This is a genomic window from Pseudescherichia sp. (assembly GCF_031998825.1).
Taxonomy (GTDB): domain Bacteria; phylum Pseudomonadota; class Gammaproteobacteria; order Enterobacterales; family Enterobacteriaceae; genus Pseudescherichia.
This window is the reverse complement of record NZ_DAMACX010000005.1, coordinates 1-46,561: the sequence shown is the minus strand read 5'-3', so window position 1 is coordinate 46,561 and position 46,561 is coordinate 1. Positions and strand designations below refer to the sequence as shown.

General features: G+C 56.1%; 44 protein-coding genes and 1 tRNA gene. 19 read left to right on the top strand and 26 right to left on the bottom strand.

All coding sequences use genetic code 11. From position 1 onward, the window contains the following. The 5 genes from RTP97_RS03730 to RTP97_RS03710 form a co-directional block, all read left to right on the top strand. On the top strand, positions 1–1,188 hold a 1,188-nt coding region (locus RTP97_RS03730), incomplete at its 5' end, for an FtsX-like permease family protein (RefSeq protein ID WP_312411050.1). A 181-nt stretch (positions 1,189–1,369) separates the two neighbouring features. Continuing rightward, a complete protein-coding gene (locus RTP97_RS03725) occupies positions 1,370–2,512 on the top strand; it encodes an autotransporter domain-containing protein (RefSeq protein ID WP_312411049.1) in 1,143 nt (380 codons plus the stop codon). Between the two features lie 183 nt (positions 2,513–2,695). Further along, positions 2,696–3,517, top strand: a complete 822-nt coding sequence (locus RTP97_RS03720) for a MetQ/NlpA family ABC transporter substrate-binding protein (RefSeq protein WP_312411047.1) — start codon at positions 2,696–2,698, stop codon at positions 3,515–3,517. Further along, positions 3,510–4,526 carry a virulence-associated ABC transporter ATP-binding protein SfbB gene (sfbB, locus tag RTP97_RS03715; protein WP_312411045.1) on the top strand — a complete coding sequence of 339 codons (1,017 nt, stop codon included), beginning with the start codon at positions 3,510–3,512 and terminating at the stop codon, positions 4,524–4,526. The genes RTP97_RS03720 and sfbB overlap by 8 nt, the downstream gene beginning before the upstream one ends. Continuing rightward, positions 4,519–5,178 carry a methionine ABC transporter permease gene (locus tag RTP97_RS03710; protein WP_238083475.1) on the top strand — a complete coding sequence of 220 codons (660 nt, stop codon included), beginning with the start codon at positions 4,519–4,521 and terminating at the stop codon, positions 5,176–5,178. Before sfbB ends, RTP97_RS03710 begins: the two co-directional genes overlap by 8 nt. A 61-nt stretch (positions 5,179–5,239) precedes the next feature. Here the strand turns inward: RTP97_RS03710 and purK are convergent, their stop codons facing one another. From purK to ppiB, 4 genes are all read right to left on the bottom strand, one after another. Next, positions 5,240–6,304: a 5-(carboxyamino)imidazole ribonucleotide synthase gene (gene purK, locus RTP97_RS03705; RefSeq protein WP_312411043.1), complete on the bottom strand. Its 1,065-nt coding sequence runs from the start codon at positions 6,302–6,304 to the stop codon at positions 5,240–5,242. Further along, the gene (gene purE / locus RTP97_RS03700) at positions 6,301–6,810 is read right to left on the bottom strand and encodes a 5-(carboxyamino)imidazole ribonucleotide mutase (RefSeq protein ID WP_312411041.1); all 510 of its coding nucleotides are present in this window, start codon (positions 6,808–6,810) and stop codon (positions 6,301–6,303) included. Before purE ends, purK begins: the two co-directional genes overlap by 4 nt. A gap of 118 nt (positions 6,811–6,928) precedes the next feature. Next, positions 6,929–7,651, bottom strand: coding sequence for a UDP-2,3-diacylglucosamine diphosphatase (lpxH, locus tag RTP97_RS03695; RefSeq protein WP_312411039.1), 723 nt, complete (start codon positions 7,649–7,651; stop codon positions 6,929–6,931). A 2-nt stretch (positions 7,652–7,653) separates the two neighbouring features. Continuing rightward, the gene (gene ppiB, locus RTP97_RS03690; protein ID WP_042391734.1) at positions 7,654–8,148 is read right to left on the bottom strand and encodes a peptidylprolyl isomerase B; all 495 of its coding nucleotides are present in this window, start codon (positions 8,146–8,148) and stop codon (positions 7,654–7,656) included. Positions 8,149–8,321: 173 nt separating this feature from the next. Here ppiB and cysS point away from each other — a divergent pair, with 173 nt between their 5' ends. After that, positions 8,322–9,707, top strand: a complete 1,386-nt coding sequence (gene cysS / locus RTP97_RS03685; RefSeq protein ID WP_312411037.1) for a cysteine--tRNA ligase — start codon at positions 8,322–8,324, stop codon at positions 9,705–9,707. Between the two features lie 116 nt (positions 9,708–9,823). Here cysS and malI read toward each other — a convergent pair whose 3' ends face one another. The 4 genes from malI to folD all read right to left on the bottom strand — a co-directional run bounded on the left by malI (position 9,824) and on the right by folD (position 13,721). Then, positions 9,824–10,840 (bottom strand): Mal regulon transcriptional regulator MalI, encoded by a 1,017-nt coding sequence (malI, locus tag RTP97_RS03680; RefSeq protein WP_312411035.1) that lies wholly within the window; start codon positions 10,838–10,840, stop codon positions 9,824–9,826. 89 nt (positions 10,841–10,929) lie between these two features. After that, positions 10,930–12,429 carry a PTS transporter subunit EIIC gene (locus RTP97_RS03675; RefSeq protein WP_312411032.1) on the bottom strand — a complete coding sequence of 500 codons (1,500 nt, stop codon included), beginning with the start codon at positions 12,427–12,429 and terminating at the stop codon, positions 10,930–10,932. A 210-nt stretch (positions 12,430–12,639) separates the two neighbouring features. Continuing rightward, the gene (gene ybcJ / locus RTP97_RS03670) at positions 12,640–12,852 is read right to left on the bottom strand and encodes a ribosome-associated protein YbcJ (RefSeq protein ID WP_238083487.1); all 213 of its coding nucleotides are present in this window, start codon (positions 12,850–12,852) and stop codon (positions 12,640–12,642) included. Positions 12,853–12,854: 2 nt separating this feature from the next. Next, on the bottom strand, positions 12,855–13,721 hold the full coding sequence (gene folD, locus RTP97_RS03665) for a bifunctional methylenetetrahydrofolate dehydrogenase/methenyltetrahydrofolate cyclohydrolase FolD (protein ID WP_312211294.1): 867 nt from the start codon (positions 13,719–13,721) through the stop codon (positions 12,855–12,857). A 227-nt stretch (positions 13,722–13,948) separates the two neighbouring features. Here folD and RTP97_RS03660 point away from each other — a divergent pair. Together RTP97_RS03660 and RTP97_RS03655 are read left to right on the top strand one after the other, a co-directional pair. Next, positions 13,949–14,025 (top strand) — tRNA-Arg (locus tag RTP97_RS03660). 249 nt (positions 14,026–14,274) lie between these two features. Next, positions 14,275–14,934 carry a hypothetical protein gene (locus RTP97_RS03655; RefSeq protein ID WP_312411030.1) on the top strand — a complete coding sequence of 220 codons (660 nt, stop codon included), beginning with the start codon at positions 14,275–14,277 and terminating at the stop codon, positions 14,932–14,934. A 35-nt stretch (positions 14,935–14,969) separates the two neighbouring features. On the opposite strand, the gene RTP97_RS03650 is transcribed toward RTP97_RS03655, so the two are convergent. Beyond that, on the bottom strand, positions 14,970–15,308 hold the full coding sequence (locus tag RTP97_RS03650; RefSeq protein ID WP_312411028.1) for a hypothetical protein: 339 nt from the start codon (positions 15,306–15,308) through the stop codon (positions 14,970–14,972). A gap of 82 nt (positions 15,309–15,390) precedes the next feature. Between RTP97_RS03650 and RTP97_RS03645 the strand changes: the two genes are divergently transcribed. The 3 genes from RTP97_RS03645 to RTP97_RS03635 all read left to right on the top strand — a co-directional run bounded on the left by RTP97_RS03645 (position 15,391) and on the right by RTP97_RS03635 (position 17,817). Beyond that, positions 15,391–16,137 carry a glycosyltransferase family 25 protein gene (locus RTP97_RS03645; protein WP_312411026.1) on the top strand — a complete coding sequence of 249 codons (747 nt, stop codon included), beginning with the start codon at positions 15,391–15,393 and terminating at the stop codon, positions 16,135–16,137. Then, on the top strand, positions 16,134–16,778 hold the full coding sequence (locus RTP97_RS03640; protein ID WP_312411024.1) for a glycosyltransferase: 645 nt from the start codon (positions 16,134–16,136) through the stop codon (positions 16,776–16,778). Before RTP97_RS03645 ends, RTP97_RS03640 begins: the two co-directional genes overlap by 4 nt. A gap of 76 nt (positions 16,779–16,854) precedes the next feature. Then, a complete protein-coding gene (locus tag RTP97_RS03635) occupies positions 16,855–17,817 on the top strand; it encodes a UV damage endonuclease UvsE (protein WP_312411021.1) in 963 nt (320 codons plus the stop codon). Positions 17,818–17,832: 15 nt separating this feature from the next. Here the strand turns inward: RTP97_RS03635 and RTP97_RS03630 are convergent, their stop codons facing one another. The 9 genes from RTP97_RS03630 to RTP97_RS03590 form a co-directional block, all read right to left on the bottom strand. Next, positions 17,833–19,194 (bottom strand): DUF308 domain-containing protein, encoded by a 1,362-nt coding sequence (locus RTP97_RS03630; RefSeq protein ID WP_312411019.1) that lies wholly within the window; start codon positions 19,192–19,194, stop codon positions 17,833–17,835. Positions 19,195–19,291: 97 nt separating this feature from the next. Beyond that, positions 19,292–20,200, bottom strand: a complete 909-nt coding sequence (locus RTP97_RS03625) for a LysR family transcriptional regulator (protein ID WP_312411017.1) — start codon at positions 20,198–20,200, stop codon at positions 19,292–19,294. Between the two features lie 31 nt (positions 20,201–20,231). Then, positions 20,232–21,272 (bottom strand): NAD(P)H-quinone oxidoreductase, encoded by a 1,041-nt coding sequence (locus RTP97_RS03620; protein WP_312411015.1) that lies wholly within the window; start codon positions 21,270–21,272, stop codon positions 20,232–20,234. A 69-nt stretch (positions 21,273–21,341) separates the two neighbouring features. Further along, a complete protein-coding gene (locus tag RTP97_RS03615; RefSeq protein ID WP_312411014.1) occupies positions 21,342–22,346 on the bottom strand; it encodes a hypothetical protein in 1,005 nt (334 codons plus the stop codon). 11 nt (positions 22,347–22,357) lie between these two features. Next, positions 22,358–24,844 carry a fimbrial biogenesis outer membrane usher protein gene (locus RTP97_RS03610; protein WP_312411013.1) on the bottom strand — a complete coding sequence of 829 codons (2,487 nt, stop codon included), beginning with the start codon at positions 24,842–24,844 and terminating at the stop codon, positions 22,358–22,360. Positions 24,845–24,861: 17 nt separating this feature from the next. Next, positions 24,862–25,539, bottom strand: a complete 678-nt coding sequence (locus RTP97_RS03605) for a fimbria/pilus periplasmic chaperone (RefSeq protein ID WP_312411011.1) — start codon at positions 25,537–25,539, stop codon at positions 24,862–24,864. 48 nt (positions 25,540–25,587) lie between these two features. After that, entirely contained in the window at positions 25,588–26,136 is a 549-nt protein-coding gene (yehD, locus tag RTP97_RS03600; RefSeq protein ID WP_312411010.1) for a fimbrial protein YehD, read from the bottom strand. A 262-nt stretch (positions 26,137–26,398) separates the two neighbouring features. Further along, positions 26,399–26,620, bottom strand: coding sequence for a hypothetical protein (locus tag RTP97_RS03595; protein ID WP_312411008.1), 222 nt, complete (start codon positions 26,618–26,620; stop codon positions 26,399–26,401). Positions 26,621–26,744: 124 nt separating this feature from the next. Further along, positions 26,745–27,854, bottom strand: a complete 1,110-nt coding sequence (locus tag RTP97_RS03590; protein ID WP_312411006.1) for an AI-2E family transporter — start codon at positions 27,852–27,854, stop codon at positions 26,745–26,747. A 170-nt stretch (positions 27,855–28,024) separates the two neighbouring features. Between RTP97_RS03590 and RTP97_RS03585 the strand changes: the two genes are divergently transcribed. Together RTP97_RS03585 and RTP97_RS03580 are read left to right on the top strand one after the other, a co-directional pair. Then, positions 28,025–28,534: a cupin domain-containing protein gene (locus RTP97_RS03585; protein WP_312411004.1), complete on the top strand. Its 510-nt coding sequence runs from the start codon at positions 28,025–28,027 to the stop codon at positions 28,532–28,534. A gap of 262 nt (positions 28,535–28,796) precedes the next feature. Beyond that, entirely contained in the window at positions 28,797–29,234 is a 438-nt protein-coding gene (locus tag RTP97_RS03580; RefSeq protein ID WP_312411002.1) for a hypothetical protein, read from the top strand. A gap of 45 nt (positions 29,235–29,279) precedes the next feature. Here the strand turns inward: RTP97_RS03580 and RTP97_RS03575 are convergent, their stop codons facing one another. The 8 genes from RTP97_RS03575 to RTP97_RS03540 all read right to left on the bottom strand — a co-directional run bounded on the left by RTP97_RS03575 (position 29,280) and on the right by RTP97_RS03540 (position 36,433). After that, positions 29,280–30,059 carry a GGDEF domain-containing protein gene (locus RTP97_RS03575; protein ID WP_312410999.1) on the bottom strand — a complete coding sequence of 260 codons (780 nt, stop codon included), beginning with the start codon at positions 30,057–30,059 and terminating at the stop codon, positions 29,280–29,282. Continuing rightward, positions 30,053–30,469, bottom strand: a complete 417-nt coding sequence (locus tag RTP97_RS03570; protein ID WP_312410997.1) for a DUF1987 domain-containing protein — start codon at positions 30,467–30,469, stop codon at positions 30,053–30,055. The genes RTP97_RS03575 and RTP97_RS03570 overlap by 7 nt, the downstream gene beginning before the upstream one ends. Continuing rightward, entirely contained in the window at positions 30,462–31,043 is a 582-nt protein-coding gene (locus tag RTP97_RS03565; protein WP_312410994.1) for a SiaB family protein kinase, read from the bottom strand. The genes RTP97_RS03570 and RTP97_RS03565 overlap by 8 nt, the downstream gene beginning before the upstream one ends. Positions 31,044–31,051: 8 nt before the next feature. Then, positions 31,052–32,260, bottom strand: coding sequence for a SpoIIE family protein phosphatase (locus RTP97_RS03560; protein WP_312410991.1), 1,209 nt, complete (start codon positions 32,258–32,260; stop codon positions 31,052–31,054). A 287-nt stretch (positions 32,261–32,547) separates the two neighbouring features. After that, the gene (locus RTP97_RS03555; RefSeq protein WP_312411198.1) at positions 32,548–33,726 is read right to left on the bottom strand and encodes an anaerobic sulfatase maturase; all 1,179 of its coding nucleotides are present in this window, start codon (positions 33,724–33,726) and stop codon (positions 32,548–32,550) included. Next, positions 33,726–34,559 (bottom strand): proline/glycine betaine ABC transporter permease, encoded by an 834-nt coding sequence (locus tag RTP97_RS03550; protein ID WP_312410988.1) that lies wholly within the window; start codon positions 34,557–34,559, stop codon positions 33,726–33,728. Before RTP97_RS03550 ends, RTP97_RS03555 begins: the two co-directional genes overlap by 1 nt. An 8-nt stretch (positions 34,560–34,567) precedes the next feature. Next, entirely contained in the window at positions 34,568–35,401 is an 834-nt protein-coding gene (locus RTP97_RS03545) for an ATP-binding cassette domain-containing protein (protein WP_312410986.1), read from the bottom strand. Between the two features lie 99 nt (positions 35,402–35,500). Further along, positions 35,501–36,433 (bottom strand): LysR substrate-binding domain-containing protein, encoded by a 933-nt coding sequence (locus RTP97_RS03540; RefSeq protein WP_312410983.1) that lies wholly within the window; start codon positions 36,431–36,433, stop codon positions 35,501–35,503. Positions 36,434–36,544: 111 nt separating this feature from the next. On the opposite strand from RTP97_RS03540, the gene betC reads away from it, so the two are divergent. From betC to pheP, 6 genes are all read left to right on the top strand, one after another. Further along, positions 36,545–38,080, top strand: a complete 1,536-nt coding sequence (betC, locus tag RTP97_RS03535; RefSeq protein WP_312410980.1) for a choline-sulfatase — start codon at positions 36,545–36,547, stop codon at positions 38,078–38,080. 2 nt (positions 38,081–38,082) lie between these two features. Beyond that, positions 38,083–39,030, top strand: coding sequence for a choline ABC transporter substrate-binding protein (gene choX, locus RTP97_RS03530; RefSeq protein WP_312410977.1), 948 nt, complete (start codon positions 38,083–38,085; stop codon positions 39,028–39,030). Between the two features lie 212 nt (positions 39,031–39,242). Next, on the top strand, positions 39,243–40,334 hold the full coding sequence (locus RTP97_RS03525) for a YncE family protein (protein WP_312410975.1): 1,092 nt from the start codon (positions 39,243–39,245) through the stop codon (positions 40,332–40,334). Positions 40,335–40,390: 56 nt separating this feature from the next. After that, a complete protein-coding gene (locus RTP97_RS03520) occupies positions 40,391–42,598 on the top strand; it encodes a TonB-dependent siderophore receptor (RefSeq protein WP_312410972.1) in 2,208 nt (735 codons plus the stop codon). A 151-nt stretch (positions 42,599–42,749) separates the two neighbouring features. Then, entirely contained in the window at positions 42,750–44,939 is a 2,190-nt protein-coding gene (locus RTP97_RS03515) for a TonB-dependent siderophore receptor (protein ID WP_312410969.1), read from the top strand. Positions 44,940–45,040: 101 nt separating this feature from the next. Further along, entirely contained in the window at positions 45,041–46,435 is a 1,395-nt protein-coding gene (pheP, locus tag RTP97_RS03510) for a phenylalanine transporter (RefSeq protein ID WP_312410966.1), read from the top strand. Positions 46,436–46,561 lie beyond the last annotated feature (126 nt).

Here is a 46,561-nt window from a genome sequence, read left to right as displayed (position 1 = left end):
GGCGCGGTGGTGCTGGCGCTGCTCTGCGGGCTGCTCGGCTGGATGCTGCTCAACGTCCTCAAGCGGTTGACCCTGAAGTCTCTGGCGATGCGGCTGGCGGTAAACCGGCTGCTGCGCCAGCCCTGGTCGACTCTGAGCCAGCTCTCGGCATTCTCCCTGTCGTTCATGCTGCTGGCGATGCTGCTGGTACTACGCGGCGATCTGCTCGATCGCTGGCAGCAGCAGCTCCCGCCGGAGAGCCCTAACTACTTCCTGATCAACATCGCTCCCGAGCAGGTAACGCCGCTGAAGGCGTTTCTTGCCGAGCACCAGATCGTTCCCGAATCCTTCTACCCGATTGTGCGGGCCCGTCTGACGCAGATTAACGGTCAGAGTACCGAGGGGAACAAGGACGAGTCGCTCAACCGGGAGCTGAACCTCACCTGGCAGGCGAATCGGCCGGATCACAACCCGCTCACCGCGGGCAGCTGGCCACCGAAGGCGGGAGAGGTCTCAATGGAGGAGGGGCTGGCGGAGCGGCTCAATATTCGCCTTGGGGACAGCGTAACCTTTATGGGCGATACCCAGGACTTCACTGCAAAAGTGACCAGCCTGCGTAAGGTGGACTGGGAGAGCCTGCGGCCGAACTTCTTCTTTATCTTCCCAACCGGCGCGCTGGATAACCAGCCTCAGAGCTGGCTGACCAGCTTCCGCTGGGAGAACGGTAACGGCATGCTGACCCAGCTTAACCGGGAGTTTCCTACCGTCAGCCTGCTGGATATTGGGGCGATCCTCAAGCAGGTCGGCCAGGTATTAGGGCAGGTGAGTCGGGCGCTGGAGGTGATGGTGGTGCTGGTGACGCTCTGCGGCATCCTGCTGCTGCTGGCTCAGGTCCAGGTTGGGATGCGCCAGCGGCATCAGGAGCTGGTGGTCTACCGTACGCTGGGCGCCGGCAAGCGCCTGCTGCGCACGACGCTGTGGTGTGAGTTTGCGCTGCTGGGCTTTGTCGCCGGGCTGGTAGCCGCCATCGGCGCGGAGACGGCGCTGGCAGTGCTCCAGACCCGGGTGTTTGATTTCCCGTGGCAGCCTGACTGGCGGCTGTGGATCATACTTCCGCTCTGCGGGGCGCTCTTGCTCTCGATCTGCGGCGGCTGGCTGGGTACCCGGTTACTGAAGGGTAAAGCGCTGTTCCGCCAGTTTGTAGGTTAACCTCACCCCTCATGCGCGCCGGGGATTATCCCGGTGCGCAACTTTTCCCCTCGATGATTATTCAGCAAATCCATGTTTTAGCAGCACAAAATCATAAAAAAGCGCCACCACGGCCATATTAATAAAAGATATTATTTGCCCGCTAAATAGTTAGCTATATATTCATCAAGGAAATAGTTCCATGGCGATAAAAATAACAGCGCTGGCGATGACGATCGGCGCAGCAGTGGCATTGACATCTTTTTCTACTCAGGCGGAAATTACGCTTTTAAAGCAGGACCCGGCCGCAGGCGATGCGCTAAGCCGCCTCAACTTTGCCGTCGGCGGCAGTATTCGTCCGCAGTTCAACAATATGACCGGCGATGGCGATAAAGGCTCATACAAACGTAACGGTTTTGACGGCGGCACGCGTTTCCGTTTCGCGGCCGATTACTACCTGTTTGATGACATCAACTGGACCAACTACTACGAAGTGGGCGTGAATATTCCGGCGGTATTTGACTGGGATAATCACTACGCCAAAGGCGCGAATGATACCAGCCGCCGCATGCTCTATACCGGTTTCAAAAGTAAAACCTGGGGCGTGCTGACCTTTGGCCAACAGAATAGCGTCTACTACGATGTGATCGGGTCAAAAACCGATATCTGGGATTACGACATGATCGGTCAGGCACCGGGCAACGGTATCAACGGCGACTACGACGGCTCCTACCGTTCACGCAAGATGCTGAAGTATAAGAAGACTGTAGGCGACGCCGATATCTACGCCTCTTACTTGTTTAACGACAACTATAACCCGATGAACGGCCTGCGCTATGAGCGTACCGGCGGCGGCTCGCTGGGTCTCGACTACCGTCTGACCTCCGATCTTACCTGGGGCACGGCGTGGAACTATACCCGGGCAAAAATCTACAATCCGCGCAGTAACGACAGTAAAACATGGGATCAAAACATTCTCGGTACGGCGCTGAGCTGGTCCCCGGACCGCTGGACAATCTCCGTCGGCGGCGGCTGGTATCAGAACTTTATGACCACTAAAAAAGTCTCTATCGATCACTACTTCGCCGGCGATGCGTGGGGGATTGAGTACTATGCGGGCTATAAAATTCCGGTAGGCCAGTACGCGCTTAAATCCGTGCAGCCGTACGTGATGGGCGATCGTATTGAGTATCTGAACGGTCGCAGCTACCAGCGCACCGACAACGGTGTCGGGGTAACCTTCCAACTCGATTACGGTTTCCGCGTTGACTATGAGCATGTCTTCACGTCCAGCACGGATAATCTGGGCGACATGAACCTGGTACGTCTACGCTACGATTTCTAATCGAGTGTTCCCCGGCGGCGCAGGCGTTTGCCGGGGCATCACTATCTATATGAAATATTTTCAATTACCGCCGCGTCGGGTTTATGCCATCTTAACGCTCTGCGTTATGCATAAATTGTCAAAAAAGCGCGCTGTTTAGTCCGGCGCGTCATACAGCAAACACAATACACTTTGGGAGAATCTATGGGACGTCGTCTCAGCTTTCGTGCCAGCGTTGCTGCACTGCTTCTGGCCTGTGGCCTGCCGTTTGCCCACGCCAGCGATCCGCAAACCATCACTTTCGGCGTTGCGCCGGGTCCGTACGGCGATATGGTAAAGCAGGCCATTGCCCCTTCGCTGAAAGAGAAGGGCTATAAGGTGGTGGTGCGTGAGTTTAGCGACTACGTGCAGCCGAACATGGCCCTCGCTAACGGCAGCATCGACGCCAACCTGTTCCAGCACTCGCTCTATTTAGAGAAGTTCGCCGCCGATAAAGGGCTGAAGCTCACTAAGCTGATCGTCGTTCCCACGGCGGGCATGGGGCTCTACTCCCATAAAGTCACCAGCGTCGATCAGCTGAAGAAGGGCGATATCGTTACCCTGTCCAACGATCCCACTAACCTGGCGCGCGGCCTGCGTTTCCTCCAGGCAATGCAGCTGATCACCATCAAAGAGAATATCGATCCGACTAAAGCCTCCGAGCGCGATATTGCCAGCAACCCGAAAGGGCTGGTATTTAAACCGCTGGAAGCGGCGCAGCTGCCGCGTACGCTGGACAGCGCCAGCGCCGCGCTGGTGAACGGCAACTTTGCCATTGCCGCTGGCCTCAAGCTCTCCTCCGCCCTTAAGCAGGAGCAGCTGGATGAGAACCTGAAAAACGTCATCGCGGTGCGCACCGAAGATGCCGAGAAGCCGTTCGCCAAAGATATCGTGGCGGCGGTGCAGTCTCCGGCCTACCGGGCGGTGATTGACGATCCGCAGAACATCTTCAACGCGTTCCAGAAACCAGAGTGGATGCATGATTGAGCTAAATAACGTCTGCGTCGATTTTCCCGCAGGCATGGGTCCCACGACCCGGGCCGTGGACGATGTCAGCCTGCATATCACGGCAGGGGAGATTTTTGGCATCGTTGGCACCAGCGGCGCAGGGAAAAGTACCCTGCTACGCACTCTGAATGCCCTGCAGCGCCCTGGCCAGGGCGAAGTAAAGGTCAACGGCGTAACGATCTCCGCCCTGGAAGGCGTCACGCTGCGCAAGGCACGCCAGCGCATCGGCATGATCTTCCAGCACTTTAACCTGATGCACACCCGCACCGTGGCGCAGAACGTCGCCTTCAGCCTGAAGGCCGCAGGCTGGGCCAGCAGCGAGATTGCCCCTCGGGTGAAAGAGATCCTTGAGCTAGTCGGTCTCGCCGATAAAACAGGCCGTTTCCCGGCCCAGCTCAGCGGCGGGCAGAAGCAGCGGGTGGGTATCGCCCGCGCGATTGCTAACCACCCGGACGTGCTGCTCTGCGATGAGCCGACCTCGGCGCTGGATCTGGAAACCTCCGCGACGATCCTTGCTCTGCTGAAAGAGATCAACGTCCGGCTGGGGATCACCATCGTGCTGATCACCCATGAGATGAACGTGATCAAATCGATCTGCGATCGGGTGGCGGTGATGTCCGCAGGTAAGGTCGTGGAGCTGGGCGAGGTGTTTGATATCTTTGCCCATCCGCAGCATCCGTTTACCCAGCAGCTGGTCTCGCACACCCTGAACCTGACCCTGCCGGAGCGGCTACAGCAGGATCTGCCGGGGCAGCTGGTGAAGATCCTGTTTATCGGCGATTCCGCCGAGCAGCCGGTGCTCTCTGAGGTGGCAGTGATGTTTGGCGTGGCGGTCAATATTCTGCACGGCAAAATTGAGTATCTCGGCGAGAGGGCGCTGGGGATCCTGGTGGTGCGCTTAACCGCCGCCGATAATCCGGCCGCGGTCGAGGCCGCCGTCGATCATATCCGTCAGCGTACAGCCCAGCTGGAGGTGCTTCATGGATGATTTACTGGCCGATCTGAGTCTGGCCTTTGGTGAAACCTTCCAGATGCTGAGCATCTCCACGGTGCTGGCTATCGTCGGCGGCCTGCCGCTCGGCTTCCTGATCTTCGTGACCGACAGGCATCTCTTCTGGCAGAACCGTGCGGTGTATCTCATCAGCTCCGTGCTGGTGAACATTATCCGCTCCGTGCCCTTTGTGATCCTGCTGGTGCTGCTTCTGCCGCTAACGCAGTTTTTGCTCGGCAACACCATCGGGCCAATCGCCGCCTCGGTGCCGCTCTCGGTGGCTGCTATCGCCTTCTATGCCCGGCTGGTGGACAGTGCATTACGTGAGGTGGACAAGGGGATCATCGAGGCCGCCGAAGCCTTTGGGGCCAGCCCGCTGCGTATCATCTGCACCGTGCTGCTGCCGGAGGCCAGCGCGGGCCTGCTGCGCGGTCTCACTATCACCCTGGTGAGCCTGATCGGCTACTCGGCGATGGCGGGGATCGTGGGCGGCGGCGGAGTAGGGGATCTGGCGATCCGCTACGGCTACTACCGCTATGAGACGCAGGTGATGGTCGTCACCGTGGTGGCGCTGATTATTCTGGTGCAGGTTGTACAGATGCTGGGGGACTGGCTGGCGAAACGCGCCGACAAGCGCGATCGCCATTGATATCGTGGGTACGGTAGATTTTGTAGGCCCGGTAAGCGTAGCGCCACCGGGCGTTTACCGCTTATAGCTTCGCACAGGCCCATGCGATACCGCTGGCATACTCCGGCGGTAACAGCGGCACGATCGCTTCCAGCGTTGCGCTCAGGCGGTCGGTGTCGCTGTCGTTGAGGTTCAGGTGTCCTACCTTGCGGCCAGCCCGCACCTCTTTGTCATACCAGTGTAGATGCACCAGCGGCAGCTTCAGCCAGTCGTAGTTCAGGTCGCTGCCGATCAGGTTGATCATTACCGACGGGGCATTCACCACCGGCGGCGGCAGCGGCAGGCCGGTAATGGCGCGCAGGTGCAGCTCAAACTGACTGATTGACGCGCCGTTTTGCGTCCAGTGGCCGCTGTTGTGTACCCGCGGAGCCAGCTCATTAATCAGCAGGCCGCCGGGCGTCACAAAGCACTCCATCGCCATCACACCAACGTAGCCCAGCTCGCTCATGATCGCGCCCAGCATCGCTTCGGCCTGCGCCTGCTGTTCTGCATCAGCCTGCGGGAAAGCCACGCTGGTACGCAGAATGCCGTCCTGGTGCAGGTTATGGGTCAGCGGATAGAATACGGTGCTGCCGTCGTGGCCGCGTGCCCCCACCAGCGACACTTCGCCACTAAAGTTAATCCCCTGCTCGACAATACACTCCCCATAGCACTCCGCAGGCAGCGTATCGGTCTCGTCGGCGCGCAGACGCCACTGGCCGCGGCCGTCGTAGCCGCCGACGCGGCGCTTAACGATCGCCAGCTCGCCCAGTGAGTTAAATACGGCTGGCCACTCGTTGGCGCTGGCCAGCAGCTGCCACGGGGCGGTCGCCAGAGACAGGCGATCGAAAAGCTGCTTCTGGGTCAGGCGGTCGGCAATAATCGGGAAGACGTCGCGATTAACAAACGCCGGATGGCGCGCCAGCTCACGGGTCAATGCCGTCTCCGGCCAGCGTTCAATCTCGGCGGTAATTACGCTCTGCGCAAAGGGCACAGCTTCCGGCTCGGCATCCAGCCCTACCGGCCAGACGGCGATGCCCAGAGGCTCACCGGCCTGGCGCAGCATCCGGCCCAGCTGGCCGTTGCCGAGGACGCATACCTGTTTCATGCCGCACCTCGCGGATCCGGGTTATCCAGCACTTCATCGGTCTGGGCTTTACGCCACTCTGCCAGACGCTGATGCAGTTCGCGGTCGTGAGTAGCAAGGATCTGCGCCGCCAGCAGCGCCGCGTTGGCGGCCCCGGCTTTACCGATCGCCAGCGTCCCGACTGGAATACCGCGCGGCATCTGAACGATGGAGTAGAGGCTGTCAACGCCGCTCAGCGCTGCGCTCTGCACCGGTACGCCCAGCACGGGCACCAGGGTTTTGGCTGCGATCATGCCCGGCAGATGCGCCGCGCCGCCTGCACCGGCAATAATCACCTGATAGCCATTCTGCTCTGCGCCTTCGGCGAAGCTAAACAGTTTATCCGGGGTGCGGTGGGCGGAAACGACTTCAACATGGTGGGGAACGTGCAGGATATCGAGGACTTCAGCGGCGAACTGCATGGTTGCCCAGTCGCTTTTGGACCCCATCACGATGGCGATACGTACCGGATTATTGCTCGAAGACATGCGTCTAAAAACTCCTGTGGATGTGCGGCATAACGCGTAACAGGGCACAGAGAATAGCATGGAAATCGGGCAAGGAAAACGGTTGCGCGGCTAACCTTGCGGGCAAATGATTAAGTTATTAAAACGGAAAAGCGATGAGTTGCACCTGCTGCGGGGTGACTTCAATCATTGAGCCTTCGCTATGCCAGGCTCCCAGCACGCAGCGAAACGCCGGTTCGCCGTTAGCGGTCAGTTCGTGTACGGCCGGGCGGTGGGTGTGGCCGTGGATAAGCCACTGTACGCTATGGCGTTCCAACGCATGGCTCACCGCCTGCTGGTTCACATCCATAATCGTGAGGGATTTGCTGCTGTTGGCCGCTTTGCTGTCGGCGCGCATCTTTGCCGCTACTCTATGGCGAATAAACAGCGGCAGGGCAAGAAACAGCTTTTGCAGCCAGGGCTGATGAACCTTGGCGCGAAACGCCTGATAGCCCGCATCATCGGTACAGAGGGTATCGCCGTGCATGATCAGCACCCGACGACCATAGAGGTCGAGCACCACCTCTTCTGGGAGCAGGATCATACCGCTCTCGCGGGCGAAGCGCTTGCCCAGCAGGAAGTCGCGGTTGCCATGGATAAAGTAGCAGGGGACACCGCTGTCGCTCACTGTTTTTAACGCGGCGGCAACCTGGCGGTGGAGCGGGTTGGGATCGTCGTCGCCAATCCAGGCTTCAAAGAGATCGCCAAGAATGTAGAGCGCGTCGGCTTCACGCGCCGTACCGGCCAGAAAACGCAGAAAACCGGCGGTGATCGCCGGTTCTTCTGTACACAGATGCAGATCTGCGATGAAAAGCGTCGCCACGATTACTCGCTGACGGTCACGTTTTCGATGATCACGTCTTCTTTAGGAACGTCCTGGTGCATGCCGCTGCGGCCGGTAGAAACCGCTTTGATTTTGTCAACTACGTCCATGCCTTCAACCACTTCAGCGAATACGCAGTAGCCCCAGCCCTGCATGTTTTCACCGCTGAAGTTCAGGAAGTCGTTGTCAGCCACGTTGATGAAGAACTGCGCGGTTGCAGAGTGCGGGGCCTGAGTACGGGCCATCGCCAGCGTGCCACGGGTGTTTTTCAGACCGTTGTTCGCTTCGTTTTTGATCGCGTCTTTGGTCGCTTTCTGATTCATGCCCGGCTCAAAGCCGCCGCCCTGGATCATAAAGCCGTTGATAACACGGTGGAAAATGGTGTTGTTGTAGAAACCTTCGCGGCAGTAGTCCAGGAAGTTCTTAACAGTTTCAGGCGCTTTGTCATCAAACGTTTTGATTACGATATCGCCGTGATTAGTGTGGAAAGTAACCATTTTTGCATCCTGTTCCGGTAGTGTAGAGCATCGACCCTGCTGTGGGTCACGTATAGTCGCTTGTTATAGCATAACCGCAAGGTTCGATCACCTTGCAAAGGGTGCTGCTTCGGTTATCAATTATGGGTATCATACCCACTTCATTCTCCACACACGTCTCAACGGAATATTTGATGCTAAAAATTTATAACACCCTGACGCGCCAAAAAGAGGAATTCAAACCTATTCATGCCGGGAAAGTGGGCATGTACGTGTGTGGTATCACCGTTTACGATCTCTGTCATATTGGCCACGGCCGAACCTTCGTCTCCTTTGACGTGGTGTCGCGCTACCTGCGTTTCCTCGGCTATGAGCTGAAGTACGTGCGCAACATCACCGATATCGACGACAAAATCATCAAACGCGCCAATGAAAATGGCGAGAGTTTTGTCGCGCTGGTGGATCGCATGATCGGCGAAATGCATGCTGATTTTGACGCCCTGAACATCCTGCGTCCGGACAGCGAGCCGCGTGCTACCCACCATATTCACGAAATCATCGAGATTACCGAGCGCCTGATCGCGCGCGGTCACGCCTACGTGGCGGATAACGGCGACGTGATGTTCTCCGTGCCCACCGATCCCAACTACGGCAAACTGTCGCGCCAGGATCTGGAGCAGCTGCAGGCCGGGGCTCGGGTTGAAGTTGCCGAGATCAAACGCAACCCGATGGATTTCGTGCTGTGGAAGATGTCCAAGCCGGGCGAACCGAGCTGGCCATCACCGTGGGGCGAGGGGCGTCCGGGCTGGCACATCGAGTGCTCGGCGATGAACTGCAAGCAGTTGGGTAATCATTTCGACATTCACGGCGGCGGATCGGATCTGATGTTCCCGCACCATGAAAACGAGATCGCGCAGTCTACCTGCGCTCACGACGGCGAGTACGTCAACTACTGGATGCACTCCGGCATGGTGATGGTTGACCGCGAGAAGATGTCGAAATCGCTGGGTAACTTCTTTACCGTGCGCGACGTGCTGAAGTATTACGATGCGGAGACCATCCGTTACTTCCTGATGTCCGGTCACTATCGCAGCCAGCTCAACTACAGCGAAGAGAACCTCAAGCAGGCGCGTTCGGCGCTGGAGCGTCTCTACACCGCCCTGCGCGGCACCGACAAATCTGTTGCGGCAGCGGGCGGCGACGCCTTTGAAGCGCGCTTTGTCGAAGCGATGGACGACGACTTCAACACCCCGGAAGCCTACTCGGTGCTGTTTGATATGGCCCGCGACGTTAACCGTCTGAAAGGCGAAGACATGCAGGCGGCGAACGCGATGGCATCCCATCTGCGCAAGCTGGCTGCCGTGCTCGGCCTGCTGGAGCAGGAGCCGGAGGCCTTCCTGCAGAGCGGTGCCCAGGCGGATGACGGTGAAGTGGCGGAGATTGAGGCTCTGATCCAGCAGCGTCTTGACGCGCGTAAAGCGAAAGATTGGGCGGCGGCGGATGCGGCGCGTGACCGTCTGAACGAGATGGGGATCGTGCTGGAAGATGGCCCGCAGGGAACCACCTGGCGTCGTAAGTAAGACGACGGGTTTTGTAGGCCGGGTAAGCGAAGCGCCACCCGGCATGACAGAGCCAACACATCAACGCCCGGTGGCGCTGCGCTTACCGGGCCTACATGGTCTGCAATCCCTCTAGCTTAAGCTGACTCGCGCGTCACCAGCTGTCCGGAGAGGGTGATGCGCTGGGTCAGCAGATCCGGCTCTTTGATTTTGCGGATCATCAGCGATGCCGCCTGGCGTCCGGTCTCTTCGCTTGCCGACGATACGTAGGTAAATGAGGGCGACGTTAAGTTTACGTGCAGCATATCCTCGAAGCCCACCAGCGCCACCTGCTGCGTCAGAAACACATCTTTCCCTACCGTACGCCCTACCTGGTGAATGCCAGAGAGCGAGCCGATCATCGCATCAGGCGAATGGCAGAGCAGGGCGGTGATGGTGTTGTTCTTCTCCAGCAGCTGCCGTGTCGCGTGGCTGGCCGCGTGGGTACCCTCCATGCACGCCGGGGTGGACTCCTCCCGGGTCACCAGTCCGTACTGGGTCAGCGCGCTGCGAAAGCCAGCCAGCCGCTGCTGGCGGATCAGGCTACTCTCCGTGCCGCCAATGTAGGCAATACTGCGGTGGCCGCGCTCGATCAGGTAGCGGGTGGCGAGGCTGGCGGCCTGGCGATTGTCGCGCATTACCAGGTTGCACTCCTCCTCCAGCAGGGATTGCGATACCACAACCAGCGGCAGGGGACAGGTGCGGATGAGCGTCGGCAGGTGCGAGGTAGTGGCATCGGAGGCGAGGTAGATCACCCCGGCCACGCCCTGCTGCTTAAACGAGAGCAGACAGCGTTCAAGGCTGTCGCTATCGTTGAGGGGCTGGCTGAGAAAAACCATGTAGCCCTGCTTCTCCAGCTCCAGTACGGTGCTGGCCATGACCTTCACCGAGAAGCTGTCGCTAAAGTCGCGCAGGATCAGGCCAATCAGGTTAGAGGTGTTGGCCCGTAGATTGGCTGCCGCCACGTTGTGGACGTAGCCGAGCGTGTCGATCGCCTGCTGCACCTTTTCAATCGTGGCGGTCGATATTTTCCCTTTCTGGCGAAGCACCAGCGAAACGGTCGAGACGGAGACCCCCGCCAGCTTCGCGACATCAATAATGCTAACCTTCTTCAAATCCACTCCCTGAACTTAACGGCTATGCAGTCAACGATGAAAAGTCTCCTGTACGATACAGGAGACCTAATCACCTTAACAGCGTCAGGTTACTTGCCGATCATCCCCGACATGGTCTGGGCGATAAACTGTGCGCGTGCGCCGAAAATCACCTGAATACCGTTATCGCCAACGAACACCACGCCACGCGCGCCGACGCCGTTAAGGCCGTCTTTGTCCACCAGATCGCTTTTCGCCACCTCCAGCCGCAGACGGGTGATGCACGAGCCTACCGAGCTGATGTTCTGCGCACCGCCCAGCAGGGTCACGAGCTCGGTCGCCAGCTCGTCATCGGTTTTATCGTTAACGTTAGCGGTTACTTCGGTGCGGCCCGGCGTCTTAACGTCGAAGCGGCGGATTACGAAGCGGAAGGTGAAGTAGTAGATCAGCCCCATCGGGATGCCGACAATAATCGCGTTCAGGAAGTTGGTCTGGTAGCCGTTAAACGACGGCAGAATACCGAACGAGATGTAGTCGATCAGGCCCGCCGAGAAGGATTTCGCGATGTGCGCATGGAGCAAGTACATGCACATATACGACAGCCCGGCCATGATGGCGTTGAAGACGTAGAGCACCGGCGCAACGAAGATAAAGGTAAACTCAACCGGCTCGGTGATCCCGGTCAGGAAGCAGGTCAGCGCGGCGGAGAAGAGGATACCGGAAGCGATCTTTTTGTTACGGGTGTGCGCTTCGTGGTACATCGCCAGACAGGCGGCAGGCAGCGCAAACAGCATCAGCGGGAACTCGCCCTGCATGAACTTACCGGCGTTCTGGTAGGTGTCGCTGCTGAACGATTTAGTGCCTTCTTCCAGCATCTTAAACCAGATGGTCTGGTCGCCGTGGATCACCTGGCCCGCCTGGGTAGTGTAGTCGCCAAACGAGTACCAGAATGACGGATACCAGATGTGGTGCAGGCCGAGCGGGATCAGCGCACGTTCCACCAGCCCGAAAATAAAGGTCGAGGCGGCCTGGTTATCGCCGTTCACGACCACCGAGAGCGCATCGATGCCTGCCTGGATATGCTGCCAGATATAGGGCAGTACCAGCCCGAGCAGGAACGACAGGAACGCGGTGGCAATCGCCACAAAGCGTTTGCCGGAGAAGAAGCCGAGGAATTCCGGCAGCTGCATGGTGTGGAAGCGGTTATAGCACCATGCGGCCAGGATGCCGCAGATCAGACCGCCGAAGACGCCCATCTGCAACGTCGGAATGCCGACCACCATAGCGTACTTGCCGCCCTGGGAGGCCATCTCTGGCGTAATCGACAGCACCGTGCCGATGGTCATGTTGGTAATAAACACCGAGACCGCCGCCGAGAGAGCAGCAATGCCGGACTCCGACGCCAGCCCCACCGCAGAGCCGATGGCAAACAGCAGCGGCAGGTTATCAAAGATAACCCCACCGGCGTTCATCATCAGCGGCAGATGGAACTTATCGCCAAACGCCAGCAGCAGGCCGGCGGCGGGCAGCAGTGAGATTGGCAGCATTAACGCGCGGCCGATCATAGATAACTTCGAGAGCGATTTTACGAACCCCGACAGCAGACTCATGCGGTTTTCCCCCAATTATAGAAACCCTGGTGATGGCGTAATTGTTGTAAGTAGAATTGTAAGTAGAACGTTTTAGTAGAACGTTTTACTTATCGTGATTTAAGCCATTGCGGGCCGCAACAGAAATCTGCTGGGGAGACAGACGAATTTGTTATTCTTTGACGTGGATCGAGCAATGGCCCTTATGAATTAAGGGCCATTTAGGCGGGATTAATCAGTTACAGTGATACTTTGGCCGTCAAACGTGACCGTTTGTCCTGCGACGATTTTGCAGCGCTTGCGGGTTTCCACCGCGCCATCGACGCTGACCAGGCCATCGGCGATAAAATTCTTCGCCTGCGCGCCGCTTTCGCTCCAGCCTTCCAGCTTCAGCAGATCGCACAGCTCAACGTGCGGATGTTTACCTAAAGAGAACGTTGCCATTCTTATGCTTCCTCTACGTCGTGATACTCTTCGCACGCCTGCAACGTATTCTGAATCAGCGTTGCGACGGTCATCGGGCCTACGCCGCCCGGTACGGGGGTGATATAAGCGGCACGTGAGGCGGCATCTTCATACACCACGTCACCGACCACTTTGCCGCTCTCAAGACGGTTGATGCCAACGTCAATGACAATCGCCCCCTCTTTGATCCACTCTCCAGGAATAAAGCCCGGCTTGCCCACGGCGACGATCAGCAGATCGGCGTTCTCAACGTGCTGGCGCAGATTTTTGGTGAAGCGGTGGGTAACGGTGGTGGTGCAGCCGGCCAGCAGCAGCTCCATGCTCATCGGGCGGCCGACGATATTGGATGCGCCGATCACTACGGCGTTCAGTCCGTAGGTGTCGATGTTGTAGCGCTCCAGCAGGGTAACGATCCCACGCGGCGTGCAGGGACGCAGACGCGGCGCACGCTGGCACAGACGGCCCACGTTATAGGGGTGGAAGCCATCAACGTCTTTATCCGGCGCGATACGTTCCAGCACCTTCACGTTATCGATGCCTGCCGGCAGCGGCAGCTGAACCAGAATGCCGTCAATCTCACGGTCGGCGTTGAGCGTGTCGATCAGCGTCAGCAGTTCGGCTTCGCTGGTGGTTTCTGGCAGATCGTAAGAGCGGGAGATAAAGCCCACCTCTTCACACGCTTTGCGTTTGCTGCCGACGTAGATCTGCGACGCAGGGTTGCTGCCTACCAGCACAACGGCCAGACCAGGGGCGCGTTTCCCTGCCGAAATGCGGGCCTTCACTTTTTCCGCGACCTCAGAGCGCACCTGCTGCGCAATCGTTTTACCATCAATAATCTTTGCTACCATCAGAGAGAAGATTCCGTCTGTAAATTGAAGTAGAGGGGATGGTGTATAGTGTGTCAGAAGCGCGCCGTGCTGTCAGTTAACGTTTGCATTATTCATGTGGGAGAAGGACGTAAAGTGCGGTGCGATGCTCATTTCAACAGCATCTGACGCCAAAGCCATTGACTCACCGGGCATTGACCGTATAATCCCAGGCGTTTCCACCGTTTAGGTGGAGCATCCCGCGCAATGCGCCCTTAGCTCAGCTGGATAGAGCAACGGCCTTCTAAGCCGTAGGTCACAGGTTCGAATCCTGTAGGGCGTGCCATTTAGAATCAAGCATTACACACGTTTTAATCCTATCGGCGCTTTTTTCTGCATCATGCTGCATGTCTGCTTGTCATGGAAAATGCTGTCCTATTTAAGACTTTCTCATAGGTTGAAAAGGCAAAGGGCCAAATTTAAACTATAACTATTCCCCTCGGAATTTTTAAATTCATTAACGTAGAGTGCATTACTGTCAATGCGTTTATCCATAGCACATGGGGGGTAAATATACCTTCACAGGGGATGTTCAATGACGTTTAAATTTACACAGGGCCCGGAGATTGGCAAAGCAACCAATATACTTAAAGGTATGATGGGGGCAAAGGAAATTTTAGATACGAAAGTCGGACAGGATTATCTTGAAAAGGTAAGACTGTGGGCGTTAGAAAAATCCGCCACGGCCCAAAGAGTCCTTAAGACTATCGATCGGTTTCCTCATCCGGTTTACGTAGTCGTAATGAAAGGGGGATTTACCTGCTTCGATAATGAACCGGGTCCCGGCGGCGTAATTTATATGGATGTAGATATTGATCTTAGCGTAAGGCCAGGCGGCGCTCGGGGTGTGTACGGTGAATTTCAGAAGCAGCATCCCTATATTACGTTTCTTCACGAGTGTGGGCATGCGGTGCAAAATATAGAGACCCCTTTACAGTTTGAGAACTCCGCCAAAGGCCCACGCTTTGCGCTCACCTCTGCTATCATGGACGCTGCGCGGAAATACGGTGAACGAAACTTTGGCTCGCGGCCCTATTCAGAGCGCCGGGGCTGGTTTGCCCCTAACGGCTCAGTAACAGGACAACCCTGGAGCGTCCGGCTTGAATACGATAATATCTATCGTCATGAACGCCCAATTTGTCTTGAGGCGGGTGAACCCATCCGCGACCATTATTGCGACATCCGCCAGGGTTGAATAAGAGTATTCGTGGATAACCCAGAGCAGGGCAGTTAGCTTTTTATTTTTGCCAGCAGCGGCCCTGCACACCCTTCCGGCGATTTCATTGCCTTCTGCTTTTCCGCAGCGCTAAGCTGCTCCCAGGCGTGAAGCATGTCCTTGCCCAGCGATGAAGAGAAATGCGTTTTCTTCAACGCATAATCCGAATTGCCTCCCTCAATCATCTGTTCCATCTCGGTCAGGCCAGCCTCTGACGAGCTGCTTTTCACCGTGCAAAGCACGGAAGCGTAGTAGGCCTTGTCTTCATCGCTATAGTGCGGAACCAGCCACCAGGCCAGCAGTGCAGCGACGGCAACAAGCAGAATAACAGTGCGGGGTTTAACTTTTTTCATATCAGTAACGGCAGCCGTAAAAAATCGAGTCGATAGTATAGCGCCTCTGCTTAAACAGAAGGACTACGGTAATGAGTGCCAAATGCGTAATAATTTCCACGTTCATCCCTTTAGAAATCGTCGCTTATGGTCGCTTTATCCTTCCGTTCTTAAGGAGGAACCGCTAATGAGAATCGACTGGAGTGTGTTCGACAAGATTATCTACATCAATTTGAAAGAGCGTAACGACCGCAGAGATAGCATTGAGAAAGAGCTGCAACTGCTTGGCGTTCCCAATCAAAAAATTCACCGGCTTGATGCGAAACGCCACTTAATTGGTCAGATTGGCTGCGCTCAGTCTCATCTTGAGGCTATCGAAACGGCCATCGCTCAGGGCTGGGGCAACATCCTGATCCTTGAGGATGATATGGTGTTCAATAAAGACCAGGATGCGATAGCGCGCTTATCCTATTTTCTGCAAGCGTTGAAAAGGGTGAGCTGGCAGGCCGCGTTTTTGAGCGCCAACTACCGTAAGGTCGTTACCTTTAAAACCACCGATAAGCTCATCAGACCCCTCGATGCGCTCTGCGCCTGTGCGTATGCCGTACAAGCAGATTACCGGGCAACGCTTCGGGAATGCTTCGCAGGAGCCGTTGAGAGGCTGCGTAAGGGCGGCGGGAAATATGATCACGCCGTCGATGTGGCCTGGCTGCCGCTAATGCAGCAGCACGCCTGGCTCGGCATGTACCCCGTGGCGGGACATCAGGCTCCAGGCAGATCCGACATCGAAAACGGTGTAATGGACTATACAAAACATTTTTATAAATCGCTGGCGGCGATCGCACAATGAAGATCCCTAAAACAATCCATATCGTCTGGATCGGCGATGAGTCCAAAACCCCCCGCCAGATGATAGAGACCTGGAAAAAGCATAACCCAGGCTGGAAAGTGGTCGTGTGGGGCAATGCCGCCTTGAAAAAGACAAGGTGGATTAACCAAAAGCATATTAACGCCATGATACATGCGGGAAAAATGTGTGGTGCAGCGGACATCATGCGCTATGAGATCCTGTTTAATCACGGCGGCTTCGCAGTCGATGCGGACAGCATCTGTATCAGACCCCTCGAAGAGTGGCTTTTTGATAGCCAGGTATGCGCCAGCATGGAGAACGAGATCGTGCGCCCTGGGCTCATCGCAAACGGCTATCTTGCGTCGGAGCCACAGGCGGCGCTTATGGCAGAAATGATCATGGGGCTGACGGAAAAAAAGACCGTTCTCGATACCCAGCCGTGGCAGGTCACAGGCCCTAAATATCTTACCGACACCGTGCGCGCGCTGAGGTATGCCAATATTAGCTGCTGGCCAAGCCACTACTTTATACCGGAGCATTTCACGGGACAGAAATACCTCGGCCACGGTCATATATTCGCCTACCAGGTTTGGGGGACCACACGGAACATAAATGACCGTCTTGCAGGTTTAGCGTTTTAATTTCTCGGCACGTCTACAGCATGGCGGTACTGACGGTGGCTGCTAAGCTTTCACAAGGATATCTTGTGGAGGACACATGAAATTAGGCTTCGCTTGTAAGTTTCTGGACCCGGATTTAAAGCAGCGTTTCCCCTTTAAAGCCACCACCCGTACGCGATTTTTGAGTCTGGAGAGCGAAGAGAGAGCAAAGCTGATCTACACGCTGTCAGCGACCAATCTGACCAACCTCTATCTGCTTTTTCAGGAGCTGGCGCAGCTCCCACCTGACCTGCGGATGATGCGCATCGGCAGCGACCTGCTGCCGCTCTATACCGTGCCCGAGGCCATGGCGCTGTATAAAGAGTTCCTGCCGGAGCTCTATCCGCTGTTCACTAAATGCGGTGATTTCGCCCGCGCCAACGATATCCGCCTCTCCTTTCACCCTGGGCAGTACTCGGTTCTCGCCTCGGACAATGTGCTGGTGGTCGAGCGCGCCCTGGAGGATGTGGAGTACCATGCCCTCTGCGCGACGCTGATGGGCTACGGCAAAACCTTCCAGGACTTCAAAATCAATATTCATATGAATGGCAAGGCGGGCTTTGCCGGGTTTAAAAGCGCCTTCGGCAAGCTCAGCCCGGAAGCCAGGCGGATGTTGACCCTCGAGAATGACGAGATCTCCTGCTCGCTGGATGATGTTCTGCAGGCGAAAGATCTCTGTCCGATCGTGGTAGATATTCACCATCACTGGGTGAAAGAGGGGGAGTTTATCCAGCCCAACGATCCGCGTATCGCGCAGGTGAAGGCCTCCTGGCGGGACGTCAGGCCGGTGATGCACTACTCTATTTCGCAGGAGGGGATCATCCCCGAGCAGGGTTTCCCGGATCAGGGCAGTTTGGGCGTGCCGAAAACCAAGCTCAGGGCGCACTCGGACTTCTTCTTCAACCCAACGCTTAACAGTTGGGCGCTCTCGTTTACGGATTTTGACATCATGTGTGAAGTGAAGATGAAAAACCTCGCCCGCGACCGGCTCTATGCGTATGCGCAGTCAGGGGCGGAGTAATGTTATAGGGGGAGATTATTCCCCCTCCATCCCTTCGCCGCTTTCGCCTTTCTCCCAGGCTACCCGGCGGTGGAACATTCTTTTCAGCGCACGGCCGACGGTGTTAAACCAGCCGGTCGGACGCGGGTCGGCGAGCATGCTCAGGGCGCGGGCGTAGTCGAGCACCAGTCCTGGCGTCCAGGCCATCGTCTCCGCGCGCTTGCGCAGCTGGAGCGCTACCCACAGCTCCGGGGTGGACATCAGCTTACCCATCGCCATCCAGAATCCGCGAGACTGCCACAGCCTGCCAACGGATCCCTCTAGCGCGGCCTCCAGCGCCCTGGCCACGGTGCTGGAGCAGTTTCGGTGCGTCAGGTTGTAGGACTCATCCTGACGATAGCGCTCCCAAAATGCCGCCAACTGCGTCTCGCTATAGTTGCGAATGCGCACTTTACGTGTCGACGGGCACCACTGCACGGACTCGGTGGCATAGTCTGGCTGAAACTGTCCCGGCACGTCGTTCTCTGACGTTGCGCGCAGAGTCCGGGCAAAGGCATCCGGTGAGCGGTCGATCTGCACGGCGGGGTAGAGGCTGATATAGATGCCGCCGGGAGACTCCAGCGCGGCGTGACCGGTGGAGATGACGCCGTTGCGATCGACGGCAGCAATATAGCGGCTGATGACCGGGCGCGGTACGGCCTCGCTCGCCGCAGAGCCTACCGGCGTCCAGACGTGAACCGTCAGGGCTTTTTCATCGTCGTCCGGCGGCCCATCCCACTCCACGACGGCGGGGGGAGGGATCTCCGTCTCCTCCATAAACTCTTCGCCTTTCAGACCTGGATTAGCCGCGGCCCGCTTGACGCGATTAGCAAGGATAAACAGGTTCCAACCGGCAAAGGCCAGCACCAGACCCAGGCAATAGGGGACGGTGCCCGCATAGTTGGAGGGCCAGGGCTGAAAGAAAAACAGGGCCAGCACGATCTCGACAATCCCGCCCCACAGCGCAGGCCGCCAGCGTTGATAGCGAACGACAACTGCAGAGGCGATCTGCAGCGCGCCGTCAAACAGGAAGAGCAGACCAAAGATCATCGATAGCAGAAAGTTGCCATCGTGGTTCCCGGCGAGGATCAGCACCGCAGCCAGAGAGAACGCCGCGCCCTTTACGTAGCGCAGAATACGCTGGCCGCCCATGCCGCTGTGGGCCACCATCAGCGTCGCGCTGCCTTCGAACAGCAGCAGCGAAGCGAATAGCTCAATAGGGAAGAACAGCGCGCCGTCCAGCGCATCGATAAACAGCACCACGCCAGCAGTCAGCGTAACCCAGCCGAAGCGACGCAGCCCGCGCCAGTGCGAGCGCAGAAAATCTATGCCAAGCAGGATCATGGTTAGCCGCATCATAGGAGAGTACCCGCAATAATCTCTCCCTATTTATAACCTGGCCGCTGGCAGCATGCGTTATGAATTGTCTATTTTGTAGCCTCCTCTGGAGGCTGCATCACGCTCCCGCCACCCGCTGCGGAAAGCGCTCCAGTAACCAGTCGATAAACACCCGTAACCGGTGCGTGACGTGACGGCTCTGCGGATAGACCACATGGAAAGGGTAGGGAGCAGGCCGCCACTCTTTAAGGATCTCCACCAGCGTGCCGTTGCGCAGCGCCTCAGCCGTCGAATAGCTAAAGGTCTGGATAACCCCCAGCCCCGCCAGGCCTGCTGCAAGATGGGCGTTGCTCTCGTTGACCCCGATACGGTGATCGACCTTAATGTCCGTTTTTTCGCCGTTATGCTCGAAGCGGAAAGGGAAAGCCCTGCCGTTTTGCGGGGAGAGATAGCTCACCAGCCGGTGGCCATTTTTTAGCTCCTCCGGGTAAGCGGGCGTGCCGAAGGCTTTCAGGTACTCCGGCGTCGCACAGGTGATGAGCGTTGCCGAGCCAATATGGCGGGCAATAAGGGATGAACTCTCCAGCGGGCCGCCACGGATCACGCAGTCTACGTTATCGCTAATCAGATCGACAGCGCGATCGGACACCCCCAGATCGATACGGATATCCGGATAGCGCATCATAAACTCGGGAAGGAGAGGGATAAGCACGTCGCGAGCGGTAGAGCCGCCGATATCGATCCGCAGCAGCCCACGCGGCTTGCTGCGTACCGCGCTAAAAGAGGTGTCGATATCCTCCAGATCGCGCAGGATTCGGGCGCTCTTTTCATAGTAGTCGCGCCCCTCTGGGGTGACCGTGACGCGCCGGGTGGTGCGCTGAAGCAGGCGCACACCGAGGTGCGCCTCAAGCTCCTGAATCAGCTTGCTGACCGTGGCATTGGGCATCTCCAGCGAGTCCGCTGCCCGGGTAAAGTTACCTGCCTCTACTACCCGGGCAAAGGCCCGTATCGCCACCAGCTGATCCATCTATAATCCCCGTCTGTAATATCACGGCAGATTATATACGGTCCGTTGCTTCATTCTCATCCGCAATCAACACAACTTTGCCGATATGCGTCCCTTCATCCAGCAGGCGGTGGGCATCAGCGGCTTCTGCCAGCGGGAAGGTTTTATAGATCTGCGGCTTAAGCTTTCCGGCCTCAATCAGCGGCCAGACGTGATCGTTAAGCTCTTCAATCAGTTCAGCTTTTGCAGCCGGCGAGCGCGAGCGCAGGGTAGAGCCGATATGCATCAGCTGCTTAGTCAGCATGGGGAACAGGTTTAACTCTTTGGCTGGGCCTGCAAGCACGCTAATTTGTACGATGCGCCCGTGCATCGCCGCCGCCTCATAGTTTCGCGCAACATAGTCACCTGCAATGATATCAAGGATAATGTCTGCGCCATGGCCGTCGGTTACCTGTTTGGTGATCTCGACAAAATCTTCCTCTTTGTAGAGTACGGCAACGTCTGCGCCAAGCTTCAGGCTGGCCTGACGGTGCTCATCGGAACCCACGGTAGTGATGATTTTGGCTGCGCCAAAGGCTTTAGCCAGCATAGTCGCGGTAGTACCAATGCCGGACGCACCGCCGTGGATCAGGATGATATCGCCCGCTTTAAACTGGCCGCGCTGGAACATATTCAGCCAGACCGTCATAAAGGTCTCCGGCAGCGCTGCCGCTTCGATAAAGTTCAGACCGGGCGGCAGCGGCAGGGTGTTACTCTCATGGGCAGTGCAATACTCGGCATAGCCGCCGCCGGTAATCAGGGCCGCAACACGATCTCCCGGCGCAAAACTCTGCACCTCAGCGCCCACGGCAACCACGACGCCTGATACCTCGAGGCCCGGGATGTCGGACGCGCCCGGCGGCGGTGCGTACTGCCCTTTACGCTGCAACACGTCCGGACCGTTCACCCCTGCGGCCACGGTGCGGATCAGCACCTCGTTTGCCTGCGGCTGGGGGACCGGGCGCGTTGTCGCCTGCAGAACTTCCGGGCCGCCGGGCTGGGTAATGTCAATCGCAGTCATGGTGTCAGGGAGGGTATAGGCTTGTTCGGACATCTTTTTCTCCTGTGGTCTTTTACCTCATTATGGATGAAGAACCACAGGTGAGTTTGTTATCGCTTGCTCTTAATCGTAATCCACCACGACTTTGACCTTGCTCTGGACAAGCCCTGAAAAAACCTTATTGCCATAGCGGGCATAGCGGAGCTGTAGATCGAGTGGATAAATTGTGTTGCTCAGCAAGGTGTTCCCACTGCTGGCAAGAGTAAATTTCTCCCCAGAGGAAAATTTAATAGCTTTGTTGTTATTCATTAATTGGAACCCTACCTCTCCAGCACCTCCCTGCTGCGTTTCAAAGTCGTTCTTTAAAATGTCGCCTTGAGTCGCGCTAATGGGTTGAAAATGATAGTGAATATTGCTGGTCGCTACGCCAGTTATGCTACTGCACTGCAGCTCTGGCTGTTTCGTCGTCGGTGCAGAAAAGGTATTGCTGTCTATTTCATGATAGCTAATGCTCGGCGCGGATATCTCCTGGCTTTTAAAGGTGCATGTGGTGGGGGTGAACTTCACAAAAAAGGGAACTTCATAAATATACCTATGATCTCTATTTGAATTCCCCATAGCGCATAGGGTACAAGGCGTTGGTTTAATAATGAGTTTATTTTCAAGCGTCGCAGGTTGATTGACCTCTATTGTATCTGTAACATTACCTGAATGGTTTACCATTACGTTATACTTTAATTTGTATGTTAACTCATTGTTCAGTTCTGTTGCTGCATGAGCCTTTCCATCGGAAGAGATATCGCCTGAGAAGGGCGATGATGTGGTTTTCTCACCTGTTAAAGATATTTCAACAACTACGTTATGAATGTTGTTCTTAATAGCGTAATAGTATTTTGCATTAGTAAGGGAAGTTGATAAGCCAAAAGTGTTAGTCGTCAGATAGCATTTGAATTCAGGGGCGCCAGTGGCAAAGATTACTGGTTTTATCGTCTCCCTGTTGGCTATATCCAGGTTGATTTCAACAGGATTGGTTTTTATTGTCGGTGTTTTCTCAGTGCCTGAAATATAACAGTAAGCCTGCACCTGAAAAACAGCAAATACCGTAATAAGTGCCAGTAAAATACGCATAGTCATCCCTTCTAGCGGCAAGTATAAATTTTGCTTTCGTCAATTGTTTTACCGAACGTGATAGTACAGGAGAGGCCCTGCTGCTTATCCGTCGCCACATGTACAGACTGCGGCACGTTATCGGTACGAATGAATAGCTGGCTGCCCTGCGCCACTACGCCAACATTCTGGCCCGCCTCATTTTCCACTTCATAGCCAAAGGTGAGCGGTGAGCCGTCCGGGCGTCTGGCCTTGAAAAGCCACGGCTTACGGTTGTCGGTATCAAACTTAGCCAGCACCACCGCGCCGCGATAGGGCACAATGCCTTTGCGGTTGCCGTTTAATGCCACGTTGCTATCGGTGTGCGCCGTATCGAGCATCAGCGTATTTTCGCGATAAGGCGTTAAGCTACCGGAAATAGCACTACCTTTCCTGTCGGTCGTGTTGTATCTGTTTCCCTGCACGGTAGCCCCCTCCAGCCCCGGAGCGTCAATGATGGCAAAGGTCTCGGTAAGAGAGTTGGTCAGATTGACGCCGCCGCTCCACGCGACCACGCCGCCCTGTATGCTGCCGCTGGCCTGATGGTAGCGGTTAGACTGGCTATAGCTGCCGTCCAGGGTGGCGAAGGGAGCGTGCCAGGCAAGGTTCGCGCCCGCAGCGGTTTCGTTATCCTGCCGCTGATGGCTTAAGTTCACGCCATAGTTAAACTGATCTCTGTCGCCCGCAATGCCGTTGATATTAGTGTTATTCGACTGGTAGCCATCATTATCAAAGGTGGTGCTATTCGAGACGTACAGATCCCGCCGTGGCGTGGCGATATCATCACCCCACGAGAAAGGAATCGAGAAGTAAATATTAAACCGTTTATCTGCCCGGTCGTCCTCATCGTAGGACTGGCTGGCTGAGAGGGTATAGGTAACGCGTGACCAGCTGTTCGAATAGCTTAGCTGGACATCGTTGCGGGTGCCTCCCCGCTGCCAGTAGTCGCGCCATAGGGCACTGCCGGAGAGCGAGCCCCAACCCGTAGGCAGCGCCTGGTTAACGGCCAGCGAGAAGCTATTTTTACGGCCAAAGTCGTTTTGGTAGTAGTCGGCAATGTCATACACATCGTCATCGTCGCGATGGTAGCTGTTTTTGTTGTTTGCCCAGACGTGATCGTTAAAGGTGCGGTAGTCTTTAGAGGAGTAGCGCCATGCCGCCATCGACAGCTGGGTGCCGGTAGGCGACAGATACTTACTCCATGCAACCTGATAACTCTGCCCGTCATAGGTCGCACCATCATCCTGGCGGCTATGAGAGCGGGTGACGTCCACGGAGAACGCGCCAAGCGGCGTATTCCAGCCGTTGCCAAGCAGGAAGGCGTTGTAATTATCCGACAGCATCGTGCCGGTATAGATCGTAATCAGATTATTGACGCCGTACTGCCAGCTGCCCTGCACAAAGTCTGACTGGTTGCTGGCGCCTTCAATGTGGCTGCGCCCGGCGGCAACGTCATATTTTACTACGCCCGGCTGAAGCATTTTGGGCACGCTGGAGAAAGGCACAAGATAATGGGTTGTGGTGCCATCTGCCTCTTTCACCGTAACGTCCAGGTCAGCCCCACCGCCAGCCAGCTGAAGATCGTCGATAGCAAACGGGCCGGGTGGCACATCGCTCTGATAGACCACAAAGCCGTTCTGCTCGACGGTAACAAGAGCGTTACTTTGGGCGATCCCTCTTACCACCGGCGTAAAATTTTGCTTCGAGTTAGGCAGCATCTGCATATCTCGCCAGAGCCGGACGCCGTTGAAGCGCACCGCATCAAACAGTTCGCCGTCGGTATACATATCCCCGGCGCGCGCGGTGCTGAGAATGTCGGGAATGCCGCGCTCGAGATAGAGCGTATTGCTCTTCCACTTGCCCTGGTCATCATCACTTTTAGTGTAGTTAGCGCTGGAGTGCAGCTGGAAACCCAGCAGATTCAGGCCGCTGTTAAAATTGACATAGCTGCTCTTACTGCTGCCGTTCTGTTTGTAGTCGCTGTAGTACTGGCTGGCATAGTAGGAAGTATAAAAGGCATTAATCCCCCGATCCCACGTTTCCGGCGGCATATAGCCGCGCTCATGCGCGGTAACCCAGGCCTGGGGAACGGTGAGTTTGAGCGCAAGCTGGCTGATATCATAATCGACGCTGCCGCCCTGTACGGCCTCACTCAGCGCAAGACAATCTTCTGCATTAAGATTTTTAAAGGCCGCTGTTTTGATGCCTATCTCCTGTAGCTGGGTGAGAGGTAAACAGGTTTTTTCAGGATCGTCAGCAACAACCAGGCTGTAACGCCCACGCCACTCATCATTCAGATAAATGTCCAAATCGTATGCGCCGGGAAGGGGTTTATCGCCGTCAAGCCGTAGGTCAGATGCTTTCGTTCCTTTTAATCCGCCATGTAAAAAATGGGTATCAAACGTTTCAGCCCTGGCGGAAAGAATATGCAAAAGCAAAGAGGAGACTATCCCCATCGTAATGAGGTTAAGTTTATGCATAGTGGCTTCCCTGACTATTAATTACTTTTGATATTGTCGTGCAGATAGTTTCCGTAATCGTCAATAAGCGTGACGGCGTATTTTCCGGCATGAGGTGCGCCAGGTAATTTCAGGTTTGCACGTGGGGCCAGTACCAGCGTCTCTTTGTTGATTTTAGCTGCGCCTTTAATTTCCGTAATGGTCAGCCAGTTAGCTGAGCTATTTTCAACCACAAGGCCATCGGCAGCTCTTTTTATATTAAGGTGGGCAAAGCTTTCTTTGTTAACGCCAGACAGGCCGGCTGGACGATAGATAAGTTTGATTCTATTTTGTAGCGCGAATTTTATCTTATTGACGTCAGCGTTGTTCGCATCATTGGGGGGGACGTCCAGAACGTTAAGATAATAGATTGACTCTCGATCCTGAGGCAGGTTTGCCTGAGTAAATTTAATTTTCAGCTGCTGGCCAGTATTGCCTTTTACTTTAACAACGGGAGGCGTCAGCAGAAAGGGCACCTGCAGCTTCTCCGGAGGCGTCTGCGTATCACCATCGTCAATCCAGGCCTGCACCAGCGCGCTACGATCGCCCTGATTCATCAGTTGGACAGTCACCTCCTTCTGTGCTGCCGGGTAGATAATCCGCGTGCCGTAGATGTAAACGCCGCCCCAGGCAGGCAGCGCCGCAACGGCTAATAGAGCCGCAAAAATCCTTTTCATTATCCTCTCTCCGCAAAAAAACCGGCAGCGTACTGCCGGAAAATGGCCTTAGTCTGCAATGACCATAATAGTAATGCTGGATTCTACGTCGCCTGCGACAACATCAGCACCAGACAGGCGGGCATATTGCGCAGAGATATCAAACGTATATTCATTATTTGCTGTCGGACTGCTGGCAATAGCAGTACTACCGTCAGTGTTTACGCGGTTGTTATTAACAAAAAGCGCATAGCCAACGCCCGTTGCATTGCCTGTGTTATTATTAGTGACGCTCTCTGCACCTTTAACACCAAACTGCTCGCTAACAAATTTGATTTTTGGAACTGTATTCGGATTGTCGCATACCACTTTAAAAGGCGTGGTGGTTTTGTTGGTATAGCCAGCATACGCTGTACCCGCCTGTAAATCTTTTAACGAGTTTACACCAATCTGCTGCATCTCAATATGTGCCGTTTGGCTGCCGGATTCAAAATGACAGGTGGTGCCTTTTATAACACCATTGATGGTTAACGTCCCTGAATCGATCTCAGCAGAAAAGGCCGAAGGCGCAGCAAAAGAGAGAGCTAACACTGTGGCAGCAATAAGTGATTTTTTCATTTTCTTTCCCTTGGTAAGTTGGTTCCTGAATAAAAAAATTTACCTCTATTGAAATTAAAATTACATATAGATTAACGATCGGCAATAAGAACAGCATGTTTTATTGATGCAAAGCAATTTACACCGCTTATTATATTTGGTGTGATTATATTATTGGTGAGTCATTCATTCATTTAATAAATAACAGGAACTAACAGATGAATATATTAAGCGGGCGGGCTGAATCCAGCCCGCCGGGTCATGATAATTTATGTCTGCGCAGTTAATCCCAGGCGGTGATGATAATCTGCCGATTGTCATCACCGGGTACGTTAACCGTTTGAGTAGAGACGCTATGCTGGATAACGCGCTGGCCATCAGGCATAACGGTAAAGCCAGAATCGACAACCTTACCCGAGATAGAGAGCGTCGCGGTATCCGAAGCCTGAGCGTTAAGCGCGCAGGCCAGGAGTGCAGAGGCAACTACAGTCAGAGCTATTTTCATAAAATGTGGGACCACATCAGAAGGCAGGGAATTCCAAAATAGAGCGTTTTTTGTTCCAGGTCAATCGATGCTGAAAAGGGGCAAAATGTATTACGGCCAGGGAGTGCCTGGCCGCAAAAGATGATTAAGACTCAGGCGGCAGCCGACCCTCTTCGATAAACTCATCGTCAAGTTCGTCGGCGTTGCCCTGATGATCTTTCCCGGAAAGCAGGTTCCAGCAGGCCAGGAACAGCGCGGCGATCAGCGGCCCAATCACAAAGCCATTAATGCCATAGATCTCAAGGCCACCAAGGGTAGAGATGAGCACCAGGTAGTCAGGCATTTTGGTATCCTTCCCAACCAGTACCGGGCGCAGCAGGTTATCCACCAGGCCTACGACAATCACAAAGAAGCCGACGATGAAAAAGCCCTGCCACATCTGGCTGGTAGCAAAAAGGAAGATGGCTGCGGGTACCCAGATGATGGCTGAGCCTACCGCCGGGATCAGCGACAGGAAGGCCATCAGCGCCCCCCACAGCACGCTGCCGTCAATGCCAACAATGTAGAAGCCGATGCCGCCCAGGAGCCCCTGCAATGCACCGATCACCACGGTACCCTTTACGGTCGCACGGGAAACCCCGGCGAATTTTGCAAACAGATGGTGCTTTACATAGCGCGACAGAGGCAGCGACTCCAGCGCCTGATTAACGATGTAGGGGCCATCTTTCAGCAGGAAGAAGAGCAGGTAGAGCATGACGCCAAAGCTAATGGTAAAGCTAAAGGTGCTCTTACTAATCAGAAAGGCGCTGCCGGCAAGATACTGTCCGCTCTTCAGCGCCACCTGCGACAGCTGCTGCTGGATCTGCGTAGCGTTATTCAGGTCGTGATCGGCAAGAAACTGCTGCGCCCAGCCGGGCAGATGCGCGACCAGATCGGCAACCACCACCGGGAACTGGGTATTGTTATCCTGGAGCTTGCTGTAAACCGTGTTCGCCTCAAAGGCCAGAGACGAGAGAATGATCGCCAGCGGCGTAAAAACAATAAGGCAGATAATCAACACCGTTAGAAGAGAGGCGATGCCATTGCGTCCGGCGATCCTGTCCCGCAGACGGTTTTTGAGCGGATGGAATATCACCGCCAGTATAGCTGCCCATAAAATAGCCGAGTAGTAGGGCGTCATGATGTCAAAAAACGCCAGCGTAACGACCAGCAATATCAGGATGAAAAAGCCTTTTGTTAATCCCTTAAATCTCATATTTACCTCTCCGGTATGTGATGCACTTCTCGAAATATAGAAGGTACTGACAAGATTACCATTTTCACCGGTGGAAAGCGGACGTTACGCCCGGCGCAGGCGTGCCTCTGGCATCGAATGGCAGAAGTAGCTACGCTAAAATAACCACTTCTTTTTTTGGAAGAGAGACTATGGCGGACGCAACCGACTCAACCTCTGTTCTATTACTGGCCGCGAATGGCTGGGTACCGAATAACCCGCATCTGCCCGTCATTCTCTACCGCCAGGTTTTTACTCCTGACGAAAATGCGGTCGACACGGTGCAGCGACTGTTTGAAAAAAATGGTTGGCCTGCGCAGTGGGTAGATGGCATCTACCCTTATCACCATTACCATAGCAATGCCCATGAGGTACTCGCCTTTACTCAGGGTGAAGCGCTGCTTGTACTTGGCGGCCCGGAGGGGCAGCAGGTGATTGTGCGTGCTGGAGACGTGGTGTTACTGCCTGCGGGAACGGGCCACTGTAATATTCGCAGCAGCGATGATTTTACCGTGGTAGGGGCATACCCGCCTGACCAGGAGTTTGATCTCTGTCGCGGGGCACCCACAAAGGAGATGCTGGAAGCTATTGCCAGGGCCCCTTTCCCGCATCGCGATCCGGTTTTTGGAGGGCAGGGGCCACTTATCGATAACTGGTTATAAATTTAAGCAGCGCTACGGCAGGTTTAAGACATATTTTAATGTCTAAAAAATGTTCTGATTTTCTTTGTGTTGTTTTTGCTAATAAAATCACAAAAATTATCTCAATAGTTAATATTAAGCGCTTTACAAGTGTAAAACTGTGTAATTATCGCGCGGTCGTAGTCGATATAATCTGAAAATAATGTCGTTTACTGTTTAATACGCTATAACAGGTAGGTGATATATAAGTTCTCATAACAAAGTATGATAGCCAGAGGCCTGTATGCAGATAATCTATTTCAAAGTGGAATGCCTATTCCCGGAACTTTTGCCGACCTCAAAAGTTACTCTTAAAGAGGTAGTATTAACAAGAGAGAACGAAGTTATATCAACTTTTTCTAACTTAAAAATTAACAGCTTACCCTTTTATCGCTTTCATTTAGTGCCTGTGGGGTTCAGAAAAATTGAACATCTTATTAAGGGCGAGCCGGGTAAGCATTTGCAGTTCTCCTCAGGCTACCTGCCGTCTGGAGAGTATCGGGTTGAAACGCCTGCTGGCGAGAAAACCCTTGGCTATGATGCACTTACTGCACTCTGGCGTCTGGTCGATGAGAAAGATGAAGAGCGCTACCTAACGACAAATGAATTTGTTTCGCGTGACTTCACAATTATTCGCCCCGTAAAATTAGTCTATCGCAACCGCCGGGATATTATTTGTTAAATGAACCTTTGTCCTGTTTAAAATATAATATATTTTGCCTGCGGGCTATATCGCACGCAGGCTTTTGGCTAACGGTAAAACGGCGGCCGATTTAAGTTCAGGACGAAATAGTGACTCATGTAAAGCAACTTGATTACGCCCACGCTTTTTTGCCGTATAAAGCGCGATGTCGGCTGCGCTATATAAGGCTTCAAAATCACTGTGCTGGGCGCCAAGGCTAACGCCAAAGCTGGCCGTCACATATTGCTGGGGTAGGCAGTCCAGCGGCGAAGCATTGAGCGACGCGTGAATATATCTCGCAATAATTATCGCCTCTTCCAGCCGGGCATTAGGCAACAGAATAGTAAACTCTTCGCCGCCTACGCGACCAATGGATGCTGGCGAGGGGAGGGCATGGCGTATGCGTGAGACCAGAGAGCAGATCACCTTATCGCCCATCGGGTGACCATACTCGTCATTGATGCGCTTAAAGTGATCGATATCCAGCAGGATCAGCGCCACGTTGCCCTGGGTGAGAGAACGGTTAATGTGGTTAATGATTGCGCTGCGGTTGTAGACGGCGGTGAGCGGATCGTGGGTTGCTTCATACTCAAGGCGGGCCGCCAGCTTCTGTAGCTCATCGTTCATGCGCGTTAATTCACGCTCGGCGCGATCGCTACGGGAGATGAGGCGGTAAGACTGACGAATGAGCCGCTGATAATGTTTCGCCACCGTCCACAGCTTTTCTCGGCACTCTTCGGCAGGCAGCTGCGCATCGGCGGCGGCTACCCGGGCATCTTCCAGGATGGCGTACTCCTCCTGGAATAGCTCGTTGATATCTAGCATGCGTTAAGATCCGGCGTTAAAAAGACGGCAAGCGCCGGGAAATCAAGGCTGACCTCCTGACCAAACTCTTCGGAGATATCGTCCTCTGCATCGTAATACCAGTGCAGCTCGCAGGCTTTGCCCCGTTTCGCGAAGCCGTTGAGTGACTCGAAAAACTCAAACAGTAGCTTGGTGCTGGAGCTGTTGAAATAGCTCAGCGCAACGTGCAGCTGCAGCGGGGATGAACCCGCAGGCGTCTCCTGCAGCCAGCTCTCAGTGGCCTGTAGCAGCGGGCGGAAAAAGGCCGCGGCGTTCTCCGGGTAGGCTTCCCCTTTTAACACCAGATGATGCGCCGCAAAGTCAAAGTTCACTTCCGGTGTGGCAGAGGTCGCTGCAAGCATAATCGCGGTAGGCAGTGTGGTATCAGTCATGGCAGAAGGTAGCCTTTAAGTGAAAAGCGGACAGCGAGCTGGCCGCCAGAGGATGAATGCGGTACTCCAGCGGTTCGCTGGTATCTCGCGCCATGGTCAACAACCCGATATTGGCCCCTTTACTGGTGGCGGGCGCTTCACTGCGTAAGTTCTGTTTCCAGGCCTGCTTGATTTCGGCCTGGGTCATGGTACGCAGTACGTCGAGGTTGTTCTGCAGCAGAGAGGACTCTTCATAGCCCACCAGATTAGCGGCTTCGAGATAGTAGTTGGCATGATCGGTATGCAGGCAGAGTGAACCAAAGCGCAGCTCCTCTTTATCCGTGCCGATATAGCGCTCGTCGCTGGAGTAGCGCACTATGTTCTGGCCCATCTCAATGAATACAGAGAAGAGCCGACGGCGCAGCGGCAGCGAAGATTCGTGCTTATCAAGCCATGCCCGCACCACGTCACCCATCGCTACAATATGCTGCTGCGAGAAATAGCCGGTATAAAACAGCTCTACCGCGCTCTGCCTCTGTAGCGTAATGAGCGGTAGCAGGACCGCTTCCTTGACCTGCAGGTCATTTAATTTCATGTTGTATCTCACCAGCGAAAACCAAACCACGTCATGTCATCACGCGACGCTTCCTTACCTTGCCAGGCCTGAAGCCCCTCCAGCAGCGCACCGGAGAGGGCACTCATCGGCAGAGTACGGTTCTGTAATAACAGGGACTGAATACGTTTCTTACCAAACATAATGCCGCGCTCGCCGCCGATCTGATCCGTCACGCCGTCGGTAACAATCATCACCCGATCGCCAGAGCGCAACGGGCGCTGATAGCGTCGCCACTGCTGATCCGCGGGCGTATCGGTATAGCCGAGCCCTTTTCTGTCGGACTTCAGCACGCTAACCTCGTCATCCCCCGTGCCCAGCATAAAAGCGTGCATCCGGGCGTTGGCCCAGATCAGCTGCGCGTTAACGTTGTCGGCATAGAGAGCGATGGCATCGCAACCATCATTAGACTGGTTAAGGTCGGCGCTGGGGTGAAGCTGGCTCAGGGTCTGCTTGATATGGCGATTGACGATCGCCAGCAGACGATCCGGCTCATGCGCTGGGGCCTGAGAGAGTGCCTTCTCGAGCGCGGAGGCGAAGATAAACGTCATAAACGCACCGGGAACGCCGTGGCCGGTGCAGTCGGCAATCACCACCAGCCAACCGTTCTCGTCGCGCTGAAAAGCGTAAATGTCGCCACCCACGCAGTCCCGAGGCTGCCAGTAGAGGCACCACTCTTTGAGGCTCTCCTCTATGCCCTGTCGCGAGCGGCTCAGCATTGACTCCTGGATCACCCTCGCATACTCAATGCTCTGCATGATCTGAAAATGCTGCTTGGCCTGTAGGTCGGAGACCGTCTTGATCAGGTCGATGCCCAGGCCAATTCCCAGGTACTGCCCCTCATCGGTGAGGATGAAGCCCTCGGTCACCGCCTTATCGCCGGTTTCGATTACTCGCTCGGCGAGATACTCCAGCCCGGCGCTGGCCTCAACGATCAGCGGCGTCTTATCCATAAAGGCGATGCAGCTCTTTTGATCGTAGAGTTCGTGAAAGAAGGGGCGACTCATCTGGGAGAGAAAGATGTGCCGGTTGATCATGCCGAGCGGGCGATTGTTTTCCAGCACCGGCAGACCGATCAGCGTCTTATGTTCGCTAAAGAGAGCCATTACCTGCTGATTATTGGAGTCGGGAGTCACATGCGGTACAGCGATGCGTAACATGCCTGCGCTTAACTGGCGCGAGGAGAGTGGTATTTCCATAATGACCGGCGTTTTCCCAACAAGTAAGATTTATCCTAGAATAAATCCGTAATATGACGCTTTTATTTCAATCACTTGCTGAAGGTTACAACACTATTTTATCGAGCCTAAAGGCAAACTGTAGCGATAACCCTCGCCTATATGCAGGCGAAAAAAAAGCCCGCGCAGGGCGGGCAGTAAATACTGGAAGCAATGTGAGCAATGTCGTACTGAATACCCGAGTTATTTACTCAACTATTCAGTGATGAGAAAGATAATCTTTATCATCTTAACTTGCAACCCCATCTTTAATGGGGTCGATTATGGGCAATTTGACTGGCCATCCATGCCATCTGGGGCGCAACGTGATCGAAGAAAGCGTAGTAGCCCTGGCACAGATAATTTTGCCAATGATTGCCGTCGCGCAGCAGGCGGTGTTTCGGGCAGCCGCCCTGACAGGCAAAGCGATATTGACACCGTTGGCAGGTGGCAGAGCGAGGAGCCTTAGCTGCACTAAAGCTCCGCTGCTGTTTGCTCTGGGCCAGCCGGGAAGGGACGTCGCGGAGAATATTCCCCAGCCGGTGCGCCGGAGTGACAAAATGGTCGCAGCTATAAACGTCACCGTTCTGCTCTACCACCAGCGATGCACCGCAGCTGGCGCGCATCACGCACAGGCCCGGCGTTTCCCCGGCCCAGGCGGCAAGGGTGTTATCAAAGAGCTGAACAAATACCCGGCCGACGTCGTGACGCAGCCACTCATCAAAGATAGCTATGTTAAATTCTCCCCAGGCTCTGGCGCTGACCGACCAATTAGTTACAACATTCTGATGCGCAAGGGCAATGGTCTCGCCAAAGCGCTCCGCACGCTGGTCATGCGGCGGAGCAGGCTCGACCACGGGAATAAACTGCAAAAACCTGCCGCCCAGCTCGCGGGTCAAAAAACGGTAGATCGCCAGTGGATGCTCCGCCGATCGGCTGGTTACCGTTGCCAGCAGATTAAACTCCACGCCGTGGCGCTTCAGTGCCTCAAGGCCATCAACGACTTTCTGAAATACGCTGTGGCCGCTGCGTGTCCTGCGCCCGGCATCAAAGACAGATTGCGGGCCATCCACCGACACGCCAACCAGAAAGCGGTGCTCAGCCAGAAAGCCAGCCCACGTATCGTTAAGCAGTACGCCGTTAGTCTGTAGAGAGTTGGTAATGCGCTTGCCCTGAGCAAACCGCTGCTGGAGAGCAACCGCGCGGCGAAAAAAGTCCAGCCCCGCCAGGGTTGGCTCGCCCCCTTGCCAGGTAAACGCGACGTCATTCCCCGGCGCGTCGGCAATGTAGCGCCGAACGTATTCGCTCAGAACGCGATCCGTCATCTGGAACGCGGGCTGCCGCTGGCGTAGAACACCGTCGCCTTTCTTCAGGTAGAAACAGTAGTCGCACGCCAGGTTGCAGTGAAAGCTGGCGGGCTTCGCCATCAGATGGAAGTCGTCTTTCATCATTCACGGTGCCGCTGGCGGGCAAAGCTTGCCGAGAGGCGATCCAGCAGGATAGCCATCAGCACGACGACCAGGCCACTTTGTAGCCCCAGGCCAATTTCAAGCTGCTGGATGCTGCTGAGGATGTCGTTACCGAGGCCGCCTGCGCCCACCATCGAAGCGATAATTACCATCGACATCGCCATCATAATGGTCTGGTTAACGCCCGCCATAATGGACGGCTGCGCCGCTGGCAGCTGCACTTTCCACAGCAGCTGCCACGGCGTACAGCCGAAGGCGATGCCGGCTTCAATACGCGCGCTGTTCACCTGGCGAATACCGAGATCGGTCAGGCGTACTACCGGCGGCATGGAGAAGAGAATAGTGGCGAAGATGCCCGGCGGGCGTCCAAGGCCAAACAGAATGGTGGCCGGGATCAGATAGACAAACGCAGGCATGGTCTGCATAAAGTCGAGCAGGGTACGCACCACGCTGCCCACCCGCGCCCGCCTGGCGCTCCAGATGCCAAGCGGGATACCGATCAGCAGGCTGAAAAAGGTAGAGGAGAGGGTAAGGGCCAGGGTGACGGCGGCGTGATCGCTGTAGCCGCTGTAAATAATATAGAGGGTAGCGAGCAGCGCAAACAGGCCGAAGCCCTTACCGATGCGCCATGCGCTCAGCCCCACGGCCAGGATCACCAGCCCCCACGGATTCAACGCGCCGATCAGCTGCTCAAGGCCACCGGCAAAGGCATCCACCACCCGGGCAAAACCATCGAAAAATCCGCCCGCGTGGGCCAGCAGGGTGTGTACCGCGTCGTCGATCTGGCGGCTAAAGTCTAAGGGATAGCTCATGTTACTCCTTACTGCGTCCAGACATCGGCATAGGTTTCCGCCAGCTGCCAGCGCGAAACGTCCACGCCGGAGAAGAAGTGGCGCACGTAGGCGGTGGCGGGGGCGTTGATCAGCTCCTCCGGCTTGCCTACCTGTACTAGCTCGCCTTTCTCCATAATCGCAATGCGTGTGCCAAGGCGCAGCGCCTCCTCCATATCGTGCGTGACAAATACGATGGTGCGTCGGGACTCCGCCTGCAACGTTAGCAGCAGGGACTGCATCTCCCGGCGAATGATCGGATCCAGCGCGGAGAAGGCTTCATCCATTAGCAGCACGGTGGGGTTAACCACCAGCGCCCGGGCCAGTCCTACGCGCTGCTGCATCCCACCGGAGAGCTGATGGGGATAGCTGTCGGCAACGTCACCCAGGCCAACCTTCTCCAGCATGGCGCGCGCCTGCTGATGGCGAAGCGGACGGGCAACGCCTGCGACCTCCAGGCCAAACGCCACGTTGTCCAGCACGCTGCGCTCTTCAAACAGGGCGAACGACTGGAAAACCATACCGATATGCTGGCGGCGCAGGGCGATCAGCTCTGCTGGTGGCAGGGCGGCCAGGGTCTGGCCCTGAAAAATCACCTCGCCGGAGCTGGCCGGAATGAGGTGATTCAGGGTACGCAGCAGAGTTGATTTGCCCGAGCCGGAGAGACCGACAATGACAAAAATCTCACCGGCAAAAATCTCTAAATTAATATCGTTCAGCGCGTTAACGCCGGACGTTTGCGGACGGCGGGAAAAAAGGCGCTTGCCGCCGCCAGGATAATAGTTCTTATTAACCAATTTGAGCTGGAATAGTGGCTGTGACATAGTTTCATCTTAATATTTATAAGCCACTACACATTAACGTAATCGCCAGAGAGGCGAAAATCTATTTTGCTTTTTTGGATATACATAATAAGCATTAGCTTAGCTAATTTCCGGTAAACGCATTTCCGATGAATGAAAACGCCATGCCTCATCTAATAACCAGGCTTTAACTTTTTCATGCTGGGCGGTGGTGGGTTTGCCGCTGGCAGAAATGAGATAGTAGCCGCGCTCGGTACGCAGTTGCGGCCCGCACTGCACCAGCTGATTGGCCGCCAGGAACGGCGCAATAAGCGGCTGCCAGCCGAGGGCGATCCCCTGGCCCTCCAGCGCCGCCTGGATCACCAGCGAGTAGGCGTTAAAAGTACGCGAGGCAGCATGGCTCTGGTCGTAAACATGGTACTGGCGGAACCACTCCTCCCACGTCATCCAGCGCTGAGGGCGGGTATCCGGTAGCTTGAGTAGCGGGAGTGCCAGTAGGGCTTCAGGTCGTTTATCCTGCTGAATTTGCTGCATAATTTTATGATTGCACACCGGAAAGACCGTCTCGGGGAAAAGCCGCTGGGTCTGGGTTCCCGCCCAGTTTCCGTGACCAAAATAGATGGCCAGATCGGCATTGCTGTCGCGAAAGCTGTAGTCATTTGGCGAGGTAGCGATCTGCACCTCTACGCCGGGAATAAGCTGCTGCAGCCGCTCCATGCGCGGCAGTAGCCAGTAGCTGGCGAAGCCCATATCGGTATCGATACGCAGCACGCTGCGCTGGTGGCGGGTTCGCTCCAGCTGCTCGCTGATCTCGTTCAGACTATTACGCACAATCAGGTAGAGACTGTTGCCCGCCTCGGTGAGCTGTACGCCCCGGTGGCGGCGCTCAAAAAGGGGGGCATTGACGACGTTTTCCAGCGCCTGAATACGCTGGCTCACCGCCGGCTGGGAAAGTCCCAGCTCGTGCCCGGCCGCGGTAAAATTACCCAAACGCGCCGCCGCTTCAAATACCACCAGCGCCTGGAGAGGCGGAAGCTGTAATTTTCCTGCCATTAGCCCACCTTATGTCACGATAATGAAATAACCCCTTCACAGGGGTAAATAAGCGTGAGATAAATCTAACACGTTTTTCTTTTTTATTTTATTTTTGGACGATTCATGCTTATGAATAAACCGAATATCGTTATTCTTATGGCCGATCAGTTAACGGCCAGCGCCCTCAGAACATATGGTAATAAGGTTAGTCTGACACCGAATATCGATAAATTAGCGCGCGAAGGGGTGGTATTTGAATCCGCCTACTGTAATAGCCCGCTTTGCGCGCCGTCGCGTGCGTCGCTGATGACCGGACAGTTTATTTCACGCAATTCGGTATTTGATAACGCTGCCGAATTCCATGCTGATTCGCCCACTTTTTGCCACTATTTGCGCGAGCAGGGTTACCGGACCTGGCTCTCCGGCAAGATGCACTTCTGCGGCCCGGATCAGCTCCACGGTTTCGATGAGCGTCTGACTACCGATATCTACCCGGCGGATTTTGGTTGGACGCCGGACTGGCACCACCCGGAGCGCCGGCTGGACTGGTTCCACAATATGAGCTCGGTGCTGGAGGCGGGGGAGTGCGTGCGCACTAACCAGCTCGACTTTGACGACGATGCGCTCTTCCAGGCGCGCCAGCGACTCTATGATGCAGCGCGGCGGCCTGATGAGCAGCCGTTTATGCTGCTGCTCTCTCTGACCCATCCGCACGATCCCTTTGCCATCCCGAAGCGCTATCTCGATCGCTTTAACGAGACGGATATCGACATGCCGAAGACCCGCAAAGGGGATGTGGAGGACGATGCCCACTCTGCCCGGCTGCGGGCCATGTACCAGCTTGAAGAGGGCTTAATTACTGACGATCACATCCGTCGCGCGCGCCACGCCTACTACGGCGCGATGGCCTACGTCGACGACTGCTTTGGCGAAGTGGTGCGTACCCTGGAGGAGACCGGGCTGGCGGAGAATACCGTGGTAATGGTCATCGCCGACCACGGGGAGATGCTCGGCGAGCGCGACCTCTGGTACAAGATGACCTTCTTTGAAAACGCCGTGCGCATTCCCTTTATTGTGCACAACCCTAAACGTTTCGCGCCGCGCCGGGTAAGCCAGAGCGTGTCGCTGGTCGACGTGCTGCCCACTCTGGTGGAGCTGGCCTCCGGCGAAGATCGTAAGTCGCAGGCGATTTCCCCCCTCGACGGCAGCAGCGTGGTGCCACACCTGAAGGGCGAAGCGGGGCCTGACGATGCGGTGAGTGAATACCTTGCCGAGGGAGCGCTTGGCCCGATGCTGATGATCCGTCGCGGCAGCTGGAAATACATTCACTCCTTCAGCGAAGCGCCGCAGCTCTTTAACCTCGCTGAGGATCCCCATGAGCGCGTCAACCTGGCGAGCGATGCGCGTTATCAGGATCAGGCTCAGGCTTTTGCCAGCGAGGTGCGCTCCCGCTGGGATCTGGATGCGCTCTATAAGCAGGTGCTGGCCAGCCAGCAGAAGCGGCTCTTCCTGACCCGCATCGCCGGGCGAGACGCCATTCCAAAGTGGGACTACCAGCCTTTCCAGGCTGCATCGGAACGCTATATCCGTAATCACCAGACGCTGGATGAACAAGAGGCCTTTGCCCGCTATCCGCGTCCTTTTCAACAACCGGCAGGAAAATAACAATGAAAATGAAGACACTCACGCAATTCGTTCTGCTGGCTGCGGCTGGCTGGCTCCCTCTGAGCAGCATTGCCGCAGAAGAGGCGCGCTGTGACACCATCACCCAGTCCGATCCGGGCTGGACGGACATCGCGGCCACCAACGCGCTCTCTGGCGTGGTGCTGAACGCGCTGGGCTATCAGCAGAAGGTACAGAATCTTTCGGTTGCGCTGGCCTATCAGGGATTGAAAACGGGTCAGGTAGACGTCTTCCTGGGGAACTGGATGCCTGCCCAGGAGCCGGTTATCAGCAAGTTTACCGCCGACGGCTCGGTCAAGGTACTGGGCGCTAACCTGCCCGCAGCCCGCTTTACCCTCGCCGTGCCGGATTACGTGGCCGCTGCGGGTGTGAAAGACTTTGCCGATCTGCAAAAGTACGCTGACAAGTTTAATCACAAAATTTACGGCATCGCCCCCGGTGCGCCAGCCAACCAGAACCTGAAGAAGATGCTCGACAAGCACGACTTTGCCCTACAGGACTGGAACCTGGTGGAGTCGAGCGAGAGCGGGATGCTGGCGCAGGTGACGCGGGCAGTGGAGCGCAAGGAGTGGATCGTCTTTCTCGGCTGGGAGCCGCATGCCATGAACACCCGCTTTAAGCTGGCCTACCTGAGCGGCGGTGATGCTTACTTTGGCGCTAACTACGGCAGCGCGACGGTCAACACCGTGACGCGTAAGGATTTTGCCACCCAGTGCCCGAACGCCAACCGCTTCTTCAGCCAGCTGAAGTTTGACGTCCCGCTGGAGAACGCCGTTATCACCCGCGTGCTGGACGATAAGCAGAGCGCCCAGGAGGCTGCCCGCGCCGAGCTGGCTAAGCGCCCGGAACTGCTGGACAGCTGGCTCGCTGGCGTCACCACCCGCAGCGGGGAACCGGCGAAGCCAGCGGTGTTAAAAGCTCTGGGGCTGTAAGCGATAACGGCAGCCCTAAAATCCTGTTAAAAACCACGTAACTTCTATGAGGCGAAGCTGCGTGGTTTTTTCTTAACTTTTCAAGGTAATTATTCTTGATCGCATACTCATAATGAGTATAGTTCTCATTCTCTTTAGCGTTTGATCCGGCCACTTTTGGCCGCCGCGCTACCTTCCTGATGAATGACTTTGAACGGTTAAGGATGCTCCTGATGAAAATGAAAACCTCTGCCCTGGCCCTCTGCGTGGCAATGGTGCTGAGCGGCTGCAATACCACCCAGTCCGCCAGCGCAAAACCGGCCGCCGAGGCGCAAAAACCGCAGGCAGCGGCCGCGCAGCAGACTAACGTCGTGAAGCGCGATCTGGCGGAAGGCGTCTATGAGCTGGCATTAAGCCCGGCGGGCGACGCGCTATACGTGGCCAGCGCAGAAGGGTTCAAAGACGTGCAGGGCGGGGTGGTCTACAAGCTCGATCCTAAAACCTTAAAAACGATCGGATCGACCCATACCGATCTGAAAAACTTCGGCATGGATATCGCCCCGGACGGGAAAACTGTTTACGTCACCAACTCGCTGGACGCGGGCATCAGCGCCATCAACACCGTCGACGGCAAGGTGCTGGCGCGGGCGATCTTCCCGGAGCGCAATAAAGAGGGCTTCCCGTACGGTGCGCGCCAGGTGCTGCTGCACAACGGCCTGCTCTACATTGGCGCGGTAGCTGACCCGGCGCTGATCTGGGTGGTGGATGCGAAAACCATGAAGCTGAAAACGCGCATCAAAAACACCGGTAAATGGATGACCGGCCTGCACTACTCCGAGCAGACCCAGCGCATCTATGCTGCCAACGGCGGCGGTGAAATTCTGGTCATTAACCCGCGCACTAACCGTGTGGAAAAACGCTGGAAGCCGCTGGGTGAAAAAGAGGCCCTGCTGCTTAACTTTGCAGAAGACAGCGCCACCGGCCGCCTGTTCGTGACCGATAACTCGAAGGCAAAAACGACCCTGGTGCTGGATATCCATACCGGGAAGGTGATCAAGCAGCTCGACGTCGGTGACTCCCTGTCGGTGAAGTTCAACCCGAAACGCAACGAGATCTACATCAGCCAGCGTGAGTCCGGCAAGCTGCTGAGCCTTGACGGCACCACCTACGCGGTGAATCAGTCGTGGGATCTGCCGCCGAACCCGAACAGCCTGCTGGTCTCCGCTGACGGCCAGACCCTCTATGTCACCGTCAAGCAGGCCTTCAATAAAGATCACTCGACCAACGGTCCGGACAGCGTTGTCCGCATCGCTTTGAATCAGTAATCCAACCGGCCCGGCAACGGGCCATTTTTTTAACCTCGCTCTCGTATGAGTTAATGATGCAACACATAAAAAATAACGCTCTCACTTTGCGCAAGTCCTTGCTTGCGCTGGCTATCGGCGCGGTAGCCCATTCGACGCAGGCTGAAGCCGCTGACACCAGCAAGACCAATCAGGAAGATACCATTGTGGTGCAGGCAGCACCGGCCAGCGAGTTTACGCCCGGCGGCGATGTGCCGGTTCCCGCCTATCTGGACGGTCAGGTGGCCCACGGCGGCCGTCTGGGGATGCTCGGCGAGCAGAAGGCGATGGACGTGCCCTTTAACGTCATCGGTTATACCGCAAAAGCGGTAGAGGATCTGCAGGCTAAAACCATTGCCGACGTGGTGCGCAACGACGCAGGCGTCCAGCCGGTGCAGGGCTACGGCAACTCGGCTGAAACCTACCGCATCCGTGGCTTTAAGCTCGATGGCGACGACATGACCATGAGCGGCCTGCCGGGCGTGGTGCCGCGTCAGGTGGTGGATACCCAGATGATCGAGCGCGTCGAGATATTCAAAGGTGCCAACGGTCTGCTGAACGGCGCGGCGGGCAGCGGCGTGGGCGGGATGATCAACCTTGAGCCTAAGCATGCGGAAGATACCCCCACGACCCGCGTAGGCGTCGACTACACCAGTCAGGCGATGGTCGGCGGCTCGCTGGATCTGGGGCGTCGCTTTGGCGATAACAACCAGTTTGGCACGCGCATTAACCTGCTGCATCGCGAGGGTGAAGCCCCGCTGGATCACGATCGTCGTCGCACCACGCTGGCGTCAATTGGCCTCGACTACCGGGGCGATCGCCTGCGTACCTCGTTGGATGCGGCCTACCAGAAAAAGACCTTCCACGGCAGCGGCATGGGCGTCAACATTACTGGCGTAGATTTCATTCCCGACGTGCCGGATCCCAGCACGAACTACAGCCAGACGTGGAGCTACAACGACATCGACAACCAGTTTGGTGTGGCCCGCGCCGAGTATGATCTGACCGACGCCTGGACCGCCTATGCCGCCGCGGGTGCGCAGCAGGCCCATGAAATTGGAACCTATAGCTCGCCGAAGCTGCTTAACGCCAACGGTGATGCGACAGCAAGCCGTCTGGATACCAACCGCTATATCGATGCCAACAGCGGCATGCTGGGCCTGCGCGGCAACGTCGATACCGGCTTTGTCTCGCATAAAATCAACGTTGGCTATTCGGCGCTGATCAAGCGGGACAGAACCGCATGGCGGATGTCCGCCGCTGCTGCCAACCCGACCATCAACATCTACCATCCGAGCGATGTGGCAATGCCACCGGTTACGAGCTTTGGCGGTAACTATGGCGATCCGCGTACCACCAGCCGGAACCGTACTCAGGGCTGGCTGCTGAGCGATACCCTGGGCGTACTGGATGACAGCCTGCTCTTCACCGTGGGTGCGCGTAACCAGAAGGTGGTGGTGCGCAACTACAACAACGTTACGGGAGCGGAACAGAGTGACTCCCGCTATGAAGAGAGCCGCTGGATGCCGACCTACGGCGTGGTCTATAAGCCGTGGGAAGAGCTGTCGCTCTACGCCAACCATACCGAAGCGCTGCAACCGGGCGCTGTAGCTCCAAGAAGCGCCTCTAACTTCGGTCAGAGCACTGGCATTGCCCACTCGAAGCAGAATGAAGTCGGGGTGAAGATCGACTACGGCCGCATCGGCGGTACCCTGGCGCTGTTTGAGATCAAAAAGCCCTCTGCTATTCAGTACGGTACCAATGGTCCCTACAAGCTTGACGGCGAGCAGCGTAACCGCGGCGTGGAGCTAAACGTCTTTGGCGAGCCGATGCTCGGCCTGCGCCTCAACGGCAGCGCCACATGGGTTAACGCTGAGATGACCAAAACGCAGAACGGCCTCAACGACGGCAAAGATGCTATCGGTGTCCCAGGCGTCTTTATGGTGTTTGGTGCAGAGTACGACATCAAACCGGTAGAGGGCCTGACGGCAACGGCGCGCGTGAACCACTCCGGCTCGCAATATGCCAACGCCGCCAACACCAAAAAGCTGGATGACTACACCACGCTGGATCTGGGCGTTCGCTACCGGACCCGCCTGAATCAGGATGCCAACGAGATGGTGTGGCGCGTGGGCGTGGATAACGTCACCAACGAGAAGTACTGGTCCGGCGTCGAAGATCTGGGTACCTACATCTTCCGGGGCGATCCGCGTACCCTCAAGGTCTCCATGAGCTACGACTTCTAGGTAAAGCACTCTGCACGGGCGGCGCAAATATGAAGGAATTAAGGATATTCAGGTAAGAAATAAGAAGATTGCGCCGCCATATACAAAATAATAATAGTTATCATTATCATGCTCATTCTCAAAATATGGCAAAAAAATGGAGAAGAGTGGCATGGTTGTAAGTAACCTTTTCAAAAAGCGTCCGCTGGCGCTGGTGTTATCCTCCTGTCTGAGCGTTAGCGCCTGGGCGGTAGATGATGTAGCGGTGGACGACGGTGAAGAGATGGTGGTTCATGCCACCGCAGAGCAGGAGCTTAAGCAGCAGCCCGGCGTGTCGATCATCACCGCTGAGGATATTAAAAAAGAGCCGCCGGTGAACGACCTGTCGGCCATCATCCGTAAAATGCCAGGAGTCAACCTGACCGGCAATAGCGCCTCCGGCAGCCGGGGCAACAACCGCCAGATCGATATTCGCGGCATGGGTCCAGAGAACACCCTTATCCTGATTGACGGCGTGCCGGTGACCTCCCGCAACGCCGTGCGCTACAGCTGGCGCGGCGAGCGCGATACCCGCGGGGACAGCAACTGGGTGCCGGCAGAGCTGGTGGAGCGTATCGAGGTGATCCGTGGCCCGGCAGCGGCGCGCTACGGCTCCGGCGCAGCGGGCGGGGTGGTGAATATCATCACCAAACGTCCCACCAACGACTGGCACGGCGCGCTCTCCCTCTACACTAACCAGCCCGAGAACGACAAAGAGGGGGCGACCAAGCGCGCCAACTTCGATCTCAGCGGACCGCTGGCAGGCGACGCGCTGACCATGCGCCTCTACGGCAACCTCAATAAAACCGACGCCGACGCGCAGGATATCAACACCGCGCAGAACGGCTCCTACGCCGCCGGGCGGGAAGGGGTGCGTAACAAAGATATCAACGGCCAGCTGTCATGGAAAATCACCCCCACGCAGATCCTTGATGTCGACTATGGCTACAGCCGTCAGGGTAATATCTACGCCGGTGATACCCAGTACAGCAACGGTAACCTCAGCCCCAACGGGCTAGTTAATACGCTCTACGGCGACGAAACCAACCGCATGTATCGCCAGAACTATGGCCTGACCCATAACGGCATCTGGGAGTGGGGCCAGTCGAAGGTCGGCGTCTACTACGAAAAAACCAATAATACCCGCCTGCAGGAAGGCTCTACCGGCCGTGTCGAAGGGATGATCAACAGCGACACCTACGACACCAGCCGCCTTGAGACCTGGCGCAGCACCGGCGAGGTAAACATTCCCGTCACGCTGTGGGTCGATCAGACCGTGACGCTGGGGGCAGAGTGGGAGCGTGAGGCGCTGAACGATCCGGCCTCAATGTCCGCCACCGACGCAACGGGGATCGCAATCGGCAACGTTGCGGGCAACCCGGCCGATCGCGACAGCAAAAACAGCGCCGAAACCACCGCCTTCTATTTCGAGGACAATATCGAAGCCGCGACGGGGACCTTTATCATTCCAGGCATCCGCCTCGACTACCACAATAAGTTTGGTACTAACTGGAGTCCGTCGCTGAACGTCTCTCAGGATCTGGGAGAAGACTTCAAGCTGAAGGCGGGGATTGCCCGGGCCTATAAAGCGCCGAACCTCTACCAGTCCAGCGAGGGGTACCTGCTCTCGACGCGCGGCAACGGCTGTCCGAATAACATTGCCACCGGCAGCTGCTATCTGCTGGGTAACGACGATCTCGACCCGGAGACCAGCGTTAATAAAGAGGTTGGCCTTGAGTTCAGCCGCAGCGGCTACGTAGCGGGTATCACGTACTTCCGTAACGACTATAAAAACAAGATCGTTGCCGGGACGGACGTGCTGGGTTACGCCTCTAACGGTTACAACATCCTGCAGTGGGAGAACGGTGGCAAAGCGGTAGTGGAAGGGCTGGAGGGCAACCTGAGCATCCCGCTGATTGCGGATACACTGACCTGGCGTACCAACGGCACTTACATGATCCAGTCGGAAAACAAAGACACCGGCAACCCGCTCTCGGTGATCCCGGAGTACACCGTCAATACCATGCTGGACTGGCAGGTCACGGACAAGCTCTCTACCAACGTTAACTGGACGATGTATGGTCGCCAGAAGCCGCGTGAATACGCGGAGATTCGCACTGAGACTGGCTCGCTGGCCACCAACGAGGTGGGGGCGTACTCCATCGTCGGCCTGAACGCCAACTACCAACTGACGAAAAGTCTGCTGCTCAACGGCGGGATCAATAACCTGTTTGATAAGCGTCTCTATCGTGAGAACGAAGGCGCATCGACCTATAACGAACCGGGCCGCGCTTACTACGCTGGCGTCACCCTGTCGTTCTGATAGCGAGGGCTGGCGGTAGCGCCAGCCTTTTCGACTGCTTGCTACCGGTAACGCTAAGTGTTAAAAGATGCCCCTTTATTAAAATTAGACAGGGGTAGGGCGTGAAAAACGCGTCAATCGCATCTGGCCAGCAACAGGCAGATGGCGCGTCGGGGAGTGGGCCGACGCTGCAACGGGGTTTGCAAAACCGACATATTCAACTTATCGCGCTGGGCGGCGCTATCGGCACCGGGCTGTTTCTGGGCATCGGGCCGGCAATTCAGATGGCCGGGCCAGCGGTGCTGCTGGGCTACGGCATCGCCGGGATTATCGCCTTCCTGATTATGCGCCAGCTGGGCGAGATGGTGGTCGAGGAGCCAGTCTCCGGTTCGTTCTCCCACTTTGCCTGGAAATACTGGGGTCCCTTCGCGGGCTTCCTCTCCGGCTGGAACTACTGGGTAATGTTTGTGCTGGTGGGCATGGCCGAGCTGACCGCGGCTGGCATCTATATGCAGTACTGGCTGCCGGACGTGCCGACGTGGGTCTGGGCCGCCGTGTTCTTTATCATCATCAACGCTGCCAACCTGGTTAACGTCCGCCTCTACGGCGAGATGGAGTTCTGGTTTGCCCTGATCAAGGTGCTGGCGATTATCGCGATGATCGGCTTTGGCCTGTGGCTGCTCTTCTCTGGCCACGGCGGCGAACGCGCCACCTTCGATAACCTCTGGCAGCATGGCGGCTTCCTCGCCACCGGCTGGCACGAACTGATTATGTCCCTGGCGGTGATCATGTTCTCCTTTGGCGGCCTGGAGCTGATCGGCATTACCGCCGCCGAGGCGCGCGATCCGCAGACCACTATTCCGAAAGCGGTGAATCAGGTGGTCTACCGTATCCTGATCTTCTATATCGGCTCGCTGGTGGTGCTGCTGGCGCTCTATCCGTGGGTGGATGTCAAAGCTGACAGCAGCCCGTTCGTGATGATTTTCCACGAGCTGGACAGCAACATCGTCGCCTCGGCGCTGAACTTTATCATCCTGGTGGCCTCGCTCTCGGTGTTTAACAGCGGCGTCTACTCCAACAGCCGGATGCTGTTTGGCCTCTCGGTGCAGGGCAACGCCCCGGCGTTTTTAACCCGCGTTAACGCGCGCGGCGTGCCGGTCAATTCGCTGTTTCTCTCCGCAGGCATTACCTCGCTGGTGATCCTGATTAACTACCTGTTGCCGAAAGAGGCCTTTGGCCTGCTGATGGCGCTGGTAGTGGCGACGCTGCTGCTGAACTGGATCATGATCTGCCTCGCGCACCTGAAGTTCCGCGCGGCGATGCGTCGTCAGGGCCGCGAGACGCAGTTTAAAGCGCTGCTCTATCCGGCCAGTAACTATGTCTGCATCGCCTTTTTAGTGCTGATTCTCGGCCTGATGTGCACCATCGACGGCATGCGGATGTCTGCCATCCTGCTGCCGGTATGGATCGCTTTCCTGTTTATCGCCTTCAAACTGCTGCGCCGTAAAGCCCGCTAACGCTTTGCCCGGCTACAAAATGCACGGTTCCGCCGTTGTAGGCCGGGTAAGCGACAGCGCCACCCGGCGCGCTGCTATTGCCCGGCGGCGCTCCGCTTGCCGGGCCTACACAGTGCACGGTTTGCC

Coding starts and splice junctions, on each gene's coding strand:
- RTP97_RS03625 (WP_312411017.1), bottom strand. CDS start 20,200: ATGGATCAGCTGGTGGCGATACGGGCCTTTGCCCGGGTAGTAGAGGCA.
- RTP97_RS03620 (WP_312411015.1), bottom strand. CDS start 21,272: ATGTCCGAACAAGCCTATACCCTCCCTGACACCATGACTGCGATTGAC.
- purK (WP_312411043.1), bottom strand. CDS start 6,304: ATGAAACAGGTATGCGTCCTCGGCAACGGCCAGCTGGGCCGGATGCTG.
- RTP97_RS03590 (WP_312411006.1), bottom strand. CDS start 27,854: ATGAGATTTAAGGGATTAACAAAAGGCTTTTTCATCCTGATATTGCTG.
- RTP97_RS03565 (WP_312410994.1), bottom strand. CDS start 31,043: ATGAAATTAAATGACCTGCAGGTCAAGGAAGCGGTCCTGCTACCGCTC.
- purE (WP_312411041.1), bottom strand. CDS start 6,810: ATGTCTTCGAGCAATAATCCGGTACGTATCGCCATCGTGATGGGGTCC.
- RTP97_RS03585 (WP_312411004.1), top strand. CDS start 28,025: ATGGCGGACGCAACCGACTCAACCTCTGTTCTATTACTGGCCGCGAAT.
- ppiB (WP_042391734.1), bottom strand. CDS start 8,148: ATGGTTACTTTCCACACTAATCACGGCGATATCGTAATCAAAACGTTT.
- sfbB (WP_312411045.1), top strand. CDS start 3,510: ATGATTGAGCTAAATAACGTCTGCGTCGATTTTCCCGCAGGCATGGGT.
- RTP97_RS03545 (WP_312410986.1), bottom strand. CDS start 35,401: ATGTCACAGCCACTATTCCAGCTCAAATTGGTTAATAAGAACTATTAT.
- RTP97_RS03575 (WP_312410999.1), bottom strand. CDS start 30,059: ATGCTAGATATCAACGAGCTATTCCAGGAGGAGTACGCCATCCTGGAA.
- RTP97_RS03605 (WP_312411011.1), bottom strand. CDS start 25,539: ATGAAAAGGATTTTTGCGGCTCTATTAGCCGTTGCGGCGCTGCCTGCC.
- RTP97_RS03635 (WP_312411021.1), top strand. CDS start 16,855: ATGAAATTAGGCTTCGCTTGTAAGTTTCTGGACCCGGATTTAAAGCAG.
- RTP97_RS03675 (WP_312411032.1), bottom strand. CDS start 12,429: ATGAGTCTGCTGTCGGGGTTCGTAAAATCGCTCTCGAAGTTATCTATG.
- RTP97_RS03525 (WP_312410975.1), top strand. CDS start 39,243: ATGAAAATGAAAACCTCTGCCCTGGCCCTCTGCGTGGCAATGGTGCTG.
- RTP97_RS03580 (WP_312411002.1), top strand. CDS start 28,797: ATGCAGATAATCTATTTCAAAGTGGAATGCCTATTCCCGGAACTTTTG.
- RTP97_RS03570 (WP_312410997.1), bottom strand. CDS start 30,469: ATGACTGATACCACACTGCCTACCGCGATTATGCTTGCAGCGACCTCT.
- RTP97_RS03720 (WP_312411047.1), top strand. CDS start 2,696: ATGGGACGTCGTCTCAGCTTTCGTGCCAGCGTTGCTGCACTGCTTCTG.
- RTP97_RS03630 (WP_312411019.1), bottom strand. CDS start 19,194: ATGATGCGGCTAACCATGATCCTGCTTGGCATAGATTTTCTGCGCTCG.
- cysS (WP_312411037.1), top strand. CDS start 8,322: ATGCTAAAAATTTATAACACCCTGACGCGCCAAAAAGAGGAATTCAAA.
- RTP97_RS03595 (WP_312411008.1), bottom strand. CDS start 26,620: ATGAAAATAGCTCTGACTGTAGTTGCCTCTGCACTCCTGGCCTGCGCG.
- RTP97_RS03515 (WP_312410969.1), top strand. CDS start 42,750: ATGGTTGTAAGTAACCTTTTCAAAAAGCGTCCGCTGGCGCTGGTGTTA.
- RTP97_RS03655 (WP_312411030.1), top strand. CDS start 14,275: ATGACGTTTAAATTTACACAGGGCCCGGAGATTGGCAAAGCAACCAAT.
- betC (WP_312410980.1), top strand. CDS start 36,545: ATGAATAAACCGAATATCGTTATTCTTATGGCCGATCAGTTAACGGCC.
- yehD (WP_312411010.1), bottom strand. CDS start 26,136: ATGAAAAAATCACTTATTGCTGCCACAGTGTTAGCTCTCTCTTTTGCT.
- RTP97_RS03610 (WP_312411013.1), bottom strand. CDS start 24,844: ATGCATAAACTTAACCTCATTACGATGGGGATAGTCTCCTCTTTGCTT.
- folD (WP_312211294.1), bottom strand. CDS start 13,721: ATGGTAGCAAAGATTATTGATGGTAAAACGATTGCGCAGCAGGTGCGC.
- RTP97_RS03615 (WP_312411014.1), bottom strand. CDS start 22,346: ATGCGTATTTTACTGGCACTTATTACGGTATTTGCTGTTTTTCAGGTG.
- ybcJ (WP_238083487.1), bottom strand. CDS start 12,852: ATGGCAACGTTCTCTTTAGGTAAACATCCGCACGTTGAGCTGTGCGAT.
- RTP97_RS03520 (WP_312410972.1), top strand. CDS start 40,391: ATGCAACACATAAAAAATAACGCTCTCACTTTGCGCAAGTCCTTGCTT.
- RTP97_RS03550 (WP_312410988.1), bottom strand. CDS start 34,559: ATGAGCTATCCCTTAGACTTTAGCCGCCAGATCGACGACGCGGTACAC.
- choX (WP_312410977.1), top strand. CDS start 38,083: ATGAAAATGAAGACACTCACGCAATTCGTTCTGCTGGCTGCGGCTGGC.
- RTP97_RS03650 (WP_312411028.1), bottom strand. CDS start 15,308: ATGAAAAAAGTTAAACCCCGCACTGTTATTCTGCTTGTTGCCGTCGCT.
- RTP97_RS03640 (WP_312411024.1), top strand. CDS start 16,134: ATGAAGATCCCTAAAACAATCCATATCGTCTGGATCGGCGATGAGTCC.
- RTP97_RS03645 (WP_312411026.1), top strand. CDS start 15,391: ATGCGTAATAATTTCCACGTTCATCCCTTTAGAAATCGTCGCTTATGG.
- RTP97_RS03560 (WP_312410991.1), bottom strand. CDS start 32,260: ATGGAAATACCACTCTCCTCGCGCCAGTTAAGCGCAGGCATGTTACGC.
- RTP97_RS03710 (WP_238083475.1), top strand. CDS start 4,519: ATGGATGATTTACTGGCCGATCTGAGTCTGGCCTTTGGTGAAACCTTC.
- RTP97_RS03725 (WP_312411049.1), top strand. CDS start 1,370: ATGGCGATAAAAATAACAGCGCTGGCGATGACGATCGGCGCAGCAGTG.
- RTP97_RS03540 (WP_312410983.1), bottom strand. CDS start 36,433: ATGGCAGGAAAATTACAGCTTCCGCCTCTCCAGGCGCTGGTGGTATTT.
- RTP97_RS03555 (WP_312411198.1), bottom strand. CDS start 33,726: ATGAAAGACGACTTCCATCTGATGGCGAAGCCCGCCAGCTTTCACTGC.